Source organism: Streptomyces sp. NPDC044003, assembly GCF_056435185.1.
On record NZ_JBWKFA010000007.1, the window covers coordinates 335227 to 392897 of the forward strand.

General features: G+C 72.7%; 29 protein-coding genes and 2 pseudogenes (2 of these 31 only partly in view). 12 read left to right on the forward strand and 19 right to left on the reverse strand.

Going from position 1 to position 57671, the window contains the following annotated elements; genetic code table 11:
* A protein-coding gene (locus tag AC07AW_RS27665) for a ricin-type beta-trefoil lectin domain protein (protein WP_478818153.1) crosses the window boundary here: on the reverse strand, positions 1-3851 show its 5' portion. Its footprint begins 3361 nt before the window's first position; the window shows 3851 of its 7212 coding nt (coding positions 1-3851); its start codon is at positions 3849-3851; the stop codon falls past the left edge of the window.
* A gap of 135 nt (positions 3852-3986) precedes the next feature.
* Positions 3987-4169, reverse strand: a complete 183-nt coding sequence (locus AC07AW_RS27670; RefSeq protein WP_478818154.1) for a hypothetical protein — start codon at positions 4167-4169, stop codon at positions 3987-3989.
* Positions 4170-4531: 362 nt separating this feature from the next.
* Here AC07AW_RS27670 and AC07AW_RS27675 point away from each other — a divergent pair, with 362 nt between their 5' ends.
* Entirely contained in the window at positions 4532-7888 is a 3357-nt protein-coding gene (locus AC07AW_RS27675; protein ID WP_478818155.1) for a DNRLRE domain-containing protein, read from the forward strand.
* 530 nt (positions 7889-8418) lie between these two features.
* On the forward strand, positions 8419-8625 hold the full coding sequence (locus AC07AW_RS27680) for a hypothetical protein (protein WP_478818156.1): 207 nt from the start codon (positions 8419-8421) through the stop codon (positions 8623-8625).
* A 103-nt stretch (positions 8626-8728) separates the two neighbouring features.
* Here the strand turns inward: AC07AW_RS27680 and AC07AW_RS27685 are convergent, their stop codons facing one another.
* The 6 genes and pseudogenes from AC07AW_RS27685 to AC07AW_RS27710 form a co-directional block, all read right to left on the reverse strand.
* Positions 8729-9766: a golvesin C-terminal-like domain-containing protein gene (locus AC07AW_RS27685; RefSeq protein WP_478818157.1), complete on the reverse strand. Its 1038-nt coding sequence runs from the start codon at positions 9764-9766 to the stop codon at positions 8729-8731.
* Positions 9767-9872: 106 nt separating this feature from the next.
* Positions 9873-10061: pseudogene (locus AC07AW_RS27690) on the reverse strand (M20/M25/M40 family metallo-hydrolase); the annotation flags it as partial.
* 120 nt (positions 10062-10181) lie between these two features.
* A complete protein-coding gene (locus AC07AW_RS27695; RefSeq protein ID WP_478818158.1) occupies positions 10182-11018 on the reverse strand; it encodes an alpha/beta hydrolase in 837 nt (278 codons plus the stop codon).
* A gap of 230 nt (positions 11019-11248) precedes the next feature.
* The gene (locus AC07AW_RS27700; RefSeq protein ID WP_478818159.1) at positions 11249-12139 is read right to left on the reverse strand and encodes an AraC family transcriptional regulator; all 891 of its coding nucleotides are present in this window, start codon (positions 12137-12139) and stop codon (positions 11249-11251) included.
* Between the two features lie 162 nt (positions 12140-12301).
* Positions 12302-12884: pseudogene (locus AC07AW_RS27705) on the reverse strand (VTT domain-containing protein); the annotation flags it as partial.
* Positions 12885-12901: 17 nt separating this feature from the next.
* Entirely contained in the window at positions 12902-14029 is a 1128-nt protein-coding gene (locus tag AC07AW_RS27710) for a cytochrome D1 domain-containing protein (RefSeq protein WP_478818160.1), read from the reverse strand.
* A 299-nt stretch (positions 14030-14328) separates the two neighbouring features.
* Here AC07AW_RS27710 and AC07AW_RS27715 point away from each other — a divergent pair, with 299 nt between their 5' ends.
* Positions 14329-16113: a purple acid phosphatase family protein gene (locus tag AC07AW_RS27715; protein WP_478818161.1), complete on the forward strand. Its 1785-nt coding sequence runs from the start codon at positions 14329-14331 to the stop codon at positions 16111-16113.
* Here the strand turns inward: AC07AW_RS27715 and AC07AW_RS27720 are convergent.
* The 5 genes from AC07AW_RS27720 to AC07AW_RS27740 are packed head-to-tail and all read right to left on the reverse strand — an operon-like array spanning position 16055 to position 24192.
* Positions 16055-17272 (reverse strand): endo-1,3-alpha-glucanase family glycosylhydrolase, encoded by a 1218-nt coding sequence (locus AC07AW_RS27720; protein WP_478818162.1) that lies wholly within the window; start codon positions 17270-17272, stop codon positions 16055-16057. The genes AC07AW_RS27715 and AC07AW_RS27720 overlap by 59 nt on opposite strands.
* Entirely contained in the window at positions 17269-18456 is a 1188-nt protein-coding gene (locus AC07AW_RS27725) for a hypothetical protein (RefSeq protein WP_478818163.1), read from the reverse strand. Before AC07AW_RS27725 ends, AC07AW_RS27720 begins: the two co-directional genes overlap by 4 nt.
* Positions 18453-19901 carry an alkaline phosphatase family protein gene (locus AC07AW_RS27730; protein ID WP_478818164.1) on the reverse strand — a complete coding sequence of 483 codons (1449 nt, stop codon included), beginning with the start codon at positions 19899-19901 and terminating at the stop codon, positions 18453-18455. The genes AC07AW_RS27725 and AC07AW_RS27730 overlap by 4 nt, the downstream gene beginning before the upstream one ends.
* Complete coding sequence (locus AC07AW_RS27735; RefSeq protein ID WP_478818165.1) at positions 19898-21574, reverse strand: ArnT family glycosyltransferase; 1677 nt, start codon at positions 21572-21574, stop codon at positions 19898-19900. The genes AC07AW_RS27730 and AC07AW_RS27735 overlap by 4 nt, the downstream gene beginning before the upstream one ends.
* Complete coding sequence (locus AC07AW_RS27740) at positions 21571-24192, reverse strand: glycosyltransferase (RefSeq protein WP_478818166.1); 2622 nt, start codon at positions 24190-24192, stop codon at positions 21571-21573. The genes AC07AW_RS27735 and AC07AW_RS27740 overlap by 4 nt, the downstream gene beginning before the upstream one ends.
* Before the next feature lie 187 nt (positions 24193-24379).
* On the opposite strand from AC07AW_RS27740, the gene AC07AW_RS27745 reads away from it, so the two are divergent.
* From AC07AW_RS27745 to AC07AW_RS27770, 6 genes are all read left to right on the forward strand, one after another.
* The gene (locus AC07AW_RS27745; RefSeq protein WP_478818167.1) at positions 24380-25159 is read left to right on the forward strand and encodes a TetR/AcrR family transcriptional regulator; all 780 of its coding nucleotides are present in this window, start codon (positions 24380-24382) and stop codon (positions 25157-25159) included.
* A gap of 36 nt (positions 25160-25195) precedes the next feature.
* Positions 25196-25627 (forward strand): DUF6153 family protein, encoded by a 432-nt coding sequence (locus tag AC07AW_RS27750; RefSeq protein WP_478818168.1) that lies wholly within the window; start codon positions 25196-25198, stop codon positions 25625-25627.
* A gap of 74 nt (positions 25628-25701) precedes the next feature.
* Positions 25702-27318, forward strand: coding sequence for a multicopper oxidase family protein (locus AC07AW_RS27755; protein ID WP_478818169.1), 1617 nt, complete (start codon positions 25702-25704; stop codon positions 27316-27318).
* 170 nt (positions 27319-27488) lie between these two features.
* Entirely contained in the window at positions 27489-28793 is a 1305-nt protein-coding gene (locus AC07AW_RS27760) for an esterase/lipase family protein (RefSeq protein WP_478818170.1), read from the forward strand.
* A gap of 27 nt (positions 28794-28820) precedes the next feature.
* The gene (locus AC07AW_RS27765) at positions 28821-29846 is read left to right on the forward strand and encodes an alpha/beta fold hydrolase (protein WP_478818171.1); all 1026 of its coding nucleotides are present in this window, start codon (positions 28821-28823) and stop codon (positions 29844-29846) included.
* Positions 29843-31303, forward strand: coding sequence for a carboxylesterase/lipase family protein (locus tag AC07AW_RS27770; protein ID WP_478818172.1), 1461 nt, complete (start codon positions 29843-29845; stop codon positions 31301-31303). Before AC07AW_RS27765 ends, AC07AW_RS27770 begins: the two co-directional genes overlap by 4 nt.
* A gap of 231 nt (positions 31304-31534) precedes the next feature.
* On the opposite strand, the gene AC07AW_RS27775 is transcribed toward AC07AW_RS27770, so the two are convergent.
* Both AC07AW_RS27775 and AC07AW_RS27780 read right to left on the reverse strand, forming a co-directional pair.
* A complete protein-coding gene (locus AC07AW_RS27775) occupies positions 31535-32098 on the reverse strand; it encodes a DUF1707 SHOCT-like domain-containing protein (protein ID WP_478818173.1) in 564 nt (187 codons plus the stop codon).
* On the reverse strand, positions 32095-32721 hold the full coding sequence (locus AC07AW_RS27780; RefSeq protein WP_478818174.1) for a TetR/AcrR family transcriptional regulator: 627 nt from the start codon (positions 32719-32721) through the stop codon (positions 32095-32097). The genes AC07AW_RS27775 and AC07AW_RS27780 overlap by 4 nt, the downstream gene beginning before the upstream one ends.
* A gap of 349 nt (positions 32722-33070) precedes the next feature.
* On the opposite strand from AC07AW_RS27780, the gene AC07AW_RS27785 reads away from it, so the two are divergent.
* The 3 genes from AC07AW_RS27785 (at position 33071) to AC07AW_RS27795 (ending at position 36035) form a co-directional block, all read left to right on the forward strand.
* Entirely contained in the window at positions 33071-33568 is a 498-nt protein-coding gene (locus AC07AW_RS27785; RefSeq protein WP_478818175.1) for a hypothetical protein, read from the forward strand.
* A gap of 220 nt (positions 33569-33788) precedes the next feature.
* A complete protein-coding gene (locus tag AC07AW_RS27790) occupies positions 33789-34343 on the forward strand; it encodes a hypothetical protein (RefSeq protein WP_478818176.1) in 555 nt (184 codons plus the stop codon).
* 39 nt (positions 34344-34382) lie between these two features.
* Positions 34383-36035 carry a long-chain fatty acid--CoA ligase gene (locus AC07AW_RS27795; protein ID WP_478818177.1) on the forward strand — a complete coding sequence of 551 codons (1653 nt, stop codon included), beginning with the start codon at positions 34383-34385 and terminating at the stop codon, positions 36033-36035.
* An 84-nt stretch (positions 36036-36119) separates the two neighbouring features.
* Here the strand turns inward: AC07AW_RS27795 and AC07AW_RS27800 are convergent, their stop codons facing one another.
* The 4 genes from AC07AW_RS27800 to AC07AW_RS27815 all read right to left on the reverse strand — a co-directional run.
* Entirely contained in the window at positions 36120-36554 is a 435-nt protein-coding gene (locus AC07AW_RS27800) for a hypothetical protein (RefSeq protein ID WP_478818178.1), read from the reverse strand.
* Entirely contained in the window at positions 36551-37669 is a 1119-nt protein-coding gene (locus tag AC07AW_RS27805) for a flavin-containing monooxygenase (protein WP_478818179.1), read from the reverse strand. Before AC07AW_RS27805 ends, AC07AW_RS27800 begins: the two co-directional genes overlap by 4 nt.
* 101 nt (positions 37670-37770) lie before the next feature.
* Positions 37771-50964, reverse strand: a complete 13194-nt coding sequence (locus AC07AW_RS27810; RefSeq protein WP_478818180.1) for an amino acid adenylation domain-containing protein — start codon at positions 50962-50964, stop codon at positions 37771-37773.
* Between the two features lie 138 nt (positions 50965-51102).
* Positions 51103-57671, reverse strand: the 3' portion of a protein-coding gene (locus tag AC07AW_RS27815) for a type I polyketide synthase (RefSeq protein WP_478818181.1). 2938 nt of this gene lie beyond the right edge of the window; only the last 6569 of its 9507 coding nucleotides appear in the window; its start codon lies beyond the right edge, outside the window; it ends in the stop codon at positions 51103-51105.

Below are 57671 nucleotides of genomic sequence, written 5' to 3' on the forward strand. Positions count from 1 at the left end.
GCGGTCTTGCGGACCACGCGTCCCAGGCCGTCGTAGGCGGTGCGGACCGAGCTGGGCACCAGCGTGTCGCTGACGCGCTGGAACAGTGCCGCGGTCGGCTCGCCCTTGGCCAGGTAGGAGCTGGTCTGCTCGCCGACCCGGCCGTGGTCGTCGTACCGGGTGTCCATGACGATCCGGCCGGGACCGTGTGCCTCGCGCTGGGTCTGGACGGCCCGCATGAGGCCGTCGTAGATCGACACCTGCGAGGAGTACGTGACCCCGTCGTCCTTGAGCGTGCGGACCGTCACCGACGTCGGCCTGGTCTCGGTGGCGGTGACCTCCGCGACCCGGTAGTCGATGATCACGTCCGGGGTCTGGGTGCCCGTGGAGCGGGAAGCCGACCAGCCCTTGACCAGGCGGCCGAACACGTCGTACTCGGTGCGCGTCGTGCGGCCGTTGGTGTCCGTGACCGTCAGTGGCAGGCCGCGGCCCGGGTCGTACGTGGTGACGGAGGTGTGGCCCTTGGGGTTGATCTTCTTGATCGACGTGACCGGACCGCCGGTGTCACCCGGCGTGTACTGGGTCTCCGTCGTGCCGACCACCGGCTGTTTCACGGTACGGACGCGGCCCAGCGGGTCGTAGGTCGTGTGCGTGACCACGCTGTAGTGGTCGCCCGTGCCATTGGACTCGGCGTTCGCCGTGACCAGGCCGCGGACCGGCACCGACTCGAACGGGAGCCCGTCGTAATAGTTGGCGACCGCGCTGATCAGGAGCCGGTTGGCGCCGGTCCCGGTCGCGTAGTCGGCGCACGAGGTCGCGGTCTTGCGGACCTTGCTCGGCAGGCCGATCAGGTTCAGGTCCGTGTTGTGCACGTACTGCTTGACCGTGCAGGTGTAGTCGCTGAGCGTCTCGCCCGTGCCGTTCGGCTTGACGACGGCGGTCTCCACCGACGTCGGCAGGCCGTAGGTGGCATCGACCTTCGAGGTGGTGCGCAGGGCCTGCCAGCTGCTACCGACGGTCTTGATCGAGTCGGTGCGCGCGATGCGGGTGCGGAAGGCCGTCAGCGGCCCCACCCCGCCGTCGCGGTCGCGCGAGGCGACCTGGGTGGAGGCCGGGAAGTTGAGCGTCCGGCCGACGATGCGGCCGCCCGCTCCGTCGTACGTGATCGTCTCCGCGGGCATGCCGGAGTACTGCGGCTGGTCGTCCGCGACCAGGGTCTCCTTGCCCGTGGAGTCCTTGACCGCGCCGCCCGCGCCCCGGAAGTAGCGGGTGACCGCGTACGACCTGGTCTGCGGGGTGGTGCTCACCTTGCGGCCCTGCGAGGTGGCCACCTGCTGGAAGCCGCGCCATTCGCTGTACGTGCGCAGGTCGGGCCTGCTGATCTCGTCGTCGCTCTTGCCCCAGGCGGCGCCCGTGTACGCGTACGAGGTCGTGACGCGGTCGGAGACGCCCGTGATCCGGTCGGACTCGGTGACGGAGTCGACGACGTACTTGTTGAACCAGGCGAGCGCCGGCTTCTTCTCCTCGCCGTCCGGGGACCAGCGGGTGGGGAAGCAGGTGCCGTGGTTGTCCTCGGGGGCGACCGAAGGCTGGTACTGGCAGCCGCCCCGGTAGACCACGTCGATCTGCCCGCCGTGCTCCGTCTTCACGGTGCCGATGCGCGGGCGGGTGAAGCCGGGGCGCTGGTCCTTGCTGTCCTTGCGGACCAGGTTGGGGAGCTGCTTGTCCTTGAGGTAGCCGGACAGGGGCTCACCGGGGCCGACGCTGTAGGGCTCGAAGCTGACCCCGGCCTTGGACAGCACGGTGCCGCTGGTGGCGCCGGGCGTGTAGGCGTAGCGGGCGATCGAGTTCAGCCACATGCCCGGGGAGGTGCTGTACCAGTCCCGGGGGAAGGAGTGGCGCAGGACGTACTGGTCCACCTTGACCAGTCCGGTGGTGCCGGGCCGGGTCGCGTAGGTGGCGACTGCGCTGAGCCGCATCCGGAGCCAGAAGGACGGGAAGGCCGGGCAGAGCTTGGAGTCCGACTTGCAGTTGAGGTTGCCGGGGGTGTCCCACCAGGGGCGGTACGCGGCCGGGTCCTTCGTGTTGTCGAAGTTCGCCGAGTCACAGGCCGTGCCGGTGGCCACGCAGCGCTGGGCGTGCAGGAAGTCGACCTTGGCGGCAGGGGTGCCGCCCAGGTCGTCGTCGCGCAGGCCGTACTCGATGGAGTCCGGGATGCCGCCGCGGTAGTAGCTCTCGGGGGTCTTGAACTTCTTGTTGACGGCGTAGTAGTTGATGGACCTCGCCCAGTCGATGACCATGGCGTTGCCGTGGATGTCGACCACCTTGTCCAGGCCCCAGTGCCAGGCCTGCTGCTTCTTGGTGTCGTTGTTGCAGCGGGAGGCCGCGAAGGTGGTGGCGTAGCAGGGCTCGCCGGGGTGGTTGCCGAAGACCGGGACGGTGAAGACCGAGTCGGTGTCGGCGTGACCGCCCCCGATCTTGTTCAGGCCGTAGTAGTACTTGGTGCCTTCGGCGGTGGTGACGATCCAGTACTCGCCGTTGTTGTCGCCGTTGTCGCCCCCCGTCTTCAGCTGGACGCGGGTGCCGTCGTCGTCCTGGAGCTTGTAGATGTCGGTGCTGCCGACGCGCACGAGCTCGGAGGTGGTGCCGTTGAGGGACATCACCGCGTTGTGCGAGACCCAGCACAGGTCGGAGGTCTGGTCCTTCTTGGCCGTGTTGTTGGGCGTTCCCGCGGCCGTGGCCTTGGTGTCGTCCTTGCACGTGCGGTAGCGGCGCTCGATGTGGCCGGGGTCGTACTCCCAGCCCTCGCCGATCCAGGAGGCCTGCGGCGAGGAGGTGGCGGTCCTGCCGTCCACCGCCTGGGAGTTGTAGCTGAAGGCGATCTTCGGGCTCGGGCCGGCCGGGGTCGGCGGCACGTCGATCGGGTAGCTCCAGCTGAAGGCGCCGGAGGAGCTGCCCGCCGTCCACTTGCCGTTCCCGCTCAGCGGGGTGGCCTTGAACGAGCCGCCTTCGCCGGAGCCGGAGTCGATCGCGCCGACCAAGGCCTTGTCGCCGCCGGCGGCCGCGGGCTGCACGTAGGCGGCCTGCATGATGCCGGAACCGGACGCTGCGGGCTGTGTTGCGACGGCGGGGACGGTGGTGCCGTCGGCCGCGGTGTCGACCGTGGCCGTGAGGGTCTTGGTGGCCGGGTCGTTGACGGTCTCCAGTTCCTCGTACTGGCGGCACTCCTCGATGTCCGGGGTGGTCGCGTAGCACTCGGGGAACTGGACCAGGCGCAGGCGGCCCGCCCAGCCGGCGCCGTTGACGTTCTGGAACGCCTCGTAGCCGAGCTGCACCGAGACCGGGACGGAGCCGGTGCTCGGCGCGGTGACGGTGAGGACGGTGCCGTCGACGCCGTCCGAGACGGGCGCGGTCGGGCTCGCCACGTCCACCTGCCAGGTGCCGGTGGGCGCGGGCGCGCCGTCGGACTGGCCGAGCTTGACGGGGAGGCTCCCGACCTGCGTGGGCGGGACGGGGGCGGGGTCGGCCGCGGGGGTGGCGAACGTCGCGGGCTGGACTCCGGAACCGAAGTCCACCGTGCCGAACGCGGCGGGCGGGCGGGTTGCCGTGCCGGCCGGGGGCTGCTCCAGGTTCGCCGGGGCGGGCGCGTCGATGCGTTCGAGATTGGCGTCGTAAGTCCGGCCGGTCGTGAACCGGCCGCCCGGCAGGCCCTCGAGCACGAGGGGCTCCCGGGCGACCGCATCGGTGCCCGCGTCCGGGTCCGGTGGCTGGGCCCACGATGGCGTCGGCAGGAGCGCGAGGAGCATCGCGGCACCGAGCGCCGGTGCGATGGCGTTGCGCAGGCGACGGCGCGCGGATGGAAGAGCTGGCACGAAAAGTCCCCCCGGACTTTGGAAAGGGCCCTGGTCGGAGGCCAGGTGATCCCACATCAAACGGCGCTGATTGTGTGCGATCGCGAGGGACAAAGACCAGCCGGGGAGTGATCAAGTGACACTTATCACGGATTGTTACACCATAATTGCCGACAGTTGCTGATTGTTTATCTGAATGGGCGTGTACAGGCCAATAGATTCAAGTGGCGCCAACTGGCCGAAAATCGGCTTGTTTTGCGCCAATTCAGCAGAGAGCAGCACGCTTTTTGGGCGATTTTGGCGATATTGTGAGGTGATTCTGAACGCCTGACGGCCCATCGCCATCCACCTGCCATGACGATCCGGCCATGCTGCTGGTTTCCCGTTCCGCCGCGACACCGCACGCCGGCACCTCCCCCGTCAGTCATGATCTGCAGGCATCGTCACGCCCGGGGGCGACCCGCGCCGGCGTGACTGGGACAAGAAAAAGGCTGGCCAAGACCCGATCGAGGGCCAGGCCGGTGGGGGGAAAGGGAAGTTCGCTCATGACGAGCAGATGGCGCCGTGCGCCCGGACGGCGAGCGCTGGCAGCGGGCGTGACGGCCGTCGTCATCGCCTCCGGGCTGACCTGGGTGGGCTTGAACCAGCCGGTCGACGACGGACACACAGGCAATTCACAAGTTTCGCGCCCGGGTGTTCCCTTGGGCGAATCCGATGCCGCCGCGCGTGCCGCGAAGACCCACCAGCCGGTGGAGGCCACAGCACTGCGGACCGCGTACTCGACGACCTGGGCCAAGCCCGACGGGACGCTGATGCGGAGGATCCACGCCAGCCCGGTCCGGGCCAAGGTCGGCGGGACCTGGAAGGCCATCGACACCAACCTGACCAAGGTCGAGGGCGGTTGGGCGCCGAAGGCCGTGAACGCGCCGGTGGTGTTCTCCGGCGGCGCCAAGGAGCCGGAGCAGGGCGACCAGTCCGGGCAGCACGGCGAGCGCGCCTCACGGGCGTCCGTGCGACGGGTGTCGCTGCTGTCCGGGATCACACCGGGCACCGGAAACACCCTGGCCACGCTCACCGTCGGCGACCACCAGATCGTCGTGACCTGGCCGGACGCCATCCCGACCCCCGTCATCGACGGGTCGCGGGCCCTGTACCCGGAGATCCTGCCCGGGGCCGACCTCGTACTCACCGCCGACGACGGCGGATTCGCGCAGCTGCTCGTGGTCAAGAACCGCCAGGCCGCCGCGAACCCGAAGGTCGCCCAGCTCTCCTACGGGCTCTCCTCCCCCGACCTCACCTTCGCGCTCGACCCGCTGACCCGCGTGGTCAGCGCCGTGGACCAGGCCGACGCCGACGTCGCCGAGTCCCCCACCCCGCTGATGTGGGACAGTGCGGGCACCCCCGCCATGACCGACGGCCAGGCCGGCAGCACGGCCAGCCCCGGGGAGGAAGTGCTGCCCTCGCAGTCCCCGGCCTCGACGGCTCCGGAACCGACCGCGTCGGAGACAGCGGCTCCCGAGCCCACCGACTCCGTCAACGACGGCGACGACGGCGACGTCTTCAACGAGGTGCTGCCCGAGGCCACCGACGAGGCCGCAGACCCCTCGGCGACCGGCGGCACCGGCCCCGAGCCCTCGGCACCCGCGGAGGCCAGCCCCGAGCCCACCCAGACGGGCGCCGCCGCAACGCTGTCGCTGCCGGCGCTGAACGGGCCGCAGCCCGACTCGCACGGCACCGTGGTGGAGACCGACCTCGACGGCTCGACCTGGACGATCACACCCGACCAGGAGATGCTGGCCGATCCGTCGACGGTGTACCCGGTGTTCATCGACCCCTCGGTCAACAAGCACACCAACGACTGGACGACGGCGTACAGCAGGCACCCGTACGCGAACTTCTACAACGGCAAGAACTTCAACAAGGGCGGCACTCACGAGGCGCGCGTCGGCTTCGAGTCCGACACCTGGGGCACCTCCCGGTCCTTCTTCAGCATCGACTGGGATCCCGACCTCAAGGGCGCCATCGTCTCCAGCGCCAAGCTCTACGCCCTGGAGACGTACGCCTGGTCCTGCAACGCCCGCACCATGGACGTCCACATCACGACGCCGATCACTTCCAAGACCAACTGGAAGAACGCGCCGTCGATGCACTCCGGCAACCGGATCGGCGGCGGCAAGTTCGCGCACGGCTGGAAGTCCGCCTCCTGCCCGGACAAGTACGTCAGCTTCGACGTGAAGTCGACCGCGCAGCGCGCCGTCAACGGCGGCTGGCCGACGATGACCATCGGTTTCAAGGCCGGCAACGAGAACGACCAGTACGCGTGGAAGAAGTTCCAGGCGGACGGCGGCAACGACCCGCACGTCGACCTCGCGTACAACCGCCGTCCGGACACGCCGACCAACCTGGACCTGACGCCCGACTTCAGCTGCGACACGACGGCGCCGTACATCAACGTCGGTTCCTCGTCGATCACCTTCTGGGCCGGCGCCAAGGACAAGGACGGCAACCTGTCGTCGGTCAACTTCGAACTGTGGCCCAGCGGCGGCAGCGGCAACCTGCTGGGAGCCAAGGGCAAGGCCCCGGTCGGGGGCGGTTCGGGCACGACCCACACCGACCCGTTCGCCACGGGTGCCACCGGCCTCCAGCTGGTCGATGGCAAGACGTACTCCTGGCGCGCCAAGACGGTCGACAAGGCCGGTGCCGCATCGGGCTACTCCCCGTCCAAGACCCCGTGTCGGTTCGTCTTCGACAGCTCGCGGCCCACTCCGCCGACGGTGACCTCCACCGACTTCCCGGATGCGGACGCCCTCGACAACGGCTTCGGCAGCAGTGCCGAGGACTCGATCTGGAGCAAGAAGAAGTTCGGTGAGGCCGGCACGTTCAGCCTCAAGGCCGCGCAGACCGACGTCGACTACTTCGAGTACGGCTTCAACCAGGGCTCGTACCCCTTCAAGGCCGAACGCACCGCGGGCGCCGCGACGACCACGCTCACGCCCGTCACCGGCGTCAAGCCGCCGCTGGCCGGCCCGAACGTGCTCTACGTCCGCGCCGTCGACGACGCGGGGCACCGCTCCGAGCCGCTCAAGTACCTCTTCTACCTGACCCCGAGGGACCAGGCCGACACCCCCGGCGACTTCACCGGCGACAAGCTGCCGGACCTGATGGTCGTCGACGCCAACGGCAACCTGCGGATGTACCCGTCCGAGTCGCAGTCCGACCTGGTCAAGGGCACCGGTGACCTCGGCTATTCGATGGCGGGTGCGTACCGCGGCAACCCGGCGAAGGACCCCAACGGCAACGACGGCCTGCCGACGTACGTCGGGGTTCCTTCCGGGTACTGGAAGAACACGCTCATCACGCACAACGGCGACGTGTACGGCGGTGACGGCTTCCAGGACCTGATCGCCCGCAAGGACGGCAAGCTCTGGGTGTACCCCGGCGACGGGTACGGAGCGGTCAACATCGACAAGCGGCAGGAGATCCTGCTGCCCGAGAACGCCCCGGACCCGGCTGCGTACCGCCAGCTCGTGGCCGCCGGGGATGCGACGGCGGACGGCAAGCCCGACTTCTTCGCCATCACCGGCAGCGAGATCTGGATGTTCACCGGCTACAACGGGGCGTCGGTGCAGCAGGCGATCCCGCTGAACACCACGCACTGGCTGAGCCGAGACCTGATCACGGCGCAGGACATCAACGGTGACGGTGTCACGGACCTGCTGTACCGCGGTGACCAGGACGCCAAGCTGTTCCTGCGGCTCGGCAAGCCCGCCGCCGGCGGCGGTGTCGACATCGACTCGCTGACGGCCGCGGCGAACTCGGCCTCCCCCGGCGGTGTGGACATCACCTACACCGGCGGCGGCTGGTCCCGGCTGAGCATCCCGCTGCTGACGGGAACCCCGGACGCCAACGGCGACGGCGTTCCCGACGTCTGGACGCTCGCGAAGGACGGTGCGGTGCGCTTCTACGGGGGACAGCCGAGCGTGCTGCCCGGCTCCGGCACGGTGATCATCGCGAACACCAACGGGGTGGGCTGGACGCAGAAGCTGGCCATCGGCTGACGTAGGCGGCCGTGCGAAACGGGGTGTGCCCCGACCGGGATTCCGGTCGGGGCCCACCCCTCTGTGTTTCCTGCTCGCCGCATCCGCGCGGATGGCCCCCTCGGCCTGCGCGGCCTCACCCTCTCACGGCTGGGACCGGATCACGGCGACACAGCACAGCGCTGCGAGGGCCAGACTCGCCGCCGCCGGCACCGCAAAGCCCTCGACGGCGGTGGCGGGAAGCACACGATCGGTCGGCGGGACGGCGCCCTCCGGATCGAAGGCCATCGTGAGGTGCTGCCCCGGGCGGGCGTCGGCCACAGGCGCGCCACGCTTCGGTCAGGACCGGGGTGCCGTCGAGGAGCCGCACCGAGCAGGAGTTCTTGACGTAGTCACGCCCCTCGTAGCGGTGGACGTGGACTTCGGTCACCACGACCGTACGGCTCACGCCGCGCCCCGCGAGGACGGCCTCCGCGGCGCGACCCGGTATCCACCAGGCGAGGAACCCGCCGAGCAGGGCGACCGCCACCACCAGGGCACGTCCCGCGTTCGTGGCGAAGAGATACCCGGCGGAGGCCAGGGCCGCCACGACGCCGACGACCGACCCGGTCGCCGGGAAGCCCGTGGACGCCCCCGTCACCGCGGCTCCCGCGATCACGCCGGCGGTCACCAGCCCCACGACGACACCCTCCGTCACCAGCCGGGCGGGCGGCCGTCCGGAGAAGTTCGCCGGGCCCCACAGGAATGCCCCGTCGTAGGACATGGTGCTCCATTCGTCGTTCGGACCTTGGGGGAGGGGAGCCGCCCGGGGTGCGGGCGCCGGCCGTGCCCGTACCCGCACCCCGGGCGGCTGGAACCATGTCACCATCCGCTCTCCCCGCAGACGGTGGTGAAGCTGGTGCCTCCGCCGACGTCCCATCCGGTCACCAAGGCGACGCCGCCGCCGGCGGTGTACACGGGATCACCGTCGCTGTTGACGACCCACGGGTTGCTGAAGTCCGTGGGGAACGACCACTCGTCCTCGGAGTCGACCGCCCGGCCGTACAGCCCGTGGACGCCGAGCAGCGGGCCGACCGACGCATCGGCGCCGACGCCGGAACCGGCGAGCTGGTTGAAGCTGTCCGCGTTGCTCCGGACGATGTCGAGGCTTGCGGAGGCTCCGCTGCCGACGGACGGACCGTGGCTCTCGGTGAAGCCGATGTCGTAGTCGCCGTTGCCGGTCTGGACGACCATGAAGCAGCCCTGCTCCGCGTAGCCCGTGAACATCGCGCCGCCGATTCCGGCGCAGATGCCCGTGCTGCCACCGTCGCGGCCGCGCGCGGCACCGCTCTGCGTGAAGGAGTACGAGCCGAGCGGTACCCAGGTGCCGTCACCGGTGGTCTGGTCGACCACCTTGTCCGTGGTGCCGCCGGCGTGGCTGACCGTGTACTTCGCGGTCGTGGCCGCGCCGGTGACCTTCGGGTACTTCACGTACGCGCTGTACGTGCCGTCCTTCGGGATGTTCAGCGTCCAGGTGAAGGCGTCCGTGCCGGTGCCGGCAGCGTGGACCTGGTGGTCGTAGCCGTGCTGCCCGGTGGCGACGGCCTTCGTCCACGTGCCGGTCGCGGCGGTGTTCTGCGTGTCGGAGTTGTCGACGAGCACCACCGCGCTGCCGACGGGCACGCCGTTGTCCGACCGGGACTTCAGCTTGCCGTCGGGGAAGTACGACCACGTCATCGTACGGTTCGAGGAACCGCCCGCCGAGGTCAGCGTGCGCGCCGTCTGCTTGCCCAGCTCGTCGTAGTCGTAGCTGGTGACGATGGCCCACGGGTCGGTGGACGACTCGACCCACCCGTTGTCGAAGTACGTGTAGATGGTGTCGTTGCGGACGGCCTGGCCCTCGGAAGGAGGCGCCGACACGGGTCGTCGCACGCCCCTTCGGCGACCATCTGCTTCGCGCCGGACTTCTTCCGGCCGGTGCGCCCTCCTCGGCCGGCTGGAAGACGAACAGCACCGAGCCGGGCAGCTGCTCGCGGACGCCGGCCAGGACCGTGGCGGCGCCCAGCAGCATGGCGGTGTGCCCGTCGTGGCCGCAGACGTGCGCGACGGGGAACGGGCCGCCGGGATGGTCCTGGTCCACGACAGTGGACGCGAAGCTCTCGCCGCTGTCCTCCTTGACCGGCAGCGCGTCGATGTCGGCGCGCAGCGCGACCACGCGCTCGCCGGGCCGGACCCGGCCGCCGCGCCACCGCCGCTGATGGTGCAGCCGGGTGGCGGCCGAGCCCGGCCGGGACCGAGGGGCGATGCCTTCAGGGGCGGCGGGGGTTAGTGGTGGTCAGTGCTGGTCGAGGTCGCCGGCGGTGGGCGCGAGCGCCCAGTCGAGGGCCAGGTCGGCGACGGCTTCCCAGCCCGCCTCGCCGCAGGTGTAGTGGCTGCGGCCGTCGAAGAGCTTGTACGCGGTGATCGCCTTGGAGCGCTTGGCGTTCTTCTCGTAGTTCTCGTGCTGGACGGAAGGGGGCAGGATGTTGTCGTTGCCGCCGGAGATGAACAGCAGGGGCGCGCGGTCGTCGTTGGCGAAGTCGACGGTCGTCGTCGCGTTCGGGGTGAAGTTCGCGAATCCGCCCTGGAAGAGGATGCGGCCCGAGACGGGGACGGAGTAGCGGTCGTAGACGGCCTTCGACTCCTCCACGGTGAGGTTGTTCGTGAAGGCGTAGTGGAATTCCTTCTCGGTGATCGGCACCGCGCGGCTCTTGTTGGCCGGGTTGTGCAGGACCGGGAAGGTCGCCTTGATCTCGCTGAAGGGCAGCGCCTTCACGCCCTTCACGGCCGCACCGTCGATGGACACGCCGGCCGAGCCGTAACCGGCGTCGAGGAGGAGCTGGACGAAGGCGCCGCCGAACGAGTGCCCCATGATGACCGGCTTCGTGTCGAGCCCGCCGATGACGTGCTTGAGGTGGTCGAAGACCTCGGTCACCCCCAGGCCCGCAAGCGGGGACGGGTCGTCGCGGAGCGCCTGGACTCCGGCGGTGCCGGGCTGGATGCCGGGGTAGCCGGGGGTGATCACCTTGAGCCCGCGCTGCTCGTAGCGGGAGACCCAGTTCTCCCACGACAGCGGGGTCATCCAGAGGCCGTGGATGAGGACGACGGTGTCCGTGGCCGCTTCTCGTTCCATGAGTCTCACCCTGTTCTCCGGCCGGGGGCGGTGCCCGCTGTCGGCCGGCTCGTCTTTCGGCCGCGTGCTCCGACGCCGTGGCCCGTCGGCATTCCGCCGACACGGAAAACGCTATTCCGGTGGTGAGGGGAGCGGAATGATCGACTCGCTTCCTTTCTTTGCCCAAACGCTCGGCGCGACGGAGAGCGGTGGCCGACACGGTGCCGCGGGCCCGTCGTCCAGGCTGGGCACTATCCGTTCCGGTCGGCGCGCCAGGAACGGGGGGGGGCCGTGCCGTACTCGCGGGCGAAGGCGCGGGAGAACGCCGCCTCGGATTCGTATCCCAGGGCCTTGCCGATCGCCCCCACGGCTTCCGTGGTGGTCGCGATCCGGTCGGCCGCGCGTGCCAGGCGCAGCCGCGCCAGATAGCGGGCGGGAGGGTCTCCGGCCAACCGGGTGAAACGTGCCGCGAACGCGGCCCGGGACAGCGAGGCGAGGCCGGCCAGCTCCTCCACCGTCCAGGGCTGCTCGGGGTGGCGGTGGATGGCCCAGAGGGCGGGCCCGAGGGACCGGTCGAGCGCCGCGGTCAGCCATCCCGGGCTGCCGCCGGCGCCGTCGGTGTCGGACCAGGCCCTCAGCGCCTTGATGAACAGCAGGTCCAGGAGTCTGGACGCCATGGCCCGTGACCCGGCGCTCGGGTCGGCGATCTCGGCGGCGAGCAGACCGGCGCTGAGGGGCAGCCACTCCAGGCCGGGGTCGGCGCCCCGCAGCACGATCACCCGGGGCAGCGACGCCAGCAGCGGGGAGGCCGCGTTCTCCTCGACGAGGAAGCGGCCGCTCATCCAGGAGGCGTCCCCCTCGACCGCCCTCAACCGGTGCGCGGTGCCGGTCGCCAGCAAGGCCATGTCCCCCTGTCCGAGCCGCAGTCGGGTCCCTGTCTCCTCCTCGACGACCAGCTCGACCGGACCCTCCTCCACGAGGTGGAGCGCCCGCTCTCCCGGTGCGTGACGCACACCGGTCCCGCCGGCCGCCCGGACCGTGGTCAGCGCCTCGCCGCGCAGGTGGATCATGTCGAGTACGTCGGACAGCGCGTCGACGGACGCGTCGAGCGGGGCGGCCTGGGGCCCGACCGGATCACTCATGCTCGTGTGGCCTTACCTGTCGTGTGTGCTTCCGCCCCTCTCTATCAGGGAACTCACGCCTCTGGTCGGGGAACCCACGTCAGCGGTCGCGGGGAGACGACGGTGAGGTGTCCGTGGGGGTTTCCTTCGCCTTTCGGCGGCTCTTGACGACACCGAGGGCCACCGGGATCAGCGAGACCAGGACGATCGCGATGAGGATGATCTCGACGTGGGCCTTGATGAAGCCGATCCGGCCGAGCCAGTAGCCGGCGAGCGTGACGCCCGCGCCCCAGCTGACGGCGCCGATCACGTTGTACGTGAGGAACGTGCGGTACCTCATGCGCCCGGCACCCGCCACGATCGGCGCGAACGTGCGCACGATCGGCACGAAGCGGGCCAGGACGATCGCCTTGGGCCCGTACTTCTCGAGGAACTCGTGCGCCTTGTCCAGGTTCTCCCGTTTGAAGAACCTGGAGTCCGGCCGCTTGAAGAGCCGGGGCCCGAGGAACGTGCCGATCGCGTAGCCCACCTGGTCGCCGAGCACGGCCGCCACCACCAGGAGGACGATCACCAGCCACAGCGGCTGGTGGATGTACCGGCCGTCGGCCACGAGCAGGCCGGCGGTGAACAGCAGCGAGTCGCCCGGGAGGAAGGCGAAGAGCCCCGACTCGGCGAAGACGATGACCAGGATCCCGATCAGGCCGAAGGTGGAGATCCAGTAGTCGGGCGACCACCAGTCGGAGACCCCGGCAGCGAGGGTCGTCATGGGCACGGCGCGGGCGCTCAGCGCTTGCCGGACTGCTTCTCGCCCGTCTTCCAGTGCACGCGCCGTCCGGTACCGGCTCGCGGAGCCACCGGCTCCGGCTCGGCCTCGACGGCCACGCTCATCGGACCGGAGCCGACCGTCGTGCTGCCCATGACCCGGTCGGTCTCGGTGTCGACGAAGACCGCGGACCGCGAGCCGAGCCCGGTCGCGACGTACATCTGCCGCCCCTCGTAGCCGAGGGCGAGGCCCTCCGCGCCGCCGGGGACACGGAAGCTGCGCGCGACGGTGCCGACCTCGGTGTCGATGACCGACACCTCCTCGTTCCCGAAGCCGGCGCTCACGTACACCTCCGTCCCGTCGGGCGCCACCGCCAGCGACTCCGCGCCGGCCTCGACCGGCACGGCGTCGAGGACGGTGGCCGCGCGGGTGTCGAGGACGGACACGTACTCGGTGCCGTTGCCCGTGCTGACGTACGCCAGGGTGCCGTCCGGGCTGACGGCCACGTCGTAGGCGGCGGTTCCGGTGCCCAGCTCCACGGTCGCCACGACCCGGCCGCGTTCGGCGTCGATCACCGACACGCTGCCGGACAGCAGGTTGGCGACGTAGACACGACTCCCGTCGGGGGAGATCGCCAGGCCCTGCGGGAACGTGCCGACCCGCACCGTGCGCACGACCCGGTTCCGGCTGGTGTCGATGACGGACACGGTGCCGGAGTCGGCGTTGGTGACGTAGGCGCGTCGGCCGTCCCGGCTGACGGCGACCCCTTCGGGCCGGTTGCCGACCCGGATGGTGCCGACGACCCTCGCCCGGTTCGTGTCGAGGACGGTGACGGTGCGCGAGTCGTGGCCGCCGGTGACATAGGCGCGGTGCATCCGCCGGGAGACGCCCACGTCGGCCGCGCCGGACGGCACGGACACCGTGTGGGTGACGGTCCGTGTGTCGGTGTCGAGGAACGACACCGTCCTGGCGGTGGAGTTGGCGACATAGGCACGGTCGGACGCGTCGTCCTGCTGCCGCGGCGCCGGCGCCGCGGCACCGGCGGGCGCGGCCGCCGTCGAGGCGGCGACGGCCGCCGCCGCCAGGATCGCGCGCAGCCGGCCGACGGACCGACGGCGGGTGGCGTCCTGCGAATCGCGTGCCGGCACGGGGGGCCTCCAAGGGAGCGGCGGATCGGGCAACCCCAGGCAAGGGGCGCGGGGGCATGGGCCCTGTCCCTTCTTCCCGTACCGGGAGGCGAGCGAGCCCGAAGGACACGCCTTGTCGCCCGACCGGCCGACACCACGCGCCCCGAACGAGTGAATGCGACGGCCCGGTGACCGCGGTCCGGCCGCGTTGGCCCGCCCCGGCCCCCGGCCGCGCCTACGTTCCCGACGGTGCCTCCGTCCCCACCGTCTCCTGGCCGACGCCTCCGACCGGCCGCGGCGGAGGCTGAAAGGACCAGTGAATGCCTGTGTTCGCATCCGTCGGACGCCGACGCCGAGGCCTCCACCTCGCCGGCGCCGCCGTGGCGCTCGGTGCACTGTCGGCGGCCCTCGGCACCGCGCCCGCCCACGCCGACCTGCCCGGCGCCTCCCCGGTCCTCACCCGGGCCCCCTACCTGACGGATCTCACGCCCAGCTCCGTCCGGGTGACCTGGGCGACCAGCACCCGCAGCCGGCAGACCGTGAAGTACGGCCCGCTCGGCAACTGCACGGCCAACTCGGTCACCTCCGCCACCCTCGGCACCACCATGACCGTCAACGGGGTCACCGAGTACAGCAACTCGGTGACCGTGCCGAACCTCAGCCCCGACACCCCGTACTGCTACCGGGTCTTCACCGGCGACGCCACCCCGATCGACCTCCTCGGCACCAACTCCTCGCCCGCGTTCACCACGATGGTGCCGGACGGCTCGCCGGCCCCCTTCACGTTCGCGGTGCTCGGCGACTGGGGCGACACCACCAGCAACGGCGTCAACAGCGGGGCCCTCAACCAGGACCAGGCCAACGTCATGTCCCGGCTGGCCGCCGGCGGCGCCCGCTTCGCGCTCTCCACCGGCGACGTCGCGTACCCCAGCGGCAGCCCGACCAACTACGGCGACCTCCAGCAGACCGGCGTCAACATCAGCGGCGTCTTCGCGCCCGAGTACTACGCCGTGCCCGGCCAGACCCTGCCGATGTTCTCCACCAACGGCAACCACGGCCGCACCGCCACGCTCCTGTCGACCTGGCCGCAGCCCGCCGTCACCGCGGCCTCGAACGGCGTCTACGCGCAGGTGAGCTACCCGTCGTTCTTCGGCAGCACCCCGGCGACCTACCCGACGACGTACTACGCCTTCAGCAGCGGCGGAGTCCGCTTCTACGTGCTCGACGCGTCCTGGAGCGACAGCAACGTCGGCAACGCCGACGGCGACAACTGCGAGGGCACCACGCACTGCGACGTCTACCAGGTGGACGCCGCCGCCCACTGGACGCCCACCTCGGCCGAGTACCAGTGGCTCCAGCAGGACCTGGCCGCGCACCCGGGCGGCGTCAAGGTGGCCGCGTTCCACTTCCCGCTGCGCTCCGACGACCCGACGGAGCCGGACGACGAGTACCTGAAGAACAACCCGGGCAGCACCGACACCCTGGAGCAGCTGCTCCACGACAACGGCGTGAACCTGGTCTTCAACGGCCACTCGCACATCTACCAGCGCAACGTCGCCCCGCCCGGCGGCGTCCCGAGCTATGTGACCGGCGGCGCCGGGGCCAAGCTCAGCTCGGTCGGCGGCCACGGCTGCGACCCGACGGACGCGTACGCCCTCGGCTGGTCCTACAGCTCCAACGTGGGCAAGCGCTGCCCCTCCTCGGTGCCGATCCCCGCGTCCGACGCCCATGTGCACCACTTCCTGCTCGTGTCGGTCCTCGGCTCGACGCTGACGGTGACCCCGACGGACTCCCTCGGCAACTCGTTCGACGCGCTGTCCTACGACTTCTCCGCCGACGGTACGGCGCCGTCCGCGCCCTCCTCCCTGACGGTCACCCGCACCGCCTCCACCACCATGAAGCTGACGTGGGGCGCGGCCACCGACAACACGCAGCTCGCGACGTACGACGTGTACCGCGACGGCACGTACATGGCGACGGTCCCCGCGACGGTGCTCACCTTCAGCGACAAGACGGCCGTGTGCCCGGCCACGTACACCTACGAGGTCAGGGCTCGTGATCTGGCCGGGAACACCGCGGCGACGTCGACGCCGGTGACCTGCTGACGTTCCGCCCCGGGTCCGTCCCCTGCCCGGCGGCAGGGGCGGGCCCGGACCGTGCGGCGCGCAGCCGGCGCACCGCGAGCGGGGTGACGAGCAGCAGGGGCACGGCCACGCCGACGAGCGCCCAGTAGCCACGGGTGGGGTCCGGCCGGGCGACCGGCCGGACGGGGATGTTCCCGCTCTCCTCGTACGAGACGGTCGCGGGGACTCCGCGGAGGTCGCGCAGCACCTGCAGGAAGCGGTCGCCGTGGGCGCGGGAGGGCTCGACATGGGTGTTCTCGGAGAACTCGTTCCAGCTGATCAGCCCGATGGCGTCCGGTGCGGAGCGCAGTGCGGCGGCGTACTCGGCGGCCAGCGTGGCACCGTCGCGGCGGGGGACGGGCCTGGTGCCGCCGACGAGCTGCGCGTCGAAGCCGGGCGCGCAGGGGGCGAGCCAGATCTTGTGGTCGGCGTGCACGGCCCGTGCCATGTCCTGGAGCTTCTCGGCGTATCCGGGGGTGGTCTCGGGGTCGGCGGAGGACCAGTAGTAGGCGTCGCCGTCCGTGACGTCGGCGATCCGCCGGTAGCCGTCGACGTTCTTCTCGCTGGCCAGGACCCGCAGTTCGCCGCGGACGGCGGAGGTGACGCGGGCGACGTCGGCATGGGAGTAGCGCCAGGTGCCGCTCCACACAGTCAGCGGGCGGCCGTCGTCACGCAACATGGCGGGGCTGTCGGCGAAGTGGTCGCGGAAGTACCGGAAGTCGGCGGCGACCTGGGCGACCGGCAGCGGGCGGCGGTGGAAGTCCAGGCTCTGGTAGATCATGGCGAGCTTGAAGTTCCTGGCCTCGGCGGCGTCGACGAGCTTGCGCAGCCGCCGGTCGTTCACGGTGCCGTGCTTCCAGCCGACGATGAACCCGTCGATCCCGGCGGACCTGGCCTCGGCGATCTGGCGGTCGATCACCTGGGTGTCGTCGCTCGAGTACGGGCCCGCCAGCGGCAGGTCCGTCTTCGCCCGCTGCCAGGAGCCCTGGTTGAACCACTGGTAGTAGTAGGCGAGCAACGGCGGACGGGAGCCCTCGCCGGTCGGGGGAGCGACGGCGGGCCGGGAGCCCGCGGATGCGGCACTGAAGCCCGGCCAGCACAGGACGAGTGCGGCGAGGAGGGCCCAGAGCCGCCGCATCATCGGGCCGCCGCCCCGGGGCACGAGGTGGGGGGCGCCTTCTCCGCTCCCTCCGGCTGCTCCGGTTCTTCCTCCGGTGCGGGCTCACGCGGCTCGGCGGCTCTCCGCCCCGTACCCGTACCGGTGCCGGGGGCCGGGCCCGCGGCGGTGCGGCGGGTCCGGCGGATCAGCCGGATCGCGACCGGTATCCCGACAAGCAGCAGGCCGGCGCCGGCGAGGACGAGGACGTCGGTCCGGCTGACGACGGTCACGTCGGCCGTGACCGCCTGGGACAGCTGGATCTCGCGCGGGTTCGAGCTGCCGCCGGGGGCCTTGACCTCGACGGTGTACCGGCCGCGCGGCAGGTGCGCCAGGACGGCGGTGTGGTCCGCTCCGAGCGCGACGGTCGTGACGTGCCCGGCGGGGTCGGTGACGGTGGCCTTCTCGCCTGTGGCGGAGCCGAACAGCGCGTCGTGGGCGGTGACGGTCAGGTCGTGGAAGGCGCCGGTGAACGTGAGGTGCCGGTCCGGTCCGGGCCGGAAGCCCTGCCGTCCGGCGTCGGCGAGCTGGACGCCGTCGTAGACGAGGCTCCGCAGGGTGTAGTCGACCGGGACGGGCGTCAGGCTGCTGTTCCGGAAGACGGGCACGAGGCCGTCCAGCCAGGTCGTCCCGGACACGGACAGGTCGGTGATGCGCGCGTCGGAGCCCCTGACCTTCACCGTCGAGACCAGGGACGGGTCCAGGGGCGCGCCGTGCTGGTCGGTGAAGGCGACGGTCACCGGGTACTGCACGGTGAACCCGGCCGTGACGGTGTAGTCGGCGCGCAGCGGCAGCCCGTCGACGCGGCTCCGGAACGTCTGGTCCGGGTCGCGCTGTCCGGCCCAGCGGGTGAAGTGGTAGCGGGCGTCCGGGGTGTCGACGGAGGTGTCGAGGAGTTGCAGCGACTGGCGGTCCGCGGTGCGGGCGCCGGTGTACGAGGCGGTGCCGTCGGCTCCGGTGACGAGGGTCTGGCCGCCGAAGACCAGCCGGACGCCGGGCACCGCGGGAACCGTGCGGAAGGTGACGGTGACGGTCGAGGCGGCACGGTGCGGGCCGGTGGTGCCGGCGGAGGGCTGGGCGGCGGCGACCGGCCCGGTGAAGGCGAGGAGCAGCGCCGCGAGCACGGCGAGGAGGGCGACCGCGTGGCGGCGTGCGGTACGGCGGTTCACGGTCGGCTCCTTTCCGGCGCGCGGGACTGGGCCGACGGGCCGGACGGCACGGACCGCGCCGATGCGTCGGACCGCGCCGACTGCCCGGACCCCGGCGACGGGACCTGCGGAGCCGCCGCCGAGCGCCTGCGGGCGGCGAGCCGGGCGGTGCCGACGACGAGCAGTGCGGCCGCACCGAGGACGCCGCCGTAGACGGCGTACACGACGGTGGCGTTCACCGGCCGCACGACGGGGCGCGCGGAGGGGACGGCGAGCACCTCGGGCGGTCGCGGCGCGGCGGAGAAGTCGAAGGCGGCGGCGAGGCTGGCGGCGGTGGTGTCCCGCCCGCCGAGCGGTGCCAGGTTCCAGTTGTCCTCGATGAAGCGCAGCGCGGACGAGGAGTCGAGCACCCGGTGGTCGATGTGCCCGGCCGGCGCGTAGGCGCTGATCAGGACGGCCGGGACGCGCAGGCCGCGCGGGCCGTCGGCGGCGGCCGGCGGGGCCACGTGGTCGTACCAGCCGCCGGAGCCGTCGTGGCTCCACAGCAGCGCCGAGCTGTCCCAGTACGGGCTGAGGGCGAGCTGGGTGGCCAGCGAGCGGATGAGCTTCTGGCCGGGCGGGATGGCCCGCGCGGAGCGCTCGGAGGAGCCGGAGCTGGCGACGTACGCCACCGCCGGCAGGGTGCCGTTGTCGAGGTCGCGGTAGTACTGGTCCAGGTCCACGATGTGCGAGGCGAGGGCGGGGTCGTCGACGAAGCGGGCGTAGCCGAGCAGCGGGGCGCGTACCGGCTGGGTGGCGCCGGGCGCGTGGTAGTTCTCGGTGGGCCGGTAGTCCTCGACGTAGAACTTCCAGCTGACCCCCGCCTGCTGGAGCCGGTCGAAGATGGTGGGCCGGGTGCCCGTCGGCGACGGAGGGGCCGCCGAGACCCAGTAGGAGCGTTCGGTGGCGGTGCCGTAGGGGACGGCGGAGAAGAACTTGTCGAAGAGTACGTAGCGGTCGGCGGCGGCCCAGTCGAACGGCACGTCCCGGGCGTCGTAGTGGCCCATGACGGTCGTGCCGTCCCTGCCCTGCCGGGTGTACGCGGACACGAAGCCGTCCATGCGCCCGCCGTTGATCTGCTGGGCGATGATGCTGCGGCTCGGGGTGAGCGGGGCGGGGGCCTTGGCGTGCAGGGCGTAGGGCCGCACGCAGTCGGAGGCGGGGCCGCCGACGGTGCGCGGCTGGCAGGCTCCGGCGGGGATGCCGTCGGCTCCGGGGTAGGTGCCGAAGTAGTTGTCGAAGGTCCGGGGGCCCTGCATCACGTAGATGAAGTGCTGGACGGGGGTGGTCGCGCGATGTGCGGCGGCGGTGCCGGCGCCCGGGTCGGGGCCGGGGTCGCCGCCGGTCGCGGTCGCGGCCGTGGCGGGGCCGAGCAGCAGCGCCGCGCCGGCCAGCGCCGTCAGCAGACGGACGGTCAGCGGCTTCATGACACACGCACCTGGTAGATGACGATGACCGGAGTGGGCGTGGGGTCGGTGGAGGACGCGGGAACCCGTACGGCGGAGGTGTAGACGGCCTTGCCGTGGTACTTGTCGACCAGCTGCCGGATCTTCTCGCCGTAGAACGGGGCGCGCCGGGCGGTGTAGGAGTCCCAGACGACGTACTGGAACTCGCCGTCGCGCAGCGCACGGTCGGGGTTGGGCACCGGCGTGTACGAGGGGTTGCGGTAGAGCCGGTTGACGCTCACCGACAGCGCCGAGACGGGTTTGCCGCCGTAGAACTGGAGCACGTTCGCGACCGACGGGCCGCCGGCGAGGAGCCGTGCCCCGCCGGGTACGTGGTCGCGCACCCACTGGCCCGCCTCGCGGCCGCCCGCCAGGCCGCCGGAACCGGCGAGGAACGAGCCCGTCGGGGTGGCGGTGATGCGGGCCGCCGAGGGGAGGGCGAGGGAGAGCGCGACGGCGAGCGCGACGAGGACGGCACCGGCGGCCGACAGCCGGCGGGGCGACACCCGCAGCCGGCCGGCCCGCGGCCGGAGCCCGGCGAGGGCGCCGATCGTCCGGCCGGCGAGCACGGCGAGCGGCGGCGCGATCGGCAGCAGGTACGGGAAGCCCTTGACGGGCCACAGGGTGAAGAACAGCACGGGCGCGGCCATCCAGCACAGCAGCAGACCCTCGCGCCAGCCGTTGCGGTGACGCAGCCAGACCAGTCCGACCACGGCGGCCGCGAGGACGGCCCAGCCGAGGACCTGCGGCAGCGTCGTGGCGTAGAAGCCCATCGGGTGGTTGGCACGCCGGAACAGCTGCCACTGCAGGTAGTGCTGCCCGGTGGCGCTGCGGCCCGAGAGCCACATCGCGAGCGGGAAGGCGACGACGACGAGAGCGAGGAGGCCGGTGGCGAGGACGGCGTGCTGCCACCGTATGCGCACCGTGCGGCTGAGGACGAAGAAGACGTACAGGCCGCAGACGAGCACGAGCGCCGTCTCCTTGGAGAGTGCGGCGGCCCCGAGCGCCCCCGCGGCGCCGAGCAGCCAGGGGAGCCCGTCACGGTCCGCCTGCACGTACCGCACGACGCAGTAGAGCGCCACCGTCGCGCACAGCGTCATCAGCCCGTCGAGCAGCACCTGACGGGTCACCACCACGTGGTACGGCATGACGGCGAGCAGCAGCGCGGCGGCGAGCCCCGCGCCCCGGCCGTACAGCCTCCGGGCCAGCAGATACGTGACGCCGACGGTCACGACGCCGACGCAGGCGGCGACCGCGCGGGCCGTGTACTCGTCCGTGCCGCCGCGCAGGAAGAGCGACAGGAAGCCGGTGAACAGGACGGGGTGGGCGCGGAAGACGGGGAACACCGGCTGCATGGCCGGGTCGCCGGCCAGGGAGGCGGCGGTGCCGGTGTAGACGGCCTCGTCACTGTTGAGGCCGATCTGGGTGAGCTGCCAGAACCGCAGGAAGGCGGCCAGGGCGAGGATGGCGGTGAGCGGCAGGGCGCAGCGCACCATCCAGTCGGCGGTGGGACGCCGGCGCGGGCGGAGGGTGTCGCGGGCCCGGCGAGCCTGGGCGTGGGCCGTCCCCCGGGGGCCGCCGGCGGCGGTCCGCGCGGGAGTGTCGGCTTCGGGGGCGGCCGTCGCGTCCGAGGCGGAGTACGTGGGACGGCTCATGGTGTCCTCCCACCCGGGTCGTTCGTACGAGAGGCACCGGAGTCGGTCGGAACGGCCGTGTAGAGGGGCAGGGCACCGGACCGTACGGGCTGCGGCGCTGCGCCCTCGGGTGTCTCCGGCTCCCAGTGCGGCCACGGATGCCCGTCGGCCTCGAGGACCGGGCGGCCGTTGACGGGCGGCCGGTCCGCGGCGAGCAGCGTGGGAATCTCGTCGGCCCAGCCGAAGTGGTCGGAGGCCAGGACGCGGGTGCGTACGCCGGAGAGGAAGCCGGACAGGACGTCCCGCTCGCGGCTGCGCAGCCGGGCGTGGTCGAGCCCGTCGACGGTGATGGCGGGGGCGAAGTAGCGGAACGGCGGGAAGCCGTACGCGTCCTCGGTGTTGACGAGCAGCCGGCTCACGGTCTCGTCGTGGCCGAGCTCGCTCAGCCGGGGCTCACCGCGCTCGATGACGAACAGTTCGGTCACCTTGACCGCGCTGCTCAGCCGGCAGTCCACCAGCCGGTCGACGGCGTACTTCGGCGGCGGCACGAGGATCTGGGTGACGGCGTTGATGCCCATGATGGGCAGGTTGTGGCGGGCCAGGGTGAAGGCGAAGGAGCGGCCTTCCTTGGAGTGCAGGCGGCTCTGCCGCTGCAGCCGGCGCCATTCGTGGGGGGTCAGGTCGTCGGAGCGTACGGCGTGCAGGGTGTGCGCGCTGATGGTGAGCGGCTTGGGGAAGCACAGGGCGTTGCCGCCGGCGTCGACGACGGTCATGTCGTCGGACAGGAACCGCCCGTCGTGTTCGCTGAGGAGCCGCAGGACCGTGGACGTCTTGCCGGTGTCGGTGAGCGCCGAGAGCATCACGCCGGTGCCGCCGAGCTCGACGCACGCGGAGTGCAGGAGCATCCGGTCGCGCGAGACGAGCACGAAGCGCAGCAGCGCCTCCAGGACGTTCGTGTAGACCACGTGCGGGGAGCGGGCGAGCAGCGGGCTGACCAGGACGGCGATGGGGTCGCCGATGTCGACGCGGAAGTTGGCGCCGAACCGGCCGAGCTGCTCCTCGTACTGCACGGTGGTGGGCTGCGGTGCGCCGCGGCCGGGGATCTCGGTCATGACCGCGCGGTGGCGCGGGAAGCGGCGGCCCACGTCGCCGACGCGGACGGTGATGTCGCAGGAGCCGGGCGGCACCCACTGGGCGCGGAAGAACTCCAGCTCGGGCAGGCGTATCTGGGAGCCGATGGTGACGGTGCCGGCGATGTCGTAGCGGTAGGTCAGGTACCGGGGGCGCTTGGGGTGGGCCGGGGCGGCCTCGGGGGCCGCGGGCGGCGTGGGGGTGGGGGCGGGTCGCGGGGAGCCGGGGACGGTGGCGCCCGGGGCGACGAGCACGCGCACGGGGTCGCGGCGGGTTCCGTCGGCGCGGCGGCCGCGGTAGATGAGCAGGTCGCTGAAGAGGAACCGGGCCACGAAGAGCACCACGAGGCTGATGACGTTGGCGGTGAGCAGTCCGACCCCGGCGAGGACCAGCGCCTGGAGGAGCGGCAGGCGGCCGAGCAGCAGCAGGTTGTTCAGGGCGAGGAAGGCGATGCCCCGGCCGAGGGCTGCGCGTCTGCCGCCACCCCGGCCGCCGCGGTAGACCAGCGTCTCCAGGAGGGCCCAGTTCCACAGGGACGACACCTGGGTGGCGAGGGTGGCGCCGAGGAGCTGCTGGAGTCCCGCGACGGTGTGGAAGAACCAGAGGGCGGCGGTGTTGACGGCGATGCCGCTGAGGCCGACGAGTCCGAAGGCCAGGAACCGCGCGGTGGTGCCGAGGCCGGAGCGGTCGGCTGCCGAGTCGGGGCCGGTGTCGCCGTGGCGCCCCGCGCGGAGCTCGGGCCGGCGGAGCCGGGCCAGGTGCCGCAGGAACCGCAGTCCTTCGCGCAGCGAGGCCTTGGAGGTGCCGGCCGCGCGGGGCGCGAAGCGGTAGGCGACCTCGGCCACGCGGGCGCCCGGGTTTCTGACCAGCAGTTCGAGGAGCACCTTGAAGCCGAGGGGGCTGAGCCGGTCCGGGTCGATCGCGGCGGTACGGAAGGCGAAGAGCCCGCTCATGGGGTCGCTGACGCCAGCGAGTCGGATGGGGAAGACGGTCTTGGCGAGCAGCGTGCTGCCGCGGGAGACGAGTCGGCGGGCGGGGCCGTCGAGCCCGTCACCGGTCGATCCGGACCCGGCGTAGCGGGTGCCGACGACGATGTCGACGCCGTGTCCCAGGGCGGTGCGTGCGAGTGCGGCGGCGGCCTCCGGCGGGTGCTGGAGGTCGGCGTCCATGACGAGGGCCCACTCGCCCCGGGCGTGGCGTGCGCCGGCGAGGACCGCCCCCGCAAGGCCGCCCTCCCGGGCGCCCGCGTCGCGGTGGAGCATGCGGACCGGCAGCCGGCAGGCCGGGGCGTGCCGCGCGGCCGTCTCCGGGGTGTCGTCGTCGCTGTCGTCGACGAAGAGGATCTCGACGGGCAGCCCGTCGAAGGCTGGTTCCAGGGCGCTGAGCAGCAGCGGGACGGATTCGCGCTCGTTGCGCGTCGGGATGACGAGGGTCAGCCGGGGCCGGGAGCGAGGCTGCGGGTCGTTCAGCTCGGAGCACTCGGTGCGGGGGATGCGGTTGCCGTCCATGTCAGCGGCCTCCAGCGGAGGACGGTGCAGACGCGCTGTCGCTGTACGTCTACGTTTTAAACATACATATTGCGCCGCCCTGTCGCGCCTGTCAATAAATGTCCACTTATGGTGTAAATATATGCCTTCAAGGCGTTCGGATATAGTCGGTACCAGTCGCACTGCGACATCGAGCCGGAGGCACCCCATGGCCAGCAGCCCCCAGCCGGACCGCCGGAAGGTGGACATCGGCCACAGCACGGAGCGCCGCCGCGGCCGGCGCCGGCTGAGCCGTGAGCGCGTGCTCGCCGCCGCCCTCGACGTCGTGGACCGCGAGGGCCTGTCCGCGCTGAGCATGCGGCGGGTCGCCGCCGAACTCGACGTCGAGGCGATGGCGCTCTACCGCTACGCCCCCAGCAAGGACGCACTCCTCGACGGTCTCGTCGAACAGCTCTACACCGAGCTGCACTCGGACCTCGCCCGCGAGGAGCCCGCCCCCCTCGGGCAGTCGCCCGACCTGCCCGAATGGCGCGCCGAACTCCGCCGCGGCGCCTGCGCCCTGTACCGGATCTCCCTCGCCCACCCGCACGTCGTGCCGCTCCTCGCCACCCGGCTGCTCGCCGTCCCGCTGGCCCGCCGCCCTCTCGCGGTCCTGCAGGCCCACGAGCGGATCCTGGCCCTGCTCGACCGTGCAGGGCTCGACGAACAGGGCGTCGTCACCGCCTACCGGGCGGTCACGGCCTGGGTGCTCGGCTATATCTTCAGCGACCTGCGGGCCATGGTGGACAACCCCGACGAGCCCGATCCGGCGTTCCGTCTGGGTCTCCACCTGATGCCGGCCCGTGAGCTTCCCCGGCTGCGCGAGACCGTTCCCCTGCTGGCGGAGAAGGGTGGCTACCAGGAGCTGACGGACGGCCTCGACGCGCTGCTCGACCGCATCCTGGCCACGGCCGCCTCGCGCACGGACCAGGCGCCGGACCCGGCATGAGGTGAAACCCATACCCCCTCCCCGTATGATGTCCGGGTGAGATCCGAGGCCAGGAGGCGCCCGAGGGCGGCGACGTGGTGGAGCCGTTTCGTGCTCGCCGCCGTGCTGCTCGTCGGCATCGTGCTGATGCACGTCCTCGGCCACCCCGGCGAGCAGGCGGACGCCGCGCACGCATCGGCCGGGCACATGGCCGCCGCGAGCGAGCACGTATCGGCCGGGCATGCGGCGGCCGACGCCGACCGCGCGAAGCATCCCGCGCCCGTGCACGGGGCCGGTGTCGCCGCCGTGTGCCTGGCCGTGCTCGGAGCCGGGATCGGCATCCTCCTGTCCGTCCGCGGCGTGCTCGTACGCCGCCGCCGCGGAGTCGACGCACCGCCCGCCGCGCGGATCGCCCACGCCCTGTGGGCGATCCCGCCGCCCGCGCCACCCGGATCCCTCCTGACCCGCCTCTCCTTGTTGCGCATATAGGCAGACCGGCCGCTCCACGCACCGAGCGGAAAGCCCCTGCTCACGCAACGACCACGTCAAGAGGTTCCACAGTCATGTCCCGACTCACCCGTCGTACCGTCCTCGGTGCCGGCCTCGCGGCCGCCGGTACCGGTCTGCTCACCGCCTGTTCCGGTGCCATGAACGGCATGGACCACTCCTCCGGCGGAACAGGCACGTCGCCGAGCTCCGACTACCTCACGCCGGACAGCAAGGAGGTCGGCGCGGCCGAGGCCCTCCGCAAGCCCGGCCCGGAGCGCGCCTTCAAGCTCACGGCCGTCGAGACCCCGCTCGACCTCGGCGGCGGCCGGACCGTCCGCTCCTGGGCGTACGGGGACGACCTCCCCGGCAAGGAGATCAGGGTCACCGCCGGCGACACCCTCGCCCTCACCCTCGCCAACCACCTTCCCGAGGCCACCAGCGTCCACTGGCACGGACTCGCGCTGCGCAACGACATGGACGGGGTCCCCGGCCTCACCCAGCGCGACATCGCGCCCGGCGGCTCCTTCGACTACCGCTTCGCGGTCCCGCACCCCGGCACCTACTGGTTCCACCCCCACTCCGGCGTCCAGCAGGACCGCGGCCTGTACGCCCCGCTGATCGTCGAGGACCCCAAGGAGCCCCTGGCGTACGACAAGGAGTGGGTGATCGTCCTCGACGACTGGGTCGACGGCGTCGACGGTTCCACCCCGGACGCCGTGCTCGCCGAGCTGAGCAAGGGCATGGGCGACATGGGCGGCATGGACCACGGCGGCTCCGGATCCGGCTCCGGCGGCATGGAGGGCCACGACATGTCGAACATGTCGATGACCACGAGGAGGTCGCCGTCCCCGAAGCCGTCCGGCCCCTCCCGCATGCTCATGGGTGCCACGAGCGACCTGCTCGGCGGTGACGCCGGGGACGTCGGCTATCCGTACTACCTCGTCAACGGCCGTACGCCGGACAAGCCGCAGACCTTCACCGCCGAGCCCGGCGACCGGATCCGGCTCCGCGTCATCAACGCCGGCGGCGACACCGCCTTCCGGCTCGCCCTCGGCGGACACCGGCTCACCGTCACGCACGCCGACGGCTTCCCCGTCGAGCACACGAAGGCCGACGCGCTCCTGCTCGGCATGGGCGAGCGCCTCGACGCCCTCGTGACCGTCGGGAACGGGGTCTTCCCGCTCACCGCGCTCGCCGAGGGCAAGAACCGCACCGCCCTCGCGGTCCTCCGCAGCGGCGGCGGAGCGGCGCCCACCGCCTCCGCGCGCCCGAAGGAGCTGGACGGAAAGGTCGTCCACGGCGGTCTGCTGAAGGCCGCCGAGTCCGTACGGCTGGAACCGGGCCGTCCGGACCGGACGATCGAGTTCGAGCTGACCGGCTCGATGATGACGTACGACTGGGCCGTCAACGGCAGGAAGTACGACCCGGCACAGCGCTACCCGGTCCGCTCGGGCGAGCGGGTCAGGCTGTCGTTCGTGAACAGCACGACGATGTGGCACCCCATGCACCTGCACGGCCACAGTTACGCGCTCGCGGACGGCGGCGCGCGCAAGGACACCTCGATCGTGCTGCCGGGCAAGCGGCTCGACGTCGACTTCGACGCCGACAACCCCGGGCTGTGGATGGTCCACTGCCACAACGTCTACCACGCGGAAGCCGGGATGATGACGGTGCTCGGCTACCTGAAGTAGGGCACCGACGCACCTCTGCTTGTGCGGTCCCCGTCCATGCCCGCAGCTCGCTTTGTGTGGCGTGACCACATGCCCCGTGGTCCGTCCGCCCACCTACCGTGTGCAGACCCGGTGCCAGGACGGGCACCGGAGCGACGCGCCGCGGGCGCACGAGTGGGGGAGGCCGGGACATGGCCGACGACAGACGGAGTCCGGGGCGCCGGTGGCGGCTGCGCGCAGCCCGTGTCCTGGCCGTGGTGGGGGTCGTCGCGGCCGCCGTGGTGGCGTCACCCGCCACCGCGAGCGGCGCGGCGGTCCCCTCGTACCTCACCCTCGAGGCGAGCTACGGAGCCGGGACCGTCGGCAACGGCTGGGAGCGGGTCGAGCGCTACCTCGACACGACCACCGGATTCCGCACCGAGGGCTTCCCGGCCGACGGCCGCGGCGACCAGGACGGCAAGCGCGTCACGTACTTCGGCGGCGTCTCCCGGCCTTCCTCCGGCCGGTTCCTGCTCTACTCGGCCCCCGGCTGGAACACCGGCAGCCGCACCACCCCCGTCCTCCTCGTGCACGGGGCGAACGACACCGCGGACCGCGCCTGGGCCAACCCCGGTGAATCGGGCGGCTACGGCTGCGGCGCCGCCTCCTGCCCGTCCACCGGGCTCATGCAGTACCTCTCCGAGCGCGGCCACCGCGTCTTCGCCGTCGGATTCGCGCACAAGCAGGGCGACAACCTGATGCAGGCGCAGATCGTCGGCGACGCGATCGCCGTCATCAAGGCGAAGCTCGGCGTCACCTCGGTGGACCTGGTCGGCTGGAGCAAGGGCCAGATGTCGACCCGCGCGTACGTGTCCTCCCTGAAGCCCGGCTGGGGACGGGCGTACGCCGGTGACGTCCGCCGGCTGATCACCCTCGGCGGCCCGAACGGCGGCTACGACTACCCGTACGCCCACGGCTGGGCCCACGACTTCTCCATCTGGCCGGAGTGCGGAGGCAAGATCAACGCGCCCTCCCCGCACTCCCACATGACCTGCTACGGCCTGTACACGGCACACCCCGAGTTCTCGATGACCCCGTCCGGCGGTCAGGACAACTACCCCGGGCAGCGCCAGATGCTGGCCCGCTGGGACGGGGTGTACGGAGTCGACGGCGCCGCCCAGGACTGGTACACGACCTACTACGGCGGCCAGGGCTTCTACACCGCCGGCGCGGGCATCCAGGCGGCCATCGACGCCGGATCGCTGATCGCCCCGCTGCACAGCGCCGGAGTGCCCGCCTCCGTCACCACCTACCTCCTCGCCGGCGGCTCCGCGGACATCGTCGGCATCTTCAACGAGAACCGCGGCCCCAGCGACGGCGTCGTCTTCATCTCCAGCGCCCTCGACACCACCGGCATCCCCACCGTCGGCGGCAAGGCGACCATCGCGACCGCCAACCACCTCGAACTGGGCTGGCACAGCGCCGCCGCCGCCCAGGTCGCCACCTGGCTCTCCTGAATCACACGCGACAAGGACCCCGACGCCATGAACCCGCTCCACACCCGCCGTGTCACCACCGGGCGACTGACCCAGCAGATCACCGAGGCCAGGGCCGAGGGCGAAGCCGTCGTCTTCGTCCACGGCAACGTCTCCTCCTCCGCGTTCTGGCACTCCACCCTCACCACGCTGCCGGACCGGTACCGCCCCCTCGCCGTCGACCTGCGCGGCTTCGGCGGCACCGACCCGCTGCCCGTCGACGCCACCCGCGGCCTGCGGGACTACGCCGACGACCTCGCCGAGCTGCTCACGGCCCTCGGCATCGACCGGGCCCACCTGGTCGGCTGGTCCATGGGCGGCGGCGTGGTCATGCAGTTCCTGCGCGACCACCCGGCCGCCGTGCGCTCCCTCACCCTGGTCAGCCCGGTCTCCCCGTACGGCTTCGGCGGTACGCACGGAGTGGACGGCACCCTCAACTCCCCGGACGGCGCCGGATCGGGCGGCGGCACGGCCAACCCGGAGTTCGTCCGGCTGCTCGCCGAGGGCGACCGGAGCGAGGACTCCCCGACCTCGCCGCGCTCCGTCCTGACGGCCTGCTACGTCAAGCCGCCGCTCCGCCCCGAGCACGAGGACGCGTACGTCGAGGCCATGCTCGCCACACGCCTCGGCGACGACCACTATCCGGGCGACAGCAAGCCGTCCACCGCCTGGCCCGGCTTCGCGCCGGGCACGCGCGGTGTGCTCAACTGCATGGCCCCGAACCACTTCCGCGTCGACGACCTGCACCTCGTCGACCCCAAGCCGCCGGTCCTGTGGATCCGGGGCGAGGACGACATCATCGTCTCGGACACCTCGATGTTCGACCTCGCGCACCTGGGCGCGGTCGGCGCGGTGCCGGGATGGGACGGCAGCCCGGCGCAGCCGATGCTGGAGCAGACGCGGCACGTCCTGGACCGCTACGCGGCCGCCGGCGGGAGCGTGCGGGAGGTCGCCGTGGCCGACGCCGGGCACTCCGTCCACCTCGAACGCCCCGAGGAGTTCGGCAAGGCACTCCTCGAAGTGCTGTCGGCATGACGGTGTGCCGTACCCGGCAGGGGGAGGTCCGCGGCCGGACCTCGCCCGACGGGGTGAGCTCCTTCCTCGGCATCCCGTACGCGGCTCCGCCGTTCGGCGCGCGACGCTTCCGGGCGCCCGCCCCGCCGGAGCCCTGGACGGGCGTGCGCGACGCCACCGCCCACGGGCCGACGGCACCGCACGCCCCCTACGCCCCGCCCTTCGACGCCCTCATCCCGGAGAACGACATCCCGGGGGAGGACTGTCTCAACCTCAACGTCTGGACCCCTGCGCCGGAACCGGGCGCCGGTCTCCCCGTGATGGTGTGGCTGCACGGAGGGGCGTTCACCAACGGCTCCGGCTCCGCGTCCGGATACGACGGCGGCGCCTTCGCCCGCGACGGCGTCGTCTGCGTCACGCTCAACTACCGCCTGGGCGCGGACGGTTTCCTGCGTCTTCCGGGCCGCCCCGACAACCGCGGCCTGCTCGACCAGATCGCCGCACTCCGCTGGATCCGCGACAACATCGCCTCCTTCGGCGGCGACCCGGACCGGGTGACCCTGTTCGGCGAGTCGGCGGGCGCGATGAGCATCGGCGCACTCCTGACCACCGGGGCGGCCCGGGGGCTGTTCCGCCGGGCGATCCTGCAGAGCGGGGCCTGCCACCACTTCCTGCGCCCGTCGTCGGCAGCGCTGATCGCGGCCCGACTGGCGGAGAAGCTGGGGATCGGGGAGGCGACCCCGGAGGCCTTCGCATCCGTTCCCTGGTCACAACTCCTCACCGTTCAGGCCGAGTTGCGCGGCGAGGTGGGCTCCGACCCGGACCCGGCACGGTGGGGCGAGGCCGTCCTCAATATGATGCCCTTCGAGCCGGTGCGGGCCGAGCTCACCCTGCCCGGCGCGGACTGCGAGGTCGACCTCCTCATCGGCAGCAACCGCGAGGAGTACCGCCTGTTCCTGGTCCCCACGGAGCGCCTCCACGTCTTCCCCGAGTCCTCGCTCCGTGCCATGACCGCGGCCTACGGCCTCGACCCGGCCGAGGCCCTCCCCGTCTACCGGGCCGCCCGCCCGGACGCCGCGCCCGGCGAGCTCCTCGACGCGGTGGCGACGGACTGGTTCTACCGGATCCCCGCCATCCGCCTCGCCGAATCCGTGCCGGGCTCGTACCTCTACGAATTCGCCTGGCGCTCACCCCGGTTCGACGGCACCCTCGGCGCCTGCCACGCCCTCGAACTCCCCTTCGTCTTCGACCGCCTCCGCGAACCGTCGTACGCGCCGCTGCTCGGCGCCGACCCGCCCCAGGCCCTCGCGGACGCCATGCACGGCGCCTGGGTCCGCTTCGCGGAGACGGGCAGCCCGGGCTGGAAGGCGTACGACACGGCGAACCGTACGACGATGGCCTTCGGCGCCACGCCCGAGCCCGTCCCGGTCGACGACCCGCGTCCGGGGGAACGGCTCCTCTGGGAGGGGGTGCGCTGAGGGGGGGCGTCACCGTTCGAGGCGTCTGGAGCCGCATCAACGGCCCGACCACGTGGTGGCCGTGCTCGCTGAGGAGGGGACCCTCGTGTCCACCGCAGGCGCCTTCGCCCCCGGGCCCCACCGCCCCCGGGCACTCCGGCTGGCGCCGGCCACTCCGCCCGTGGGTCAACTCGGGGCGCTGTTGCGTCACTTGAGGGAGACGATCGAGGCGATCCCGCCCTGACCCCGCTGCTACTTCTTGGTGCGCGTGACGACCGCGCCGAAGAGGGCCAGGCCCTTGATGACGACGCGGGGTGTGCCCGGCTTGCCGATCCGTTTCGCGGCGCGCTTGTCGAAGACGCCGAAGAGCCCGAAGCCCCGCACCTCGACCTCGATGTCCTCGGGGACGACGATCTTCGTGCCGCCCCACAGGGCGACGGCGCGGATCTCGGTGTCCTGCTCGCTGAAGCGCGCCTCCGTGAGGTCGATCGTGCCGCCGCCCCACATCGACCAGAGCGTCATCCGGGGCGGCACGACCCAGGCGCCCTTGCGTTCGAAGCCGCCGAAGACGCCCGCGACGAAGCCGCGCGAGGTCGGCGGCCGGTCCACCACGAGCGTGTCTCGCGGTCCCGGCCGCGGCAGGCCGCGGCAGGCTTCCTCCAGGTCGCACCGGGTGCGTGAGGCGTGCACCTCGTCGAGCCGGGTCGAGAGATCGGCCAGCGGCAGGCGGCCGTTCTCGACGGCGGCCCGCAGCCGCTCCTCGGCGTCGCAACGCTCGCGGTCCGAGGCGAGGATGTCCAGGTCGTGCCGGTTCATGTCAACCCTCCGAGGTGGGCGGCGAGGACGGAAGAGAGCGCGGTGCGAAAGGCGGCGTCGTGCCCCGGTCCGTCGGGGTCGTGGCCGAGGTCGGTGAGCCAGTAACGCTTGCCGAGGGCGTAGCCGTACGCGCCGGACATGGCGAGCAGGACGACCATCTCGATCCGCGCCCGGTCGGGACCCTCGGGCGGGGGGAGTACCGAGCGGACGCCATCCTCGATCACGTCGACCAGGCGGGAGAGGTTCGTGGGGGAGTCCGGGGCGGGCTCGCCGTCCCAGCCGTGGAGCTGGGACCACGTCCACAGCCGGACGTAGCGCTCGTCGGCGAGGATCTCGAAGAGCACCTCGGTCATGCCGGCCGCGTACGGCACGCTGCCGTCGGCCCGCATGCGCTCCCGTACGAGCTCCCGCTTGCGTTCGTTCTCGCGCTCCAGGACGGCCCGCACCAGCGCCCGGTAGGTCCCGAAGTAGTGGGTGACGAGCCCGTGCGTCACCCCGGCCGCCTCCGCGACCCGGCGCAGCCCCACACCGTCGGGTCCGTGCCGGGCGATGAGCTCGGTGGCGGCGTCCAGGATCTCGGCGCGTGCCTGGTCCGGGGTGCGCCGGCGTCGTGCAGCGGGCATGGCCCTTCCCTGTTGTCAGAGTGGACAATATCTTGTTGTCCACTCTGACAACAGAAGCCGTGGCGGTCAACTCGCCCCGAGCGGCCCGCGGATGAAGCCGTGGCGCGGCGGGGTGGCCGAGCGCGGGGCGACGACGCCCTCTGCGGTGCCCGCCGCGGCCGTCCGCACTCAGGTACCGGTTCACCGAATTCCGGAAACGTTGGCCTGAATTCCTCGACGGAAGGGCGCCAGATCATGGAAACTGTCGTCAACGGGCCTCCAAGTGGCCCCAGTTCGACAAGAACTGACAATTGCGGGGGGAATCATGGCAACACTTGCTCTTCGTCGGTCGGCGCGCATAGCAGGCGCGATGGCCGGAGCGGCACTGCTCGTCGGCGGTGCGGCCGGCGTCTCGAACGCGGCCACGACGCCGCCCGGGGGGACCGCGTTCAACGCTCTCGGGAACTACGGCGTGGTCACGACCACGCACCCGGACACGGTGGGCTGCAACGGCTACAAGGTGACGGGGTCGGGGACCGTCACCGGCAACCGGATCACCGGCGGCGGCACCTGGTCGCAGACCGAGGACGCGTGTACCGCGACCGTCCCCGGCAAGTGGGACATCAACGGGAAGGTCACCGTCACGCAGGCAGACGGTGCCCACCTCTACTTCACCTACCACCTCAGCGCGCCGCTGACGTCGGACACCATGGTCTACCCGACCGGCACCTTCACGATCACCGGTGGCGACGGCAACTTCGACGAGGCGGTCGGCGGCGGCACGATGAACGCCACGGTCAACCTGCTGGACAAGGACCACGTCAGTGCCACCCTGTCCGGAACCATGGGTTACCGCTGGCAGATCTGACCTGAGGTCACACAGCAGCGGATGACGTCCTGTCGACGTCCTCCGCCATCGGAGCCGGCTTCGTCGTCATCGAAGCCGGCTCCGTCTGCTTGCCGTCCCGACTGCTCGCGACGCGCGTGTCGAACGTCTCGACGGGGGAGTCCCCGATCGGGGAAGCTGTCCCCAACAGCCCTCCTGCAGGGCGTAGTTGGGCAAGAGCTGACACGTTTCGGGGGAGAACATGGCAAGAGTTGCCCGTCACTGGTATGCCCGCACGGCGGGTGTCGTGGCCGGAGCGGTACTGATCGCCGGCGGAACGGCCGGCGTCACCGTCGCCGCCGAACCCGGCCCCTCGGCCGTCGCCGCCGAGGCGTACCTTCCGACCGTCGAGATCACCAGCAACTTCGCGGTGGTCGCCACCGTGCATCCCGACACCGTGGGCTGCAACGGCTACAACGTGACCGGGACCGGGACCTCCACCGGCAGGCCGATCACCACCGCCACCTGGGCGCAGAAGGAAGTCGTGTGCACCGCGACCATCCCCGGCAAGTACGACATCAAGGGGACGGCGACGATGACGGAACCCGACGGTGACCGGCTCAACATCAGCTACGCGCTCACCGCGCCGCTGACGTCGGACACCATGGTCTACCCCACCGGCACCTTCAAGATCATCGGTGGCTCCGGCAACTACGAGTTCGCAGCCGGCAGCGGCAAGATGAACGCCCGCGTCAACCTCCTGGACCACGAGCACGTCAGCAGCTCCCTGCTGGGAGACATCCAGTACCTGGGCTGAACCCGTCCTGTTCACCGCGCACGTCCAAGGGGCCGCACCATGAAGAGCACGATGCAGGACCGCGAACTGCTGGTTCGCGACATCCTCGCGCACGGTCAACGCGTGTACGGGGAGAGCCGGGTGGTCCGATGTTCCGACGGGTCGACCGCACGCTCCTTACAGTCCTTCGCCGACATCGCCCGCCAGGCCGAGCAGCTCGCCTCCGCACTCGACCGGCTCGGCGTGCACCTCGGCGAACGGGTCGCCACCCTGGCCTGGAACACGCCCGAACACCTCGTGGCCTACCTCGCCGTACCCAGCATGGGCGCGGTGCTCCACACCCTCAACCTCCGCCTCCACCCGGACCAGTTGGGCTACATCGTCGAACACGCCGAGGACGCCGTCCTCCTCGTCGACGCGACCCTCCTGCACATGCTCGAACCCCTCCGGGACCGGCTGGGCACCGTACGCCACGTCGTCGTCATCGGAGACGCGCCGGACCCGGACCTCCCCGCGCACATCGCCGTCCACCGCTGGGACGAACTCCTCGCCGCCGAGCGGCCCGGCTTCGACTGGCCCGACCTGGACGAACGCGAGGCGGCGGCGCTCTGCTACACGACCGGCACCACCGGAGACCCCAAAGGCGTCGCCTACAGCCATCGCTCGATCACCCTGCACACGCTCGGCGTCTCCGCCGGCGCCGGATTCGCGATGCACGACGGCGACCGCGTCCTGCCGATCGTCCCCATGTTCCACGCCAACGCCTGGGGCTGGCCCTACGCCGCCTGGCTGGCCGGCTCCGACCTGATCATGAACGGCCGGCAGCTGCACACCCCCGACCTCGCCCGGATCATCAACGAGGAGCGGCCCACCGCGGTCGCGGCGATCTGCACGATCTGGAACAGCCTGGTCCACCACGGCGAGCAGCACCCGCTCGACCTGAGCGCCGTACGCCTCGCCGGCTGCGGCGGCGCGACCCCGCCGCGCGCCCTGCTCAAGGCGCTCAAGGACCGCTACGGGGTCCGCCTCAAGCAGGGCTGGGGCCTGACCGAGACCAGCCCCCTCGCCACCTTCGCCGTCCCCCCGCACGACACCCCCGACGAGGACGAGGTCGACTGGCTGGCCAAGAGCGGCCGGGTGATGCCCTTCGTCGAGGTGCGCCTGATCGCGGAGGACGGCAGCGAACAGCCCTGGGACGGCACCTCGGTGGGCGAACTCGAACTCCGCGGACCGTGGGTCACCGGCGCGTACTTCAACACCGAGGACTCCCCGGAGAAGTTCCACGACGGCTGGCTCCGCACCGGCGACCTGGGCGTGATCGAGCCCGGCGGCTGGGTGGTGGTCAGCGACCGGCTCAAGGACGGCATCAAGAGCGGCGGTGAGTGGATCTCCACCATCGAGCTGGAGAACGCGATCATCGAGCACCCCGCCGTCCTGGAGGCCGTCGTGGTCGGCGTACCCGACCCGCGCTGGGAGGAACGCCCGCTGGCCTGCGTCTCGTTGGTGCCCGGCGCCGGGGTCGGCGGGGACGAGCTGCGGGAGTTCCTGACCGGCCGGGTGGCACGCTGGTGGATCCCGGAGCGGTGGTCCTTCGTGGACGCCGTACCCAAGACCAGCGTCGGCAAGTACGACAAGCGGGCCGTACGCGCCCTGTACGGGGACGCGGCGCTGGACGTCTGGACGCCGGACGAGACCGGGGCAGCCCGGGAGTGAGAGCGAAGGCGGCGCCCCGGACCACCCGGGAATGAGCGCGGACGCGGCGCCCCGGACCGCCCGGAGCGCCGCCTCCCGTACGTCTCAGACCGCCGACAGGCCTTCCGCCTCCGCCAGCAACTCCCGCTGCTCGTCGGGGCCGAGGCCCAGCTCCCGTACCCATCGAAGCGTCAGTACGAGGCGCGCCTGCATCGTCCTCTCGGGGTCCGGGTGCTCATCGCCCCGCCCCGAGTCCGCGTCCAGGCCGTCGGCGATGAGGCGGGCGAGCTCCGCCGGGTCGAAGTCCTCCGCGCCGGCCTCCAGCGAGCCCAGGAACTCCGCGACGTACCCGCTGATCTCCTGCGCTGTCGCGCCCTGCGGGAAGCGCCGCCGGGCCGCGAGCCCGAACGCGGCGCGGACCGCCCGACCGTACTGCGGTCCGGCCGGGTCGAGGGCCGCGGACTTCTGCGCGAAGCCGATGAAGTCGAACGCCAACAGGGCGCCGAGGACGTCGAGTTCGGTCGTGGTGGCGGTGGTCATGACGGCTCACCTTCTGCCGTGGGAGGGGCGGTCGTGGTGTTCTGGGCGGCGGGCGTGATCGCCGCCGCCGCGCGCTCGGCGTCCCGGCCGACGAAGCCGATCAGCGCCGAGCCGCGGGTACGCATCCGGTACAGCCCCAGGTAGTGGCTGCCGGGCAGCACCCCGGTGCCCTCGGTGTGCCGGGGCTGCCCGTCCTCGTCCAGCATCCGCGGGTCGAGCCAGCTCCAGTCGGTGCGGTAGCCGGTCGCCCAGATCACCGCGGACGGCTTCACGCGCTCGCCGTCCGCGACGAGCAGCTCGGCGCCGTCGGCCCCGGTGACCCGGCCCACCGTGCGCATCCGGCCGCCCGCGACCAGCTCGGGCACCCGGTCGCCGACGATCGGGTCCGGTGCCTGCATGTTCACCGGCAGGCTCATCACACCGAGGACGCTCATCCACCAGAACATGTCCCGGCCGACGACGGTCTGCGGCAGGGGCGGAGAGACGGCCTCGCCACAGCTGAGCACCACGCTGTGGGTCTCGGACAGCTCCGCGGCGATCTGCCGGCCGGAGTTGCCGTCGCCGACGACCACCACGGTGCCCGGCGGCAGCTGCCCGGCGCCCCGGTACTCACTGGTGTGCAGGGTGGGCACGTCCGGGCTGAGCCCGGTCGCGAAGTCCGGGACCCGCGCCGCGCCGAACGCGCCGGTCGCGATCACGACCTGGCCGGCCCGGCACTCGCCGTGCGCGGTGGTCACCAGATAGCCGTCGCCGTCCCTGCGCAGCGACAGCACACGGTGGTCGGTCAGCACCGGGAGTTCGAACCGCTCGGCGTACTCCCGCAGATACGCCACCACCTCGTCCTTGCCGGGGTAGTGCGCGCCCGCGCCGGGGAAGGGCAGCCCGGGAAGGCCGGAGAACTGCGCGGACGTGAACAGCTTCAGCGAGTCCCAGCGTCGCGCCCAGGTCTCGCCCACCTCGCTCCCGGCGTCGAGCAGCACACACCGGATCCCGGCCTGCCGCAGGTGGTACGCGGCGGCGAGGCCGGACTGGCCCGCCCCGATGACGGCGACCGGCACGGTGGCCGGCAGTGTGCTCGTCGGCCGCCTCGTCGGGTCGGCCTGATCTATTCCCATACGGAATGTCCTCACTTCTTGGACCCGGAGCCCGCGGCACCGCGGGACCGGTCCGGGGTGGACCGGCCGGGCCGCCCGCGCGGCGGCCCGGCCGGTTCGGTTCAGTGCGCGTCGAGGGCCCGGCGCAGCTCGCCGGCCAGGGCGCGCAGCCGCTCGCCGCGCATCACCGTGTAGTGGTCGCCGGGTACGTCGACGAGGGTGGCGTCGCCGGGGAAGTACCGCATCCAGCGGTTCGCGGTCTCGACCGTCGCACCGCCGTCCGCGGCACGCAGCGACACGACCCGCCCGGCGAAGCCGCTGGGCGCGTAGCGCAGCAGGGCCCGGTAGTTGTTCCGGAACCGGCCGACGATGGCGCTCAGCGTGTCGAGGTCGATGTCCTCGGACAGTGCCCCCGCTCCCCGCGCCTCGGCGTACAGCACCTCCACCGGCGGGCGGCCGTCGAAGGCCTCGGCCGGCAGCTGCCAGTCGACACCGGCGAGGCCCGCCAGGTCCCGGGCGAACCAGGACAGCAGCTGCTCGTCGGAGACGGGCGCGCCCTCGGCCGGTCCGGGCTCGACCATCAGGTCGATCACGGCGAGCAGCTCCACCTCGGCGCCCGCCGCGGTGAGCTGGGCCGCCATCTCCAGAGCGATGATCCCGCCCATCGACCAGCCGCCGAGCCGGTACGGACCGTCCGGCAGCGCCTCGCGGACCGCCGTCACGTAGTGGGCGGCCATCGCCTCCACGGTGGTCAGCTCCGTGTCGGGCACCTGGAGGGCGTAGAACGGCTGCTCGTCGCCGAGGAGTTCGGCGAGCTCCGCGTAACAGAGCACGTCACCGCCGACCGGGTGGACGAACACCAGGGGAGTCCGGGAACCGCCCGTGCGCACCGGCACCAGCGCCTCGCGGCCGTCCTCGCCGCTGTCGGCCTCACGCACCGCCCGGGCGAGCAGCTCGATCGTCGGACGGGCGAAGAGCGTGGACAGCGGCAGGCTGCGGCCCAGGCCGCGGGCGATCCTGGCCATCAGCCGGACCGCGAGCAGCGAGTCCCCGCCGAGGTCGAAGAAGCTCGCGGTCACCCCGATCTCGGTCACGCCGAAGAACTCCGCCCAGATCTCCGCGAGCCGGCGCTCCACCTCGTCGCGGGGCGCCACGAAGCCGGCACCTTCCACGGCGACCTCGTCCGGCGCGGGCAGGGCCGCCCGGTTGACCTTGCCGTTGTCGCTGAGCGGCAGCTCGTCCAGGACGAGGACCCGCTGCGGCACCAGGTGCGCCGGGACCACCCGGCGCAGCGCCTCGGTGATCTGCTCCTCGGTGTCCTCGCGGCCCTCGTCGAGGACGACGTACGCGATGAGCCGCTTGGGCCCGTGCTGCTCGCCCGCCGCGACGACCGCGGCGGACCGCACGCCCTCGCACTGGGTGAGCCCGGCCTCGACCTCGCCCAGTTCGATCCGGTAGCCCTGGATCTTCACCTGGGAGTCGAGACGGCCGAGGAACTCGATGGTGCCGTCCGGCAGGAAGCGCCCCATGTCGCCGGTGCGGTAGAGCCGCTCACCGGTGACCGGGTGGTGCAGGAACGCGGCGCTGGTCTTGACCTCGTCGTTCAGGTAGCCGCGGGCCAGACCGACGCCGGCGATGTACAGGTCTCCCGGCACCCACACGGGGCATGGCCGCATCGCGCTGTCCAGCACGTGGAAGCGCTGATTGCGCATCGCCTTGCCGTACGGAATGCTCACGCAGTCGTCCGGGACCTCGTCGATGGGGTGCAGGATCGACCAGATCGACGCCTCCGTGGCGCCGCCGAGGCTCCACAGCTCGGCGTCCGGCAGCAGCAGCCGGATCCGTCCGGGCAGCGACACCGGTATCCAGTCACCGCTCATCATGACGAGCCGCACCGGCAGCCCGGTGAGCCCGTTCGACAGGGCGTGCTCGGTGAACATCTCCATCAGCGCGGGCACGCTGTTCCAGATCGTCACCCCGTGCTCGACGACGAGCTCCGCCCACCGGGCGGGCTCACGGTGCGCCGCCGGCTCGGGAAGGACCAGGGCGCCGCCCACCGAGAGCAGTCCGAAGACGTCGTACACCGACAGGTCGAAGTGCATCGCGGACAGTCCGAGGGCCCGGTCCGCCGCGGTGACGCCATAACGCTCGTTGACGTCGACCACCGTGTTCAGGGCGGCGCCGTGCTCGATCATCACGCCCTTCGGAAGCCCCGTGGAGCCCGAGGTGAAGATGACGTAGGCGAGGTCGCCCGGCTTGGCACCGGACTCGCCGAGCGGGCTGTCCTCATCCTTGTCGTCGGCGCGGACCACGGTCCTGACCACGCCCTCCGGCCAGTCCGCCGTGTCGTCCACCCACGGCTGGGTGACGACCTGGCTGATCCCGGCACTGTCGAGCAGCACGTGCAGCCGCTCGACGGGCACCCGGGCGTCGATCGGGACGTACGCCGCCCCGGCCCGCAGGATGCCGAGCGCCGCGACGACCTGCTCCCAGCCCTTGTCCATGACGATCGCCACCAGGTCGCCGGGGCCGGCCCCCTGGGCGCGCAGCGCGTGACCCACCTGGTTCGACCTGCGGTCGAGCTCCCCGTACGTCAGGGTCAGCGCCCGCGAGATGACGGCGGGCGCGTCGGGAGTGGCCTCGGCCTGGGCGAGCACCGCTTCGTGCAGCAGACCGTCGGGCACGGGCCCGTCGGTGGCGTTGGCCTCGGCCCGCACCTCCAGGTCGGCCGCCGGTACGAGCGCCGGCCGGGGCCGCTGCCAGGCCTCCGGGTCGCGGCACAGCTCGTGCAGCATCCGCTGGTACGCGGCGAACATGGCGTCCACGCAGCCCGCCGGGAACAGCTCCTCGATCACGTCCCAGTTCAGGACGAGTTCACCGGCCTCCTCGACCGCCTGGTGGTCCAGCCACACCTGCGGGGTGCGGACCGAACTGCTCACCTGACGGCCGTTCTCACCGATCCCGGCGAGGTACTGCACGACTCCGCGCCGCTCCGTTTCCTGCCGGCCCGCGAAGTTCACCAGGCTGGTGAAGACGACCGGCGCCGCGGCCCGCACCGAGGCGCCCCGCGCCCGGTTCAGCTCCCTCAGCACCTGCACACCGCTGACCTGGCTGTGCTCCATGTCGCTCCACAGCCGGGCCTGCACCTCGCTCGCCCGGGCGGCGAACGAGTCCTCGACGGAGTCGCGGATCTCCAGCATCAGCGTGGTGGAGAAGTTGCCGATGACGTCGCCGACCTGCGGGTGCAGCGGCAGCCGGTTGAAGTACAGGAGGTTCAGCGAGAAGTCGGGAGTGGCACTCCACTCCGCGATCACCTGCGAGTACGCCGTGCACAGCGCCGCGGACGGGCTGACCCCGGCGGTCGCGGCGTGCTCCTTGAAGCGGGCCCACTCCTCCTTCGGGAGCGTCGCGCCACGGTGGTTGAACACCGGCCGGTCCAGGCTCGACGGGTCCACGGCCAGCGGCAGCTGGGGCGCGGCCGGGAGCGTGTCGAGCCGGTCCCGCCAGTAGGCGAGCGCCCGGTCGTACTCGGGCCCGCCCTCCAGCTCGCGGGCCTGCCGGACGTAGTCCCGGTAGTGCAGCTCCAGCTCCGGCAGCTCCTCGCCGCGGTAGTGCGCGGCCCACTCCTTGAACAGGATCGACGTGCTGAAACCGTCGATGATCAGGGCGTCGAAGCCGGCGTGCAGCCGGATCACCCGGTCGTCGATCCGGGTCACCCGCACGTCGAACAGCGGCCAGCGGGCGGTGTCGAAGACCTGGTGCCGCATCTCCTCGTGGACGGCGGTCAGCGCGGCCTCGCGCTCGGCCGGGGCCAGCGCGGACACGTCGGTCGTACGGATCGCATAGGCCGGGACCTCGCGCTGGACGCGCTGTTCGCCCTCGGCGGTGAACACGGCCCGCAGCATGTCGTGCCGCTCGACCATCGCCCGGAAGGACGCGCCGAGCCGGTCCAGGTCCACGTTCTCCAGGTCGATCTCGATCTGGAAGTAGGTGGAGGTGTTGCCGAGTTCGAAGGCGTCACCACGGCCGACGAGGTACGCCTGCTGGAGATCGGTCAGCCCGAACGGCTCGTAACGCTCCACGTCGTCGCCGGGCGCGGCGGCGGACTGCGGGGACTCGGCTGCGGTGTCGGTGTCGGTGTCGGCGTCGGTTTCGGTGTCGGTTTCGGCGTCGGGCGTGCCGAGGGCGTCCAGTACGTCCCCGGCGATGTCCTCGGTGCTGCGGCCGTTCAGGAACGCCGTCATCGGCAGCAGGACGTCGAACTCCCGGTTCAGCGCCGTCCGGATCTTCATCGCGATCAGCGAGTCGAGGCCGAGCGCCTGCAGGGACTGCCCGGTGTCGAGCCGGGCCGCCACGGTGCCGAGCGCCTGGGCGACGGTCCGCGTCACGAGGGCACGCACCGCCTCGGGTGCCGCCACGGGAACGTCGGCAGGAGTCGGGTCCGGGGCAGGGGTCGTCGGGACCGTGGCCGGCCGCTGCGGTGCGGGCACGACCGGCGCCACGTGGTCGGCCGCGGGTGCCGGGGTCGCGGCGGGCTCCGCAGCCGGCCGGTTCAGGGCCGGGACGAAGCGCACGCCGTCGGCCTCGGCGACGAGCCGGCCCTGCGCGGTGATGAGCCGGATACGCGCCCGCGTGCCGCCGTCGAACAGCTCGGCATGACATCGGAGCCCGTCCTGGGCGCCGCCGCGGTCGTAGTGGACGAAGCGGTCGAGACCGGCCGGCACCAGGGCGGGGCCGTCGGTGGGGAAGCAGGCCAGCGCCGTCTGGAACATGGCGTCGACGAGCCCCGGGTGGATCAGGTACGGCTCCGCCTCACCGGGCAGCGCGGACCGGATCTCGGCGGTGGCCTCGCCGCGGCCGAGCCTGATCCGCTCCACCCAGCGGGCGGCGGAGCCCAGGTACAGGGCGCGCTGCCACAGCATCCGGTACAGCTCGTCGCCGGACAGCTCGCGACCCGAACCCACCGGGGCGAGCGTCACCGTGGGCGCGGCCGGCGCACCGGCCCTGGCCCGGCCCTGCGCGTGCAGCTGCCAGCCGCCCGTCGGGTCCTGGGCGTAGTAGCGGAACCGGTCCGCGTCCAGGACGATCTGGGCGGCGCGCTCGGCTCCGGCCGCCGACGGGTCGATGCCGACCGGGTCGAGCACCAGGTCGACGGGGAGTTCGAGGTCCTCCACGGACACCGGCCCGGTCCCGGCGAGCTCGGTCACCGCTTCGATCACCGACTCGACGAGCACACCGGCGCTGACCACCGGCCGGCCGCCGACGACGAAGTCGCCCAGGCAGGGGTGCGTCACCGGGTCGAGCCGCGGGGCGAACTGCGCCTGCGCGAGCGGAGACGACGGCATGCGGACACCCGACAGAGCGACCTGCTCGGTGGGTCGGGCCACCGGTCGCGGCGCGCTCCGGGGAGCGGCGGCGGGCTCGTTCAGGAGCCAGTAGTGCGTGCGCTGGAACGGGTAGGAGGGCAGCTCGACGGTGCGAGCGTCGTACGGGGCGAGCAGCGCGGGCCAGTCGACGGCCACGCCGTGGGACCAGGCCTGGGCGGCGGATTCGACGAAGCGTTCCAGGCTGCCGGTGTTGCGGTGGAGGGTGCCGACGACGGCGCCGGTGTCGCCGAGGGTCTCGGTGATGCCGGAGACGAGGACGGGGTGAGCACTGATCTCGACGAAGACGACGTCGGGGGCTGCCAGTTGTTCGACGACCTCGGCGAGTCGCACCTTGCTGCGGAGGTTGCGGAACCAGTAGGCCGCGTCCAGTTCGGCGGTGTCCAGTACGCCACCGGTCACCGTGGAGTGGAAGGCGATCCGGCCCGAACGGGGGGCGACGCCTTCCAGCTCGTGGGCGAGGGTGTCCTGGATCTCGTCGACGTGGGCGGAGTGGGAGGCGTAGTCCACGGGGATGCGCCGTGCCCAGAGGCCGGAGTTCTCGCACTGGGCGAGGAGCTCGTCGAGGGCCTCGGGCTGCCCGGCGACCACAGTCGACGAAGGGCCGTTGACCGCGGCGACGGAGACACGGCCGTCCCACGGCGCGAGCAGCTCTGCCGCCTGCGCCTCCGGGACGCTCAGCCACGCCATCCCGCCGCCACCGGACAGGACACGCAGCGCCTTGGACCGCAGGGCGACCACACGGGCGCCGTCCTCCAGGGACAGACCGCCCGCGACGACCGCGGCCGCGATCTCGCCCTGGGAATGACCCACGACCGCCGTCGGGTTCACGCCGGCGGTGCGCCACAGGGCGGCGAGGCCGACCATCATGGCCCAGGAGGCGGGCTGGACGACGTCGACCCGGTCGAGGCCGGGGGCGTCGTCCTCGCCGCGCAGGACGGCCGTGAGGCTCCAGTCCACGAACGGCGCGAGGGCCGCCTCGCACGCGCTGATCACGCGGGCGAACTCCGGAGAGGAGTCGAGCAGGGCGGTGGCCATGCCGACCCACTGGGAACCCTGCCCGGGGAACACGAACACGACGGCAGCGCCCGACGTGCGGCCCGGCTTGGCGCCGGAGACCGCCGCAGTCACGCCGGAGAGTTCGCGGGAGGCCAGGGCGTCGAGGCCGGCGAGCAGCCCGTCACGGCCGTCGGCGCCGGGCAGCACGGCCCGCGCCTCGAAGGCGGAGCGCCCGGTGGCCAGGGAGAGCGCCACATCGGCCGGGCTGAGCTCGGGCCGTTCCCGTACGTACGAGGCCAGCCGCTCGGCGGCCTGGGCCAGTGCGTCCGCCGTACGCGCCGACACCAGCCACGGCAGGCCCGCGCCGTCCAACCGGTCCTCGTCTGCCGGGACTTCAGGAGATTCCTCGGTGGGTGCTTCCGCCAGAATGATGTGGGCGTTGGTGCCGCTGATGCCGAAGGAGGAGACGCCGGCGCGCCGGACCCTGCCGTCGGCGGCGGGCCAGGGGCGCGGCTCGGTGAGTACTTCGACGCCGCCGGTGGCCCAGTCGACGAGCCCACTCGGCCTGCCGACGTTGAGGGAGGCGGGGAGTTCGCCGTGGCGCAGGGCCATGACCATCTTGATGATGCCGCCGACACCGGCGGCGGCCTGCGCGTGTCCCAGGTTGGACTTGAGGGAGCCCAGCATCAGGGGCTGACCGTCGCGCTCGCTGCCGTACGTGGCGAGAAGGGCCTGTGCCTCGATCGGGTCGCCGAGGACGGTGCCCGTCCCGTGCGCCTCGACCGCGTCGACACCGGAGAAGGACACCCCGGCGTCCTGCACGGCGGCCCGGATGACGCGCTCCTGCGCGGGGCCGCTGGGGGCGGTGAGGCCGTTGGAGGCGCCGTCCTGGTTCACGGCGGATCCCGCCACCACGGCCAGGACCTCGTGGCCCAGCCGCCGGGCGTCCGACAGCCGTTCCACGACGAGGACACCGACGCCCTCGGCCCAGGCCGTGCCGTCCGCGTCGGCCGAGAAGGACTTGCACCGGCCGTCGGCCGCGAGTCCCCGCTGCCGCGAGAACTCGATGAAGGTGTTGGGCGTGGACATCACGGCGGCGCCGCCCGCGAGGGCGAGCGAGCACTCGCCCGATCGCAGGGCGCGGACCGCGAGGTGCAGCGCGACCAGCGACGACGAGCATGCCGTGTCGACCGTCAGGGCCGGGCCCTGCAGGCCGAGCGTGTAGGCCACCCGGCCCGTGGCGACACTGCCGGCGGTGCCGGTCAGGAAGTGGCCCTCGGCCTCCTCCGGAAGCCGGCCGCCACCGCCGTAGTCGTGGTACATCACCCCGGCGAACACCCCGGTGTCACTGCCGTGCAGCGAGCCGGGCGTGATGCCGGCCCGCTCCAGGGCCTCCCACGACACTTCGAGGAGCAGCCGCTGCTGCGGGTCCATCGCAAGCGCCTCGCGCGGCGAGATCCCGAAGAAGGCCGGGTCGAACTCGGCGGCCTCGTGGAGGAACCCGCCGTGCCGCACGTACGAGGTGCCCGAGTGGTCCGGGTCGGGGTGGTAGAGGCCGTCCAGGTCCCAGCCACGGTCGGCCGGGAACTCCGAGATCACGTCGCGCTGTTCGGCGACGAGCCGCCACAGCGCCTCGGGCGAGTCCACCTCGCCGGGGAAGCGGCACCCCATGCCGACGATCACGATCGGGTCGCCGTCCGTACGCGGAGCGACGGCCGCGACGGGCTGCGCGGGGGCGCTCTCGGCACGTTCCCGCGCGAGCGCGAGCGTGAAGTCGACGACGGCGGCCGGCGTCGGGTGGTCGAAGACCAGCGTGGCCGGGAGACGGAGGCCCGTCGCGGAGTTGAGGCGATTGCGCAGCTGCACCGCGAGCAGCGAGTCGATGCCGAAGCTCTTGAACGGCTGGTCCGGGTCGATCCCGTCCCTCGACTCGCTGCCGATGACCGCGGCCAGCTGGGCGCGGACGACGTCGAGCAGCAGGCGGCGGCCCTCGTCCTCGGACATCCGGCCGAGCCTGCGGCGCAGGCCGGACTCACCGGTGCGCCGCTGGGGGACCCGTACCAGGGAGCGGAGCAGCGGGGACAGGGTTCCGGCGAGGGCGTCGGTGCGCAGCGAGGCAGGGTCGAGGCGGGCCGGTACGAGGACGGGCCGGTCGTCGGCGAGCGCCCGGTCGAGGAGTTCGAGGCCCTGCTCGGTGGAGAGCGGCGCGATGCCGCGCGTCGAGAGGGTGTCGTCGTCCAAGTGGCCGGTCAGGCCGGTGCGCTCGGCCCACAGACCCCAGGCGAGCGAGGTCGCGGGAAGGCCCGCTGCCCGGCGGCGCGCGGCGAGCGCGTCGAGGAAGACGTTGCCGGCGGCGTAGTTGGCCTGGCCCGGGTTGCCGAGCACGCCCGCCACCGAGGAGAACAGGACGAAGGCCGCGAGGTCGTGGCCGGCGGTCAGTTCGTCGAGGTGCGCGGCGGCGTCCACCTTGGGTCGGAGGACCGCCGCGAGCCGGTCCGCCGTCAGTGACTCGACGACGCCGTCGTCGAGCAGACCCGCGGTGTGGACGACGGCGGTGAGCCGTACGCCGCCGAGGAGCCGGGCGAGCGCGTCGCGGTCGGCGGTGTCGCAGGCCGCGAGGGTGACCTCGGCGCCCAACTCGGCCAGCTCTGCGGAGAGTTCATCCGCTCCCGGAGCGTCGGCGCCGCGGCGGCTGACCAGGAGCAGGCGGCGGGCGCCGTGCTCGGTGACCAGGTGCCGGGCGACCGAGGCGCCGAGCACGCCGGTTCCGCCGGTGACGAGCACGGTGCCGTCCGGGTCGAGCGGGGTGGCGCCGGTCAGGTCGGCGGCGGGCGTGTGCCGGACCAGCCGGGGGGCGAGGAGCGCGCCCGCTCGCAGGGCGAGCTGCGGCTCGGTGAGCACGGCCCCGGGGACGGTCCCGGCCTCGTGCGCCTCGTCCGAGTCCAACAGGGCGAAACGGTCCGGGTGTTCGGACTGGGCGGTCCTGATCAGGCCCCACACGGTTGCCTCGGCGGGGTTGTCGACCTCGGGGCCCGCGGCGCCGTCGGTCAGCACCAGCAGGCGGGAGCCGGCGAAGCGGGCATCGGCCAGCCACTCCTGGACCAGGTCGAGAGCCCAGCGCGCCGCCCGATGGGCGGCCTCGGCGAGAACGGCTCCCGTGGTTTCGGAGTCCTGCGAGGTGTCCGGACATCGGTCGGTGCCGGGACATCGAACGGCGACGATCTGCGGCACCGCGTCCGGTACGTCGGCCAGGTCCGCGACCAGGCACACGTCGGTGTCGGCCGTGGCGCCGGGGACCGGCTGCCACTCGATGCGGAAGAGCGAGTCGGTGCCGCGCCCGGCGGCCAGGTCGGCGGTGAACGGCCGCATCGTGACGGACTCGGCGGACAGTACGGGCTTCCCCGAGGCGTCGGTGACGCGGAGGGCCACGCCGTCGCCCCGCGGGCTCAGCCACACCCGCAGGGCGTCGGCGCCCTCGGTGTAGCGGCTGACGCCGGACCAGGAGAACGGCAGGACGGTGCCGCCGTCCTCGCGGAGCAGACCGACCGCGTGCAGGGCCGCGTCGAGGACCGCCGGGTGCACGCCGAAGGCCGTGGCGTCCAGCTCGGCGGGCAGGCCGACCTCGGCGTAGACGTCGCGGCCGGAGCGCCAGGCGGCGCGCAGGCCCTGGAAGGCCGGGCCGTAGTCGTAGCCCGCCTCCGAGAGGGTGTCGTAGCGGCTCTCGACGTCGATCTCCCGGGCGCCGGCCGGCGGCCATTCGACGAGGTCGAAGTCCGCGGTCTCGTCGTCGAGTTCGAGCGTCGCCGCGGCATGCCGCGTCCACGGGGCGCCCGCGTCGGCGTCCTGCGGCCGGGAGTGCACGGCCAGCTCACGCTGCCCGTTGGCGGCCGGCGGTTCGACGGTCACCCGAAGCTGTACGGCTTCGCCGGCCGGGAGCAGCAGCGGGGCCTGGAGGGTCAGCTCGGCGAGCCGTCGCCAGCCCATCCGCGCGCCCACGGCCATCGCGAGTTCGAGGAACGCGGTGCCGGGCAGCAGGACGGTGCCCTGTACGGCGTGGTCGGCGAGCCACGGCTGCGTGTCGAGAGCCAGACGGCCCGTGTAGACCAGCCGGTCCTCCTCGACCAGCTCGACGACGGCGCCGAGCAGCGGGTGCCCGGCCGAGGCCAGACCGAGACCGCGGGCGTCGGTGGAGGCGGGTTCGGCCTCCAGCCAGTAGCGCTGGCGCTGGAAGGGGTAGGAGGGCAGTTCGACGGCGTGGGCGCGGTAGGCCTGGAGGACGGTCGGCCAGTCGACGGCCACGCCGTGGGACCAGGCTTCGGCGGCGGACTGGACGAAGCGTTCCAGGCTGCCGGTGTTGCGGTGGAGGGTGCCGACGACGGCGCCGGTGTCGCCGAGGGTCTCGGTGATGCCGGAGACGAGGACGGGGTGAGCACTGATCTCGACGAAGACGACGTCGGGGGCTGCCAGTTGTTCGACGACCTCGGCGAGTCGCACCTTGCTGCGGAGGTTGCGGAACCAGTAGGCCGCGTCCAGTTCGGCGGTGTCGAGCACGGCGCCGGTGACGGTGGAGTGGAAGGCGATCCGGCCCGACTGCGGGCTGACGTCCTTCAGCTCGTGGGCGAGGGTGTCCTGGATCTCGTCGACGTGGGCGGAGTGGGAGGCGTAGTCCACGGGGATGCGCCGTGCCCAGAGGCCGGAGGCCTCGCACTGGGCGAGGAGCTCGTCGAGGGCCTCGGGCTGCCCGGCGACCACGGTCGAGGACGGGCCGTTGGCCGCCGCGACGGAGATCCGCCCGTGCCACGGGGCGAGCAGTTCCTCGGCCTTGGTCTCGGGGACCTTCAGGGAGGCCATGCCGCCGCCGCCGGACAGGACGCGCAGGGCCTTGGACCGCAGGGCGACCACGCGGGCGCCGTCTTCCAGGGACAGCCCACCGGCGACGACGGCGGCGGCGATCTCGCCCTGCGAGTGACCGACCACGGCGACCGGGTTCACGCCGGCGGTGCGCCACAGGGCGGCGAGGCCGACCATCATGGCCCAGGAGGCGGGCTGGACGACGTCGACCCGGTCGAGGCCGGGGGCGTCGTCCTCGCCGCGCAGGACGGCCGTGAGGCTCCAGTCCACGAACGGCGCGAGGGCCGCCTCGCACGCGCCGATGACGCGGGCGAACTCCGGGGACGAGTCGAGCAGGGCCGTGGCCATGCCGACCCACTGCGAACCCTGCCCCGGGAACACGAACACGGCGCGGGAGGAGGACACGCCGTTCTCGCCGTCGACCTGCCGGGAGGCCAGGGCATCCAGACCGGCCAGCAGTCCGTCACGCCCGTCGGCGCCGGGGACCACGGCCCGCGACTCGAAGGCGGAGCGCCCGACGGCCAGGGAGAGCGCCACGTCGGCGGGGCCGAGCCCGGACCGTTCCCGTACGTACGCGGCCAGCTGTCCGGCCGTCTCGGCCAGTGCGTCCGCCGTACGGGCCGAGACCAGCCACGGCAGTCCCGAGCCGTCGAGAGAGCCGTCCGGCGTGACCTCGTCGGCCGGCTGCTCGGTGGGGGCTTCCGCGAGGATGACGTGGGCGTTGGTGCCGCTGATACCGAAGGAGGAGACGCCGGCGCGCCGGACCTTGCCCTCCTCGACGGGCCACGGGCGCGGCTCGGTGAGCACCTCGACGCCGCCGGTGGCCCAGTCCACCAGCTCGCTCGGCTTGCTGACGTTGAGCGAGGCCGGCAGCTCGGCGTTGCGCAGGGCCATGACCATCTTGATGACGCCGCCGACACCGGCGGCCGCCTGGGAGTGGCCGAGGTTGGACTTGAGGGAGCCGAGCATGAGCGGCCGGCCGTCGCGCTCCTTGCCGTAGGTGGCGAGGAGGGCCTGTGCCTCGATCGGGTCGCCGAGCACCGTGCCCGTACCGTGCGCCTCGACAGCGTCGACACCGGCGAAGGGCACTCCCGCGTCCTGCACGGCCGCTCGGATCACCCGCTCCTGCGCCGGACCGCTGGGTGCGGTGAGGCCGTTGGACGCGCCGTCCTGGTTGACGGCCGAACCGGCCACCACCGCAAGGATCTTGTGGCCCAGGCGCCGGGCGTCCGACAGCCGCTCCACGACGAGGACACCGACGCCCTCGGCCCAGGCCGTGCCGTCCGCGTCCGCCGAGAACGACTTGCAGCGACCGTCGGGCGCAAGCCCCTTCTGGCGCGAGAACTCGACGAAGATGCCCGGTGTCGACATGACCGTCACACCGCCGGCGAGCGCGAGCGAGCACTCGCCGGAGCGCAGGGCGTTGACCGCCAGGTGCAGCGCGACCAGCGACGACGAACACGCGGTGTCCACCGTCAGGGCCGGGCCCTGCAGGCCCAGGGTGTAGGCGACACGGCCCGAGGCCACGCTCGCCGTCGTTCCCGTCAGGCCGAAGCCGGTGGCGGCCGCGCTCGCCTCGCCGAGCCGCGGACCGTACTCCTGGGCGATGGCTCCGAGGAACACGCCCGTCGACGTGCCGTGCAGCGCACCGGGCGTGATGCCGGCCCGCTCCAGGGCTTCCCAGGACACTTCGAGGAGCAGCCGCTGCTGCGGGTCCATCGACAGGGCCTCGCGCGGCGAGATCCCGAAGAAGGCGGGGTCGAACTCGGAGGCGCCCTGCAGGAAGCCGCCGTTGCGTACGTACGACGTCCCGGAGTGCTCCGGGTCGGGGTGGTAGAGGCCGTCGAGGTCCCAGCCCCGGTCGGTCGGCAGACCCGAGATGACGTCGCGCTGTTCGGCGACGACCCGCCACAGCGCCTCGGGCGAGTCCACGCCGCCCGGGAAACGGCAGCCCATGCCGACGATCACGATCGGATCGTTGGTTCCCGCCTCCAGTTCACGGACCCGCTGACGGGACTGGTGGAGGTCGACGGTGAGGCGCTTGAGGTATTCGACGAGTTTGTCGTTGTCCGTTGTTGTCATGGTGTGGGTGCCCCCGTAGGCGTTGTGGAGCCGTGCGTGCGCGGATTTCGGGCATGGCTGCCCGGGCGGCGTGCCCGGGGGCACGCCGCGCGCGGCGAAGGATGAGAGGGGTGAGGGTCCGGCGTCGCGGACGTGGGATCAGAGTTCGGAGTCGATGAACGCGAGGAGTTCGTCGACCGAGGCCGACTGGACCCGGGCGGACAGATCGTCCTCGGCCGGGGCGCGCTGAGCCGGTACCCGGGCCGCGAGGGCCTGGAGCCGCTGGACGATCTCGGCGCGCACGTCGTCCTGGGTGTCGTCCGGCAGCCCGACGAGCGCCGCTTCCAGCCGGTCGAGTTCGACCAGGCCGGGTGCGGACGAGGAGTCGGCGGAGTCGGTGGCGGATTCCGCTTCGGCCGGGGCCAGTTCGCTGTGCAGATGGCCCACGACCGCGAGCGGTGTCGGGTAGTTGAAGAGGAAGGTGGCCGGCAGCCGGAGACCGGCGGCGGTCTGCAGCCTGTTGCGCAGTTCCACCAGGGTGAGGGAGTCGCAGCCCATGTCCTTGAAGGGCCGGTCGGCGGGGATGCCGGACGCGGAGGACCGGCCGAGTACGGCGGCGGTCTGCACCCGGACGAGATCGAGGAGCAGTTCCTCCCGCTCGGCCGTGCTCAGTGCGGCGAGCCGGTCGCGCAGGGTCTCGGTCGTCCGGGGCGCCGACGCGGCCGTCGGCGCCTGGGCCGGTCGAGGGGCGGCCGGTGCCAGGTCCCGCAGGACGGCGGGCAGTTGGGCGCCGAGGGCGCCGAGCGCGGCACGGTCGATGGGTGCGGGCACGAGCGCGGGGGAGTCCACGCGCAGGGCCGCGTCGAGCAGGGCCAGGCCCTCCGCCCGGTCGATGGGCGCGAGGCCGGTGCGGGCGATGCGCACCCGGTCGGCTTCGGACAGGGTGCCCGCCATTCCGGCGGCCCCCGGCCGTCCCGCCGTGTCCGCCCACATGCCCCAGGCGAGGGAGACCGCGGGGAGTCCCTGCGCCTTGCGGTGCTGGGCCAGGGCGTCCAGGTAGGCGTTGGCCGCGGCGTAGTTGCCCTGGCCGGCGCCGCCGATGACGCCCATGACGGAGGAGAAGAGGACGAAGGCCGCGAGGTCCTGGTCCGTGGTCAGCTCGTGCAGGTGCCGGGCCGCGGTGGCCTTGGCGGCGAGCACGGTGTCGAGGCGCTCGGGAGTGAGCGCGGTGATCACGCCGTCGTCGAGCACTCCGGCCGCGTGGACGACGGCGGTGAGCCGTACGCCGGCCAGCAGCTTCGCGAGCGCGTCCCGGTCGGCGGTGTCACAGGCCGCGAGGACGACCTCCGCACCCAACTCACCGATTTCGGCGGCGAGTTCCTGAGCGCCGGGCGCGTCGGCGCCGCGACGGCTGACCAGGAGCAGATGGCGAGCGCCGTGCTCGGTGACGAGGTGCCGCGCGACCAGTCCGCCGAGGGCTCCGGTGGCGCCGGTGACCAGGACCGTGCCCTCCGGGTCGAAGGCCGGGGGCAGGGTGAGGACGACCTTGCCGATGTGGCGCGCCTGGCTGACGTACCGGAAGGCCTCCGGTGCCCGGCGGACGTCCCAGGTGCTGACCGGCAGCGGGGTCAGAGCACCCGAGGACAGCAGGCGCAGGACGGCCGTGAGCAGTTCGCCGATCCGCTCGGTCGGCTCCTGGAGCAGGTCGAAGAAGCGGTAGTCCACCCCGGGGTGGTCGGCCGCGACGAGCGCCGGGTCGCGCAGATCGGTCTTGCCCATCTCCACGAAGCGACCGCCGTGCGGCAGCAGCCTCAGGGACGCGTCCACGAACTCGCCGGCGAGCGAGTTCAGTACGACGTCCATGCCACGGCCTTCGGTGGCCGCGCCGAACGCCGCCTCGAAGTCCAGGGTCCGGGACGACGCCAGGTTCGCGCCGTCCAGGCCGAGGCCACGCAGGGCGTCCCACTTGCCGGGGCCCGCCGTGCCGTACACCTCCGCGCCCAGGTGCCGGGCGAGCTGGACGGCGGCCATGCCGACGCCACCCGCCGCCGCGTGGACCAGGACCCGCTCGCCCTCGCCCAGGCCGGCGAGGTCGACCAGGGCGTGGTAGGCGGTCAGGAACACGATGGGCGCGGACGCCGCCTCGGCGAACGTCCAGTCGGCGGGCATGACGGCGACCCGCCGGTGGTCGGTGACGGCCATCGGGCCGAACGCCCCGGAGAACAGGCCCATGACACGGTCGCCGACGGCGAGACCCGTGACGCCGGGCCCGACCTCGGTGACCACACCGGCGCCTTCGAGGCCGAGCGGACCGGGATCGCCGGGGTAGAGACCCAGGGTGCCCAGGACGTCGCGGAAGTTGACGCCCGCGGCGCGCATCGCGATGCGGACCTCGCCGTCGCCCAGCGGGGCCAGGGCCTCCGGGAAGGGTTCGAGGGCCAGGTGGTCCAGGGTCCCGCGCTCGCGCACCACCATCCGCCACGCGGCCGTGCCGGCCGGGGGCACCAGGGCGCCGCCGGCCGAAGCCGGGCCGAGCCGGGGTACCAGCAAGGCGCCCTCGCGTACGGCGAGTTGCGGCTCGGATCCGATCAGCGGCAGCGCGGTACGGCAGTCCTCCGGGGTCTCCACGTCGAGGAGTCCGACCCGCCCGGGGTTCTCGGTCTGCGCCGACCGTGCCAGACCCCATACGGCCGCGATGTCGGGGTCCGCGTCGGCGTCCGGCGCCGTGGCCACGGCCGCCCGGGTGACGAGTACCAGCCGGGAGTCGGCGAGCCGGTCCTCGGCCAGCCACGCCTGGAGCAGCGCGAGAGCGCGGTGCACGACGGCCGGGGAGTCGGCCGCGAGACGGTCCCGAAGGTCCTGGGTGGCCGCGAGACCGTCCCCGAGGTCCTGGGTGACCGCAAGACCGTCCCCGAGGTCCTGGGCGGCCGCGAGGCCTTCCCCGAGAACCGTGACCGGCGCGAAGACCACCTCGGGGGCGGGAAGCCCCGCGTCGAGGGCCTCGCCCAGGGCCGTGAGGTCGTCGTACCGAGGACCGACGCCCAGGTCGGCGGAGCCGAGCACGGCGGCCGACGGGGACGCCTCCCCGTCCGCCGTGGCCGGCTTCCAGTCCAGGCGGTGGAGGGAGCGCGGTACGGCCACCTCCTCGCCGGCCGGGCGCAGGACGAGCTCCTCGACCTCGGCGACGACCGCGTGGGACTCGTCGAGCAGGGTCAGCGACACCGCGTCCGGACCGGTCCCGGTGATCAGCGCCCGCACGGAACGGGCGCCCGGCTGGTGGACGGTCACGCCGCGCCACGAGAAGGGCAGCAGCCGTCGGCCGCCGTCTTCGAGGGCGGTGATGACGATCGGGTGCAGGGCCGCGTCGAGCAGCGCCGGGTGCAGCCCGTACGAGGCGGCGTCGGTGACGGAGGCCGGCAGGGCGACCTCGGCGAGCAGGTCGGTGCCGTGCCGCCACGCCGCGCGCAGGCCCTGGAAGACAGGGCCGTAGGCGTAGCCCGAGGCCGCCAGTTCCTCGTAGCAGCCGTCGACGGGCAGGGCTTCGCCCTCGCCGGTGGGCCGGGCCGCGGCGGGCGCGGGGGCTCCGTCGTGCGGGGCGAGCGCGCCGGTGGCGTGCAGGGTCCACGGCTCGACGGCACCGTCCGGCGTCTCGGCACGGGCATGCACGGTCAGAGCGCGCAGGCCGTCCTCGCCGGGCGCGGCCACGACGACCTGCACCTCGGTGCGGCCGTCCTCGGGGATCACCAGAGGGGCGACGAGGGTGAGTTCGGCGACCCGCGGCGTCCCGGTCTGCGAGCCCGCGCGGGCGGCGAGTTCGAGGAAGGCGGTGCCGGGCAGCAGGACCGAGCCGAGGACGGCGTGGTCGGCGAGCCAGGGATGGCTGCGGCGGCCGAGCCGGGCGGTCAGGACGGCCTGCCCGGATTCGGCGAGCTCGACGGCGGGGCCGAGCAGCGGGTGCCCCGCGGGCCCCTCGGTGCCCTGCGCGGTCAGCCAGTAGCGCTCGCGCTGGAAGGCGTACGTGGGCAGGGCGGGCGTCCGCCCCGCGCCGAACACGGCCTGCCAGTCGGGGCTGCGGCCCCGGACGTGCAGGGAGCCGAGCGCGGAGGCCAGGGTGCGGCGCTCGGACCGGCCGCGGCGCAGCACCGGGACGAACGCGAGGGCGTCGTCGTCCAGACAGTCCTGGCCCAGTGCCGAAAGGACACCGTCCGGGCCGAGTTCGAGGAAGGTCCGCATGCCGAGCCCGTGCAGGGCGGCGAGGCCGTCGGACATCCGGACCTCCCGGCGCACCTGCCGCACCCAGTAGTCGGCGCTGACCTCGACGGGCTCACCGGTGACGGTGGACACCATCGGGACGCGCGGCTCCGCATAGGCGACCTGCGCGGTGACGGCGGCGAACGCGTCGAGCATCCCGTCCATGCGGTGGGAGTGGAACGCGTGGCTGACGACGAGCCGGCGCGTCTTGCGGCCGAGGGCGGCGAACGTGCCGGCGACCTCTTCGACGGCCTCGACGTCACCGGAGACGACGACGGCCAGGGGGCCGTTGACGGCGGCGATGCTCACCTCGTGCTCGCGGCCCGCGATCAGCGCGGCGACCTCGTCCTGCGAGGCCTGGACGGCCGTCATCGCACCGCCGGACGGCAGAGCCTGCATGAGCCGGCCGCGCGCGGCGACCAGGGTGCAGGCGTCGGACAGCGTGAGGATCCCGGCGACGTGAGCGGCGGCGAACTCACCGATGGAGTGGCCGAGTACGGCGTCGGGCGCCAGGCCCCGGTGCTCCAGGAGCCGGAACAGCGCGACCTGGAGGGCGAAGAGGGCGCACTGCGTGTTCTCGGTCCGGTCGAGCGCCTCGGCGTCGTGGAACATCACCTCGCGCACCGGCGGCGTCCCGGGCACGGAGGCGCGGCAGGCGTCGAGTTCGGCGCAGACCGCGTCGAGGGCGGCGGCGAAGACCGGCTCGGCCTCGTACAGCTCACGTCCCATGCCGACGCGCTGGCTGCCCTGCCCGGTGAAGAGGTAGGCGAGGCCGTCGTCGGTACGTGCCGTGCCGAGGGCCAGGGCGGAGTGCGGTTCCCCGCGGCCGAGCGCGGTCAGCGCCGCGACGGCCTCCGCGCGGTCCTCGGCGGCGACGGCCGCGCGGTGGCCGAGAGCGGTACGCGTGGTGGCGAGGGCGCGCCCGAGGTCGGTGGTGGACCCCTCGTCGAGGGTGTCCAGCGCGTCGACGAGCGCGGTGGCCTGGGCGCGCAGCGCCGGTTCGGTACGCCCGGACAGCACCCACAGCGGGTGGGTGCCGTCGTCCCCGGTACCGTCCGCGGGCGTGCGGGGCTCGGCGGGGGCTTCGGCGAGGACCACGTGGGCGTTGGTGCCGCTGATGCCGAAGGAGGAGACGCCGGCGCGCCGGACCCTGCCGTCGGCGGCGGGCCAGGGGCGCGGCTCGGTGAGCACCTCGACGCCGCCGGCGGCCCAGTCGACGAGCCCACTCGGCCTGCCGACGTTGAGGGAGGCGGGGAGTTCGCCGTGGCGCAGGGCCATGACCATCTTGATGATGCCGCCGACACCGGCGGCGGCCTGCGCGTGTCCCAGGTTGGACTTCAGGGAGCCGAGCATGAGCGGCCGGCCGTCGCGCTCGCTGCCGTAGGTGGCGAGGAGGGCCTGTGCCTCGATCGGGTCGCCGAGGACGGTGCCCGTCCCGTGAGCCTCGACCGCGTCGACGCCGGAGAAGGTGACACCGGCGTCCTGCACGGCGGCCCGGATGACGCGCTCCTGCGCGGGGCCGCTGGGGGCGGTGAGGCCGTTGGAGGCGCCGTCCTGGTTGACGGCGGTGCCCGCCACCACGGCGAGGACGTCATGTCCGAGCCGCCGGGCGTCCGACAGCCGTTCCACGACGAGGACACCGACGCCCTCGGCCCAGGCCGTGCCGTCCGCGTCGGCCGAGAAGGACTTGCACCGGCCGTCGGCCGCGAGTCCCCGCTGCCGCGAGAACTCCACGAAGATGCCGGGTGTCGACATGACCGTCACACCGCCCGCGAGGGCGAGCGAGCACTCGCCCGACCGGATGGCGCGCACCGCGAGGTGCAGCGCGACCAGCGACGACGAGCACGCGGTGTCGACCGTCAGGGCCGGGCCCTGCAGGCCGAGCGTGTAGGCGACGCGGCCCGAGGTGACGCTCGGCGTGGTCCCCGTCAGGCCGAAGCCTGCGGCACCCGCACCCGCCTCGCCGAGCCGCGGACCGTACTCCTGGGCCATCACACCGGCGAACACGCCCGTCTGCGTGCCGCGCAGGGAGTCCGGGGCGATTCCGGCCCGCTCCAGGGCCTCCCAGCACACCTCCAGGTACGCGCGCTGCTGCGGGTCCATCGCGAGCGCCTCACGCGGCGAGATCCCGAACAGTTCGGCGTCGAACTCCGCGGCGCCTTCGAGGAAGCCGCCGTTGCGGACGTACGTGGTGCCCACGTGGGCGGGGTCCGGGTGGTAGAGGCCGTCGAGGTCCCAGCCACGGTCGGCCGGGAAGCCCGAGATGACGTCGCGCTGCTCGGCGACGACCCGCCAGAGCGCCTCGGGGGAGTCCACCCCGCCCGGGAACCGGCAGCCGATGCCGACGATCACGACGGGGTCGTCCTCGTCGGTACGGGCCTCGGGCGCCGTGACGGCCTCGTGCGGCGCGTCGGCGAGCAGCGCGGCCAGCCGGGCGGGGCTGGGGTGGTCGTACACGACGGTCGTGGGGAGCCTGC

Coding starts and splice junctions, on each gene's coding strand:
- AC07AW_RS27810 (WP_478818180.1), bottom strand. CDS start 50,964: ATGACAACAACGGACAACGACAAACTCGTCGAATACCTCAAGCGCCTC.
- AC07AW_RS27745 (WP_478818167.1), top strand. CDS start 24,380: ATGGCCAGCAGCCCCCAGCCGGACCGCCGGAAGGTGGACATCGGCCAC.
- AC07AW_RS27695 (WP_478818158.1), bottom strand. CDS start 11,018: ATGGAACGAGAAGCGGCCACGGACACCGTCGTCCTCATCCACGGCCTC.
- AC07AW_RS27735 (WP_478818165.1), bottom strand. CDS start 21,574: ATGAGCCGTCCCACGTACTCCGCCTCGGACGCGACGGCCGCCCCCGAA.
- AC07AW_RS27775 (WP_478818173.1), bottom strand. CDS start 32,098: ATGAACCGGCACGACCTGGACATCCTCGCCTCGGACCGCGAGCGTTGC.
- AC07AW_RS27700 (WP_478818159.1), bottom strand. CDS start 12,139: ATGAGTGATCCGGTCGGGCCCCAGGCCGCCCCGCTCGACGCGTCCGTC.
- AC07AW_RS27740 (WP_478818166.1), bottom strand. CDS start 24,192: ATGGACGGCAACCGCATCCCCCGCACCGAGTGCTCCGAGCTGAACGAC.
- AC07AW_RS27720 (WP_478818162.1), bottom strand. CDS start 17,272: ATGATGCGGCGGCTCTGGGCCCTCCTCGCCGCACTCGTCCTGTGCTGG.
- AC07AW_RS27800 (WP_478818178.1), bottom strand. CDS start 36,554: ATGACCACCGCCACCACGACCGAACTCGACGTCCTCGGCGCCCTGTTG.
- AC07AW_RS27770 (WP_478818172.1), top strand. CDS start 29,843: ATGACGGTGTGCCGTACCCGGCAGGGGGAGGTCCGCGGCCGGACCTCG.
- AC07AW_RS27785 (WP_478818175.1), top strand. CDS start 33,071: ATGGCCGGAGCGGCACTGCTCGTCGGCGGTGCGGCCGGCGTCTCGAAC.
- AC07AW_RS27795 (WP_478818177.1), top strand. CDS start 34,383: ATGAAGAGCACGATGCAGGACCGCGAACTGCTGGTTCGCGACATCCTC.
- AC07AW_RS27790 (WP_478818176.1), top strand. CDS start 33,789: ATGGCAAGAGTTGCCCGTCACTGGTATGCCCGCACGGCGGGTGTCGTG.
- AC07AW_RS27755 (WP_478818169.1), top strand. CDS start 25,702: ATGTCCCGACTCACCCGTCGTACCGTCCTCGGTGCCGGCCTCGCGGCC.
- AC07AW_RS27730 (WP_478818164.1), bottom strand. CDS start 19,901: ATGAAGCCGCTGACCGTCCGTCTGCTGACGGCGCTGGCCGGCGCGGCG.
- AC07AW_RS27780 (WP_478818174.1), bottom strand. CDS start 32,721: ATGCCCGCTGCACGACGCCGGCGCACCCCGGACCAGGCACGCGCCGAG.
- AC07AW_RS27760 (WP_478818170.1), top strand. CDS start 27,489: ATGGCCGACGACAGACGGAGTCCGGGGCGCCGGTGGCGGCTGCGCGCA.
- AC07AW_RS27805 (WP_478818179.1), bottom strand. CDS start 37,669: ATGGGAATAGATCAGGCCGACCCGACGAGGCGGCCGACGAGCACACTG.
- AC07AW_RS27715 (WP_478818161.1), top strand. CDS start 14,329: ATGCCTGTGTTCGCATCCGTCGGACGCCGACGCCGAGGCCTCCACCTC.
- AC07AW_RS27670 (WP_478818154.1), bottom strand. CDS start 4,169: ATGGGCCGTCAGGCGTTCAGAATCACCTCACAATATCGCCAAAATCGC.
- AC07AW_RS27765 (WP_478818171.1), top strand. CDS start 28,821: ATGAACCCGCTCCACACCCGCCGTGTCACCACCGGGCGACTGACCCAG.